This window comes from Flavobacterium sp. GL_143, from assembly GCF_057834355.1.
In genome coordinates this window covers 3,056,592-3,114,262 of the sequence record NZ_CM174401.1, presented here as the reverse complement: position 1 = coordinate 3,114,262, position 57,671 = coordinate 3,056,592, and the positions used below count along the sequence as shown (strand labels likewise).

39 protein-coding genes and 3 tRNA genes (2 of these 42 cut by a window edge) are annotated in these 57,671 nt (G+C 32.9%); 21 read left to right on the top strand and 21 right to left on the bottom strand.

Annotation, left to right across the window (positions count from 1 at the left end; translation table 11 throughout):
• The 3 genes from AC3IPI_RS13445 to AC3IPI_RS13435 all read left to right on the top strand — a co-directional run.
• Window positions 1–59: the end of a Crp/Fnr family transcriptional regulator gene (locus tag AC3IPI_RS13445; protein WP_489153273.1), read on the top strand. 514 nt of this gene lie to the left of the window's left edge; only the last 59 of its 573 coding nucleotides appear in the window; its start codon lies off the left edge, out of view; it ends in the stop codon at window positions 57–59.
• Window positions 60–137: 78 nt separating this feature from the next.
• The gene (locus AC3IPI_RS13440) at window positions 138–584 is read left to right on the top strand and encodes a carboxymuconolactone decarboxylase family protein (protein WP_489153271.1); all 447 of its coding nucleotides are present in this window, start codon (window positions 138–140) and stop codon (window positions 582–584) included.
• A gap of 297 nt (window positions 585–881) precedes the next feature.
• Window positions 882–2,309, top strand: coding sequence for an L-serine ammonia-lyase (locus tag AC3IPI_RS13435; protein ID WP_086894021.1), 1,428 nt, complete (start codon window positions 882–884; stop codon window positions 2,307–2,309).
• A 197-nt stretch (window positions 2,310–2,506) separates the two neighbouring features.
• On the opposite strand, the gene AC3IPI_RS13430 is transcribed toward AC3IPI_RS13435, so the two are convergent.
• The 9 genes from AC3IPI_RS13430 to AC3IPI_RS13390 form a co-directional block, all read right to left on the bottom strand.
• Window positions 2,507–4,225, bottom strand: a complete 1,719-nt coding sequence (locus tag AC3IPI_RS13430) for an ATP-binding protein (protein ID WP_489153269.1) — start codon at window positions 4,223–4,225, stop codon at window positions 2,507–2,509.
• A gap of 180 nt (window positions 4,226–4,405) precedes the next feature.
• Window positions 4,406–5,533, bottom strand: a complete 1,128-nt coding sequence (locus tag AC3IPI_RS13425) for a sensor protein KdpD (protein ID WP_489153267.1) — start codon at window positions 5,531–5,533, stop codon at window positions 4,406–4,408.
• Between the two features lie 100 nt (window positions 5,534–5,633).
• Window positions 5,634–6,710: a porin gene (locus tag AC3IPI_RS13420; RefSeq protein WP_489153265.1), complete on the bottom strand. Its 1,077-nt coding sequence runs from the start codon at window positions 6,708–6,710 to the stop codon at window positions 5,634–5,636.
• Window positions 6,711–7,201: 491 nt separating this feature from the next.
• Window positions 7,202–7,768 carry a K(+)-transporting ATPase subunit C gene (locus AC3IPI_RS13415; protein WP_039116165.1) on the bottom strand — a complete coding sequence of 189 codons (567 nt, stop codon included), beginning with the start codon at window positions 7,766–7,768 and terminating at the stop codon, window positions 7,202–7,204.
• Between the two features lie 99 nt (window positions 7,769–7,867).
• Window positions 7,868–9,901 carry a potassium-transporting ATPase subunit KdpB gene (gene kdpB / locus AC3IPI_RS13410; protein WP_039117208.1) on the bottom strand — a complete coding sequence of 678 codons (2,034 nt, stop codon included), beginning with the start codon at window positions 9,899–9,901 and terminating at the stop codon, window positions 7,868–7,870.
• Window positions 9,902–9,912: 11 nt separating this feature from the next.
• Window positions 9,913–11,634, bottom strand: a complete 1,722-nt coding sequence (kdpA, locus tag AC3IPI_RS13405) for a potassium-transporting ATPase subunit KdpA (RefSeq protein ID WP_489153262.1) — start codon at window positions 11,632–11,634, stop codon at window positions 9,913–9,915.
• A gap of 92 nt (window positions 11,635–11,726) precedes the next feature.
• Window positions 11,727–11,804: a K(+)-transporting ATPase subunit F gene (gene kdpF / locus AC3IPI_RS13400; protein WP_016362011.1), complete on the bottom strand. Its 78-nt coding sequence runs from the start codon at window positions 11,802–11,804 to the stop codon at window positions 11,727–11,729.
• A 348-nt stretch (window positions 11,805–12,152) separates the two neighbouring features.
• A complete protein-coding gene (locus AC3IPI_RS13395) occupies window positions 12,153–12,434 on the bottom strand; it encodes a DUF7674 family protein (protein ID WP_035626556.1) in 282 nt (93 codons plus the stop codon).
• A gap of 326 nt (window positions 12,435–12,760) precedes the next feature.
• On the bottom strand, window positions 12,761–14,104 hold the full coding sequence (locus tag AC3IPI_RS13390; RefSeq protein ID WP_165572289.1) for a sigma-54-dependent transcriptional regulator: 1,344 nt from the start codon (window positions 14,102–14,104) through the stop codon (window positions 12,761–12,763).
• 171 nt (window positions 14,105–14,275) lie between these two features.
• Here AC3IPI_RS13390 and AC3IPI_RS13385 point away from each other — a divergent pair, with 171 nt between their 5' ends.
• The 7 genes from AC3IPI_RS13385 to ypfJ all read left to right on the top strand — a co-directional run bounded on the left by AC3IPI_RS13385 (window position 14,276) and on the right by ypfJ (window position 23,744).
• The gene (locus tag AC3IPI_RS13385) at window positions 14,276–14,437 is read left to right on the top strand and encodes a hypothetical protein (protein ID WP_489153260.1); all 162 of its coding nucleotides are present in this window, start codon (window positions 14,276–14,278) and stop codon (window positions 14,435–14,437) included.
• Between the two features lie 122 nt (window positions 14,438–14,559).
• The gene (gene panB, locus AC3IPI_RS13380; protein ID WP_039116170.1) at window positions 14,560–15,378 is read left to right on the top strand and encodes a 3-methyl-2-oxobutanoate hydroxymethyltransferase; all 819 of its coding nucleotides are present in this window, start codon (window positions 14,560–14,562) and stop codon (window positions 15,376–15,378) included.
• Window positions 15,379–15,583: 205 nt separating this feature from the next.
• Entirely contained in the window at window positions 15,584–16,273 is a 690-nt protein-coding gene (locus AC3IPI_RS13375) for an RluA family pseudouridine synthase (RefSeq protein ID WP_039116171.1), read from the top strand.
• 72 nt (window positions 16,274–16,345) lie between these two features.
• On the top strand, window positions 16,346–17,674 hold the full coding sequence (locus tag AC3IPI_RS13370; RefSeq protein ID WP_489153257.1) for an aldehyde dehydrogenase: 1,329 nt from the start codon (window positions 16,346–16,348) through the stop codon (window positions 17,672–17,674).
• Window positions 17,675–17,871: 197 nt separating this feature from the next.
• Window positions 17,872–18,669 carry a DUF2189 domain-containing protein gene (locus AC3IPI_RS13365; RefSeq protein ID WP_039116174.1) on the top strand — a complete coding sequence of 266 codons (798 nt, stop codon included), beginning with the start codon at window positions 17,872–17,874 and terminating at the stop codon, window positions 18,667–18,669.
• Between the two features lie 94 nt (window positions 18,670–18,763).
• Window positions 18,764–22,792, top strand: a complete 4,029-nt coding sequence (locus AC3IPI_RS13360) for a PAS domain S-box protein (protein WP_489153255.1) — start codon at window positions 18,764–18,766, stop codon at window positions 22,790–22,792.
• 97 nt (window positions 22,793–22,889) lie between these two features.
• The gene (gene ypfJ, locus AC3IPI_RS13355) at window positions 22,890–23,744 is read left to right on the top strand and encodes a KPN_02809 family neutral zinc metallopeptidase (protein WP_039116177.1); all 855 of its coding nucleotides are present in this window, start codon (window positions 22,890–22,892) and stop codon (window positions 23,742–23,744) included.
• 410 nt (window positions 23,745–24,154) lie between these two features.
• Here the strand turns inward: ypfJ and AC3IPI_RS13350 are convergent.
• The 5 genes from AC3IPI_RS13350 to AC3IPI_RS13330 all read right to left on the bottom strand — a co-directional run bounded on the left by AC3IPI_RS13350 (window position 24,155) and on the right by AC3IPI_RS13330 (window position 27,043).
• Window positions 24,155–24,228 (bottom strand) — tRNA-His (locus AC3IPI_RS13350).
• Between the two features lie 329 nt (window positions 24,229–24,557).
• Window positions 24,558–24,631: transfer RNA gene (locus AC3IPI_RS13345), tRNA-His, on the bottom strand.
• A 77-nt stretch (window positions 24,632–24,708) separates the two neighbouring features.
• The gene (bshB1, locus tag AC3IPI_RS13340) at window positions 24,709–25,425 is read right to left on the bottom strand and encodes a bacillithiol biosynthesis deacetylase BshB1 (RefSeq protein WP_039113988.1); all 717 of its coding nucleotides are present in this window, start codon (window positions 25,423–25,425) and stop codon (window positions 24,709–24,711) included.
• 102 nt (window positions 25,426–25,527) lie between these two features.
• Window positions 25,528–26,604, bottom strand: coding sequence for a chorismate-binding protein (locus tag AC3IPI_RS13335; protein ID WP_489153252.1), 1,077 nt, complete (start codon window positions 26,602–26,604; stop codon window positions 25,528–25,530).
• 10 nt (window positions 26,605–26,614) lie between these two features.
• Window positions 26,615–27,043, bottom strand: coding sequence for a PaaI family thioesterase (locus tag AC3IPI_RS13330; protein ID WP_039113986.1), 429 nt, complete (start codon window positions 27,041–27,043; stop codon window positions 26,615–26,617).
• A 125-nt stretch (window positions 27,044–27,168) separates the two neighbouring features.
• Here AC3IPI_RS13330 and AC3IPI_RS13325 point away from each other — a divergent pair, with 125 nt between their 5' ends.
• From AC3IPI_RS13325 to AC3IPI_RS13280, 10 genes are all read left to right on the top strand, one after another.
• Window positions 27,169–28,665, top strand: coding sequence for a hypothetical protein (locus tag AC3IPI_RS13325; RefSeq protein WP_489153249.1), 1,497 nt, complete (start codon window positions 27,169–27,171; stop codon window positions 28,663–28,665).
• A 341-nt stretch (window positions 28,666–29,006) separates the two neighbouring features.
• The gene (locus tag AC3IPI_RS13320; protein ID WP_489153247.1) at window positions 29,007–30,857 is read left to right on the top strand and encodes an endonuclease; all 1,851 of its coding nucleotides are present in this window, start codon (window positions 29,007–29,009) and stop codon (window positions 30,855–30,857) included.
• 104 nt (window positions 30,858–30,961) lie between these two features.
• Complete coding sequence (gene purL / locus AC3IPI_RS13315; RefSeq protein WP_489153245.1) at window positions 30,962–34,630, top strand: phosphoribosylformylglycinamidine synthase; 3,669 nt, start codon at window positions 30,962–30,964, stop codon at window positions 34,628–34,630.
• Between the two features lie 269 nt (window positions 34,631–34,899).
• Window positions 34,900–35,337 carry a hypothetical protein gene (locus tag AC3IPI_RS13310; protein WP_039113981.1) on the top strand — a complete coding sequence of 146 codons (438 nt, stop codon included), beginning with the start codon at window positions 34,900–34,902 and terminating at the stop codon, window positions 35,335–35,337.
• Between the two features lie 505 nt (window positions 35,338–35,842).
• Entirely contained in the window at window positions 35,843–37,618 is a 1,776-nt protein-coding gene (locus AC3IPI_RS13305; protein ID WP_489153243.1) for an AMP-dependent synthetase/ligase, read from the top strand.
• Window positions 37,619–37,849: 231 nt separating this feature from the next.
• Window positions 37,850–38,908 carry a proline iminopeptidase-family hydrolase gene (locus tag AC3IPI_RS13300; RefSeq protein WP_489153241.1) on the top strand — a complete coding sequence of 353 codons (1,059 nt, stop codon included), beginning with the start codon at window positions 37,850–37,852 and terminating at the stop codon, window positions 38,906–38,908.
• A gap of 77 nt (window positions 38,909–38,985) precedes the next feature.
• Complete coding sequence (locus AC3IPI_RS13295; RefSeq protein ID WP_489153239.1) at window positions 38,986–40,110, top strand: acyltransferase family protein; 1,125 nt, start codon at window positions 38,986–38,988, stop codon at window positions 40,108–40,110.
• A gap of 409 nt (window positions 40,111–40,519) precedes the next feature.
• Complete coding sequence (locus tag AC3IPI_RS13290; protein WP_489153237.1) at window positions 40,520–42,034, top strand: reverse transcriptase family protein; 1,515 nt, start codon at window positions 40,520–40,522, stop codon at window positions 42,032–42,034.
• Window positions 42,035–42,052: 18 nt separating this feature from the next.
• Window positions 42,053–45,391: a WGR domain-containing protein gene (locus tag AC3IPI_RS13285; protein WP_489153235.1), complete on the top strand. Its 3,339-nt coding sequence runs from the start codon at window positions 42,053–42,055 to the stop codon at window positions 45,389–45,391.
• A 3-nt stretch (window positions 45,392–45,394) separates the two neighbouring features.
• Window positions 45,395–47,041 carry an SWIM zinc finger family protein gene (locus tag AC3IPI_RS13280; protein ID WP_489153233.1) on the top strand — a complete coding sequence of 549 codons (1,647 nt, stop codon included), beginning with the start codon at window positions 45,395–45,397 and terminating at the stop codon, window positions 47,039–47,041.
• A 58-nt stretch (window positions 47,042–47,099) separates the two neighbouring features.
• Here the strand turns inward: AC3IPI_RS13280 and AC3IPI_RS13275 are convergent, their stop codons facing one another.
• From AC3IPI_RS13275 to AC3IPI_RS13245, 7 genes are all read right to left on the bottom strand, one after another.
• Window positions 47,100–48,860, bottom strand: a complete 1,761-nt coding sequence (locus AC3IPI_RS13275; RefSeq protein ID WP_489153231.1) for a tetratricopeptide repeat protein — start codon at window positions 48,858–48,860, stop codon at window positions 47,100–47,102.
• Window positions 48,861–48,873: 13 nt separating this feature from the next.
• Window positions 48,874–51,414, bottom strand: coding sequence for a ribosomal protein L7/L12 (locus tag AC3IPI_RS13270; protein WP_489153229.1), 2,541 nt, complete (start codon window positions 51,412–51,414; stop codon window positions 48,874–48,876).
• A gap of 7 nt (window positions 51,415–51,421) precedes the next feature.
• On the bottom strand, window positions 51,422–52,120 hold the full coding sequence (locus AC3IPI_RS13265; protein WP_323490697.1) for a hypothetical protein: 699 nt from the start codon (window positions 52,118–52,120) through the stop codon (window positions 51,422–51,424).
• Window position 52,121: 1 nt separating this feature from the next.
• Window positions 52,122–53,252: an AAA family ATPase gene (locus AC3IPI_RS13260; protein WP_039113975.1), complete on the bottom strand. Its 1,131-nt coding sequence runs from the start codon at window positions 53,250–53,252 to the stop codon at window positions 52,122–52,124.
• Window positions 53,253–53,287: 35 nt separating this feature from the next.
• Window positions 53,288–53,914: a hypothetical protein gene (locus tag AC3IPI_RS13255; RefSeq protein WP_489153226.1), complete on the bottom strand. Its 627-nt coding sequence runs from the start codon at window positions 53,912–53,914 to the stop codon at window positions 53,288–53,290.
• 135 nt (window positions 53,915–54,049) lie between these two features.
• Entirely contained in the window at window positions 54,050–56,290 is a 2,241-nt protein-coding gene (locus AC3IPI_RS13250; protein ID WP_489153224.1) for a hypothetical protein, read from the bottom strand.
• A 244-nt stretch (window positions 56,291–56,534) separates the two neighbouring features.
• Window positions 56,535–56,651, bottom strand: a tRNA-OTHER gene (locus AC3IPI_RS13245).
• A gap of 613 nt (window positions 56,652–57,264) precedes the next feature.
• Here AC3IPI_RS13245 and AC3IPI_RS13240 point away from each other — a divergent pair.
• Window positions 57,265–57,671: the 5' portion of a S8 family serine peptidase gene (locus AC3IPI_RS13240; RefSeq protein WP_489153222.1), read on the top strand. 2,503 nt of this gene lie beyond the right edge of the window; the window shows 407 of its 2,910 coding nt (coding positions 1–407); it begins with the start codon at window positions 57,265–57,267; its stop codon lies off the right edge, out of view.

Sequence of the window (57,671 nt, the reverse complement as noted above, 5' to 3'; positions counted from 1 at the left end):
CATCCTACTTAAATCTTACTCCGGAATATTTAAGCGAGATAAGAAAAAACGCACTTTAATCTCATTTCTTAAACCAGCTTAAGATTTTTCATGGTTCCTATAAATATCTTTGCTTAATAATTAAAAACAAAGAAATCATGAGCAAGAGAATTAAAATCGCACACACTCAACCAACTGCTGTAAAACCATTATTGGATTTGAATACTTATTTAGACTCAACTCCTTTAACCCACACACATCACGAATTAATAAAAATTAGAACATCACAAATAAACGGTTGTGCTTATTGTATCGATTTGCATACAAAAGATGCCCGAAAATATGGCGAAACCGAACAACGTATTTATTTATTGAATGCTTGGAGAGAAGTAGATTTTTACTCTGAAGAAGAAAGAGCAATTTTGGCTTTGACCGAAGAAATTACATTAATAAGTAATGGAGGAGTTTCAGAAGAAACCTATCAAAAAGCAGCTAGTTTATTTGATGAAAACTATTTATCAAATATTATAATGGCGATTATTACAATAAATGCCTGGAACAGAATTGGGGTTACAACCGAAATGAAACCAGCTTTAACTCGTTAAAAATCAAAGGTTCCAACCATTAAGATATTAAGTTTTAATTCTTAATTTACTTAATCTCTTAATGGTTTGACAAAAACATCTTTTCTTTCTTATTTAACTGATTTTTCCTACTCGTTGTTGTTAAAACCCTTATTTTAAGATAATCAAAAAATTATAATCAATACTTTTTACATTATTATTTTATTGCCAAATTATTAATATTAAATACAAATTTTAATAAATACGCAACATTAACAATTTTTCTTTTAATTTCATTGCGTTATTCAATTATCTTTGTGATAATAAAATTATAGTATAATGGAAGAATGTATATCGGTATTTGATATGCTTAAGATTGGTGTAGGACCATCAAGTTCACACACCCTTGGACCTTGGCGTGCAGCAGAACGTTTTCTTGCTGAATTAAAAAGTGAAAATCTGTTTTCTCAAATCACTCGTGTCAAAGTCGATTTGTATGGCTCTCTTTCTTTAACAGGAAAAGGTCATGCTACAGATTTGGCAGTTATGTTAGGATTAAGCGGTCAGGATCCCGAATATATTCCTATAAACGACATTGCAGGAATTATCAAATCTATCGAAGAAACCAATACAATTATACTTGGAAACGAGATAACCATTCCGTTTTTCTTTTTACAAGACATTGTTTTCAATAAAGAATTCTTGCCTTTTCATGCCAATGGTTTAAAATTTACGGCTTACGCCAAAGATGATTCCGAATACGAATCTATCTTCTACTCTATTGGTGGTGGATTTGTGGTAAAAGAAGAACGTGAAAATGCTAAAATAAAATCGGAGATAAAATGTGCATTTCCGTTTCCTATACAAAACGCAGCAGAACTTTTAGAATATACCATTACTCAAAACAAATCCATTTCGGAGATTGTTTATGAGAATGAAAAATCGATGCGTTCTGAAGAATTCATTAATAACGAATTAATGCGTATTTGGAATACCATGCTCGAATGTATGTATATCGGTTGCCATTCTGAAGGAATACTTCCTGGTGGACTAAATGTACGTCGTAGAGCATTTGATATGCACCAAAATCTCATCGGTTTATCCAACTATAATTCTCCACAAACGTGGCTAGAAGAAATAAGAAAAACTGAGGTTAAATTTCGTCAAATCCTAAAATGGGTAAGTTGTTTTGCACTTGCCGTAAATGAGGTAAATGCCGCTTTAGGACGTGTAGTTACTGCCCCGACCAATGGTAGTGCTGGTGTAATTCCTGCCGTTTTAATGTATTATTTGGTAATCGAAAACCATGATGCAGGCGAAAAAGAAATCAAACAATTCCTGATGGTTGCTGGCGAGATAGGAAGTATCTTTAAGAAAGGATCTACAATTTCTGCCGCAATGGGTGGTTGTCAAGCCGAAATAGGTGTTTCGTCATCTATGGCAGCAGCAGCACTTTGCGAATTAATGGGCGGAACTCCAGCTCAAGTTTTAATGGCTGCCGAAATCGCTATGGAACATCACTTAGGATTAACCTGCGACCCAATTGGTGGATTAGTACAAATACCTTGTATAGAAAGAAATACAATGGGAGCGATAAAAGCCATCAATGCAGCCGAATTAGCACTAGAAACAGACTCTAAAAATGCAAAAGTGCCTCTCGATAAAGTAATCGATACGATGTGGCAAACAGCAAAAGATATGAACTCTAAATACAAAGAAACCTCCGAAGGAGGATTAGCAATTGCCGTGAATATGGCGGATTGCTAGTATTCAGTCGCAGTTTTCAGTTTTAGTTTACAGTCACAGTATTCAGTATTCAATAAAAAAAGTGTTCAGTTGCAGTCGCAGTTTTAAAAAACTACAGATTGTACTGAACACTTTTTTTAATTATACCATTACAATTATCAAAAACTGTAAACTGCGACTGGTACTAAAAACTGCAACTGAATACTGAATACTGAATACTACGCTTTAAGCAGTTTAAACCAAAACGAACTTCCTAATCCCAACTCGCTTTCTACGCCAATTGTTCCGTTTTGTGCTTCGATAAATTCTTTACTAATAGACAAACCAAGTCCGGTTCCTGATTTATGACTTCCCGGAATCTGGAAAAACTTATCAAATACTTTGGATTTATAATGGCTATCAATTCCTTTACCAGTATCGACTACTGCAAAAACAATCTGATTTTTTTCTTTTTTAAGTTTAACTGTAATACTACTTTTTTCGTAAGAGTATCTAATAGCGTTCGTTAAAAAATTAATCATCACCCAAGTCGTTTTTTCCGAGTCAGCTTTTATATCTGCAAGATTAGATTCACTTTCTATAATCAATTCAATTTGTTTTTGCTCTGCTTGTACTTTCACAGCTTCAAGAGCATAATCTATAATTTTATACGGACTACATTGTCCAATATCTAGCTTAATATTACCTGTTTCCAGTTGTGCCATATCCAGCAACTCACCCGTAATTTTCAGCAAGCGTTGGCTATCATCCTTAATACTATCTATTAATTGTTTTTGCTCTTCATTAATACTTCCTGTGTTCGGCTTTTCTAATAACTGAAGGCTTAATTTAATAGATGATATAGGTGTTTTTAATTCATGCGAAACAGTTGCAATAAAATTAGTTTTGGCAAAATCAAGCTCTTTAAACAACGTAATATTTCGTAAAATAATTACATCGCCAATATTAATTGTTTTGTCCTCACCTGTTGGTGTAATAGTAATATTAACAGTTTCTTTATCAAAATAGCTTTCTTTACCATCGGCAAAAATCTTCATCGGGTGCGCTTTTGTACTTTCGAGATCATTGATGATTAAAGATTTCATCAAATCATTTTTCAATGCCAGCGTTGTAGCCAACTCCCCTATTACATCCTCCGATTTCATTCCGATAATCTTCAGTGCTTCATCATTTACAAATAAAACTTTCCCCTGATTATCAAGCCCAATAATTGGATCATGCATATTATTTATTAAAGTCTCGAGTCGTTTCTTTTCAAATGATAATTTATACAAATTACTATCATGATATTCCTCGAGTTTTTCGGCCATTGTATTAAACGATTTTGCCAAATCACCAAATTCGTTATGATTCATAAAATGTACCCGTTCTGAATAGTTTTTATTCGCAATTTGCTTAATACTTTCGGTCAATTCCTTAATTGGATTTGCAATATTATTAGGCAAATTAATTAGTAAATTAAAAGCAATCAAAAAACAAAGTGTGCCTACAATTGCAATCGAAAAATTAGCCGTTTCGGCAGTTTGCTTGGCAATATCACTTTTCTGTTTTATGGCATTCATATTGAGTTTCATAATTGCAAAAATATCCTGACGAATCTGACTTTTAACCGCTTGATCCTCCCAGTTATTTTCTAATTTATTAAAACTCATTTGTAAATTAGTCGTTACCTTATCTTCACCAGCTTCGGTTACATTGATAATTTGTTTGTCCAAATTGTCTTTAAAAAAAACAATTGCTTTATCTTCATTACCACTTATTTCATCAAGCGAAGTGAGCATATTTCTAGAATATTCCAATGTGTTATAATTGGCTTTCAAAATATTTTCGGTATCTCCTTTTATCAAAAAAATATAAAAGGCACTAACTAATGCAAGGATAATTATCATTAAAAATAATAGTCCAACGCCCAAGTTTAATTTCGTTTTAATTTTCATTTCCTATGATTTACAAAACATTTTATTTTTATCCAAGTATCTAACTTTTCTAAACAGCTTAATAAGTACTTGCATAACTTAAGTGATTAATCTTTTTTAAACATCTCTTATCTTGTCTCTTCGAGTCTTGCTTCTCAAATCTTGCTTCTTGCTTCTCAATTATCTAACAACTCTCAACACCTAAGAAAGAATCACAAGATCAACATTCGATAAAGAAAGACGAGTCAATAAACGTCTAAAAATCGATGTCGCCAAAATTACCTTAAAAAAATTAAAATGAGGTTTCCCAATACAAACCGTTGTAATTTCTTTTTGTTCTACAACCTTAAGCATCGTATCAGTAATATTGGTACTTTCTATTTTAATTACTTCGGCACCGAGTTGAGTCGCCAATTTAAAATTATTAATTAAGTGACGTTGTTTATCCAACGCTATTTTATCACTGCTTTCTCTTGGTAACTGAACATACAAAACATACCAATCGCTATTATAATAACTAGCCAATCGAGCCGTTTTTCTGATAATGTTCTTTGCCGTTCGTTCATTACTACTTATACATGCCAATAATTTTTCGTGTCGCAGCGCCTGAGTTTTAGGAACTTCATTTTCTACTTTTCGCAACACCTGACTCGCTACTTCTTTAAGAGCCAATTCTCGCAATTGTAGAATCTGATCAGACTTAAAAAAATTATTCAGCGCAGTCTGGATTTTATCTGCCGTATAAATTTTCCCTTCTTTTAATCGGTCAATTAAATCTTCCGAAGTCAAATCGATGTTTACAACCTCATCTGCTAATCGTAACACATTATCAGGAATCCGTTCTTTAACATCAACATTTGTAATCCGTTTTACATCTTCGTTTAAACTCTCGATATGCTGAATATTAACTGCCGAAATCACGTTTATTCCAGATTCTAAAATCTCCAGAACATCTTGCCAGCGCTTTTCATTCTTACTACCTTCTATGTTTGTGTGCGCCAACTCATCTACAATAACCACTTCTGGTCGCAAATTAATTATGGCTTGCACATCCATTTCCTCCAGTTGCTTTCCTTTGTAAAAAATAGAACGACGCGGAATTACAGGCAAACCATCCAGCAATTCATGCGTTTCCTTACGGTTATGCGTTTCTATGTATCCGATTTTTACATCTATTCCATTCTTTAATAATGTATGCGCTTCCTGTAGCATACGAAAAGTTTTGCCTACACCAGCACTCATGCCAATGTAGACTTTAAACTTTCCTTTACGGGATTTCTGAATTAAATCGAGAAAGTGCTTAACATTATTTTCCTTTTCGTTATCCATATATTTTTTATCTGTAAAAAAAAGATGAAAGAAGTTAGAAGCAAGAAGTCAAAATAATTATAAAATGAATCTTGCCTCTTGCTTCTAATTTCTAATAAACTTAAAGAGTAATTGCCAAAGAAGTCGTTATAAATACGTTACTATCTGTTGGATCATTATTTTTTAAAAAGATATCATCTTTACTATTCAAAGTTCGTGCTTCTAATCTAAATATTACATTTTCTGCGGCTAAATAATCAAAGTTTGCCGAGAAACCATACGTTTTAAAACCGTTTGGAGTATCAGTTGCAATGATTACACCTTTTTTATCCTGATAATACTCTCCTCTTGCAGCAACCATAATTTTATTTGTTGGTTTATATTGTGCCACCACAATTGGTGAATACAAAACATCATAATCAGAACTTCCGTTAGTAGCTTGTTGCACTCCAATATCAAAACCTGCAATCAGGTTTACTTTTTCAGACACTTTAAACTGTCCGTAAAAATCATTAAAATATCTCCATTTTCTATCCACATCCGGTTGTTCATTCCCAACATATGTACTCCAGTTTAATGTAACTGCCGAAGTTGGTTTATAAGTAACCTGTGTTCCAAAAGCCGGAGTCTGATTTCCCTCAACCTTCTGGATACGTTGCCAGCCATTTAAATACATTACTGCCAAATACCATTTTTCACTTTTAGATGTATATCCTAACTTAACACCCGCCTCATAATATGGAGAGTTCTCAGCAAGAATACTTCTGGTTAAAGTCATACAATCTTTACCGATTGCACTTTCAAAACCAATGTGCGAAGGCATAACTCCCGCATCAACCCATAGATTGTGCTCTTTTGAAATTTTTACTCCCACATTCGCTTCATAAACATTTTTTAACAAGCCTTGTTCTGCAGCCATATTATATTCTGCATAAGTTCCCGCCATAATTGCAAAATTCCCCCGAACATTGTCTTTAGCATAATTCACTTTTGCCAAACCTAAATTCAGGTTTACCTCATTGTGTTTGTTATAATTATAAAGAAAACTTGGGCGAGTATGATTATCAGGATTTCCAAAATCATAACTGTAATAGGTATCTATATAACCCGAAAACGTAAACGGACTTTTAGATTCTTCCTGAGCATTCATTGTTGTATATCCGAAAGCTATTAAAGCTGTAAGTATTATTTTTTTCATTTTATTTTATCATTGCGAGAAACGAAATAATCTCGTTCTCTTAATTATTCTATTTGTTATTAGTTTTTTTTTAGGAACTCCCGAAGCTTCGGGACCAGCTGTCCGCTATATCTTTTTCTGTCCGCCGCGGCGGACAGAAAAAGGATACCGCTTCTATCTGGGCTAAAACACTTGGGGCAACAAGGGCTTTAGTCATCCTAACAGTCCCGACGCTTCGGGATAAAACCTGTTAGGTAATAAAGGGCAAACTCAGATAAAACAACTACAAGTCTATCTATATTTTGTCCATAAATTTTCATACATACAAGGCACTAGTAACCTTGCCAACAGTTTTTTATCCCGAAATTTCGGGACTGTTGGGTTTAGTATTAATCATCATATTTACAAGTATTTTTGTTATCCTAACAGGTTTTAAAAACCTGTTAGGTATCTAAGTACTGATTACTGAATATCATACCTACAAGGTTTTAGAAACCTTGTAGAATAAAAACCTAAGAGCCTTTTTTAGAAAGTTCGTCAAGAGCAATGTTCAGTTCCAGAACATTTACCATTGCGGTTCCCATAACCTTAGGAGTATTAATTTTAGATTCAACCAAAGCCTTAACTTTATCCTCAGCTAATTTTCTTTCTTTAGCAACCCGTTTCACCTGAACCAAAGCTCCTTGAGGGGAAATATTTGGGTCTAAACCACTCCCTGAAGCAGTAACCATATCGGCAGGAATTTCTGATTTTCTTAAATAAGGATGAACGATTAAAAAAGTATCAATTCTCTTTTGAACCACAGCTAAGTAATCAGCATTACTTGGCCCTTTATTGCTTCCACCACTACCAGCAGCATTATAATCTACAGCCGAAGGGCGTCCCCAGAAATAATTAGATTTATCAAATTTCTGACCTATTTTTTGATACCCTACCACTTTACCATTAACCGAAATAGTTTCTCCCTTACCTTGGTTAGGTGCAAGCTGAGCAATACCATAAATTGCCAGAGGATAAATAACTGCAAACAGAACCACCGTAAGTAGGGTAAATTTTACTATTGAAAATATATTTTTCATTGTTTTTATTTTTTGAGTTTCTAAGAGACTAAGCTTCTAAGACGCTAAGAAAAAACCTTAGAACCTTAGTAACTTAGTATCTCAGAACCTTTTTTTAGATTACATAAATAAAGCTACTGCCAAATCAATTAATTTAATTCCGATAAAAGGAATAATCAATCCTCCTAAACCATAAATCAACAAGTTTCTTTTAAGGATTGCACTTGCTCCGATTGGTTTATAATCAACACCTCTCAACGCAAGCGGAATCAATATTGGGATAATAATCGCATTAAAGATTACAGCTGATAAAATCGCACTCTCAGGACTATGCAAATGCATGATATTTAAACCTTGCAAAGCAGGAATCGCAGTGATAAAAAGTGCTGGAACAATAGCAAAATACTTCGCTACGTCATTTGCAATAGAAAATGTTGTAAGTGTACCTCTGGTCATCAACAACTGTTTTCCAATTTCAATAATCTCAATTAACTTAGTTGGGTCATTATCTAAATCGACCATGTTTCCGGCTTCCTTAGCAGCTTGAGTTCCGCTATTCATTGCAACACCTACATCTGCTTGTGCAAGAGCCGGTGCATCATTCGTACCGTCACCCATCATCGCGACAAGTTTACCCATTTGTTGCTCATTTTTAATGTAGTTCATTTTATCCTCAGGTTTCGCTTCAGCAATAAAATCGTCAACACCAGCAGCTTCAGCAATAAACTTAGCCGTAAGAGGATTATCTCCTGTAACCATTACCGTTTTTACACCCATTTTTCTCAAACGGTCAAAACGTTCTTTCATTCCAGTTTTAATGATATCCTGCAATTCGATAACCCCTTGTACTTGGTTATTTTTAACCACTACCAACGGCGTTCCACCTTTAGACGAAATATCAATTACTTTTTGAGCAATATCTTCAGGGAAATTATTTCCAGCCTGAAGTGCAATATTTTTTGCAGCATCCTGAGCCCCTTTTCTAATGTTAGTTCCGTCTTTTAAGACAACACCACTAGTTCTGGTTTCAGCAGTAAACTTGATTAAAGTAGCACCTTCAATAGATAAGTTTTGAGCTACAGTTGGACCTGCCAACTCTACAATACTTTTTCCTTCAGGAGTATCATCTGCAAGAGAACTTAATACTGCAGATTCGATAAAATCTTTTTCTGTAACACCTTTAGCAGGATAAAAATTAGTTGCTTTTCTGTTACCAATAGTAATCGTTCCTGTTTTATCAAGAAGCAATACATCAATATCTCCAGCAGTTTCTACCGCTTTTCCAGATTTTGTAATTACGTTAGCACGCAATGCTCTATCCATTCCCGCAATTCCGATTGCTGAAAGCAAACCTCCAATTGTTGTTGGAATTAAACACACAAAAAGAGAAATGAAAGCAGCAATTGTTATCGGCGCATTAGCATAATCTGCAAATGGTTTTAAGGTAACACAAACAATCACGAAGATTAGAGTAAATGCAGCCAACAAAATAGTCAATGCAATTTCGTTTGGCGTTTTCTGACGGCTTGCTCCTTCAACCAAAGCAATCATTTTATCAAGAAAACTTTCGCCAGGCTCAGATGTTACGATAACCTTAATCTTATCCGACAATACTTTTGTGCCTCCAGTTACCGATGATTTATCTCCACCAGCTTCCCTAATTACAGGAGCACTTTCTCCAGTAATCGCACTTTCATCAATAGTTGCCAAACCTTCGATGATTTCACCATCAGTTGCTATTAAATCTCCAGCTTCACAAACGAAAACATCTCCTTTTTTTAATTCCGAAGAACTAATATTTTTGATTTCTCCATTAGCAAGTATTTGTCTTGCTGGTGTTTCTTCCCGTGTTTTTCTTAAACTATCTGCCTGAGCTTTACCTCTTGCTTCAGCTATTGCTTCGGCAAAATTGGCAAACAAAAGTGTTGCTAGTAAAATTAAAAACACAATTAAATTATATGCAAAACTACCTTGATCGTTTGCTCCCATCAAAATGGAAATACAAACAGCAAACATAATGGCAGTCCCAATTTCTACGGTAAACATTACCGGATTTTTAATCATCAATTTTGGATTAAGCTTCACAAAAGATTGCACTAAGGCATCTTTTACCTGCTTACTTTCAAACAATGAATTGGATTTATTGTTAGTCATTTTCTTTTATATTATTTTAATGTAAAATATTCTGCCAATGGACCTAAAGCCAACGCTGGGAAGAATGATAAGGCGGCGATAATTGCAATTACTGCAAAAACCATAACTCCAAAAATAGAAGTGTCTGTTTTTAAAGTTCCTGCACTTTCTGGGATATATTTTTTATTAGCCAATAATCCTGCAATAGCCAATGGCCCGATTATAGGAATGAAACGACTCAATAGCAATACAATTCCTGTAGTAATATTCCAGAACGGATTATTATCTCCTAAACCTTCAAACCCAGAACCATTATTGGCTGCACTAGAAGTATATTCATATAACATTTCTGAAAACCCATGATTTCCCGGGTTATTTAACCAACCTGTTGCATTCCCATTAAACCACCATCCCATTGCTGTATCATGTGCAGCAAAATACGAAGCCAAAGCTGTTCCTGATAATATTAATAAAGGATGAAGAATAGCAACAAAAGCAGCAATCTTAACTTCCCGAGCTTCAATTTTCTTTCCTAAAAATTCAGGTGTTCGACCAACCATTAAACCAGAAATAAATACTGCCAGAATAATGAAAACATAAAAGTTAAGAATACCAACACCACAACCACCATAAAATGCATTAACCATCATGGCAAGCAATTCCATAGCACCAGATACTGGCATCGAGCTATCATGCATACTATTAACAGAACCTGTAGAAATTACTGTTGTTGCAATACTCCAGAAACCCGAAATAGCTGGTCCTAAACGAACCTCCTTACCTTCCATTGCTCCTGTTGCCTGGGTAATTCCCATTCTTTCGATAGCAGGATTTCCGTTAATCTCACTAATAACCGTTGGGATAACCAGTAATAAGAATCCAACCGTCATAACGCCAAAAATAACGTATGATAATTTTCTTTTCTTTAGATAAAAACCTAGGGCAAAAATCATCCCAAACGGAATAATTAATTGAGCCCATAATTCGACAGCATTAGTAAAATAAGTAGGATTTTCTAACGGATGAGCCGAGTTAGCCCCAAAAAAACCACCACCATTTGTACCTATATGTTTTATGGCAATAAATGCTGCAGCAGGTCCACGAGAAACCTCTACATTATCACCTTGTAAAGTAGTAATAGCATCTTTACCTTCAAAAGTCATTGGTGAACCGCTAAATACCAAAGCAGTAGCTACAATAGCAGCTAATGGTAATAAAACGCGAGTACAACTTTTGATAAAATAGTTATAAAAGTTACCTAATTTATCTGTAGATCTTTCTTTCATTGCAGTAAAAACCATTGCTGCAGCAGCCATTCCGACACCAGCCGAAACAAATTGTAAGAACATCAAGAACATTTGTGATAAATAAGATACACCGCTTTCGCCCGAATAATGCTGTAAATTACAGTTTACTATAAATGAAATGGCAGTATTAAATGCCAAATCTGGACTCATCGATGGATTATTATCGGGGTTTAAAAATAGCGACCCTTGAAACAATAAAATAAAGAAGCAAAGAAAGAACCAAACCATGTTTATACTTAAAAGTGCTTTTAAGTGTTGCTTCCAGTTCATTTCTTCGGTGGAATTTATTCCACTGATTTTAAAAATAAGTTTTTCAATTGGATTGAAAATCGGGTCAAGTAATGTTTTATCACCCAAATAAACTTTAGCAATATATTTTCCCAAAGGAATGGCTAAAACTATCGTAATGATAAAAATACTGATGACGCCAAATAATTCTGTGTTCATAATTTTTTAAATTTTAGTAAAATGTCAGATGTGATTTGTAAAAGGAGACCGACGTATAACATCTAACATCTCACTTATAACTTTTAACATCATTAAAATTTTTCGGGTTTGATTAATACATAAACCAAATAGCCGAAAACGGCAAGGGCAATAATAAATAGTGCAGTCATAATTTAAATTTTTTCAAAAAATTCGACAGATTTAAAACAAATCGCAAAGAGCAAAACTGCCAGTGCGAGTAAAAGAATAGTGATTAACATAGGTTTTGATTTATTTAGATTATTGGATTATTTATTTTTTAGACTCCGAGATTAGAAGAAACTAGACTAGGAGAAGCAAGAGGCAAGACTTAAAGATGAGGAGAAACAAGAGGCAAGACTTAAAGATTATAGATTAAACATTTATAGATAATAGATTTCAAAAAACAACTTTAGTCTTTCTTCTACCTCCTAACATCTTGTTTCTATTCTCTTGGCTCTATTCTCTTAACCCTATTCTCTTGACTCTATCAGTCTTTCCTAGACACCCGACGCATTAATTTGCTTTATATATTCAGCCTTCAATGATTTTGGAAATAAATCCGAAATCGTACAATGCCGTAATTCCATGAAAGAAGAAACCGAGAAAACGTATACGTTCGAAATGGCACTTTTAGTTTCGTAACTCCCTGTAGTATATAATCGCTCGGCAAGCGCCAGACATTTTTTTGCTCTGACAATATTCCCGCTAATGATTGCTGTCTTAGTGATTTCGGCAAACCGTTCAGCTTGCTTATAAATCGTGGTGACTTGATTTTTCATAAGAATGATTTTTTTTGTTCTTCCTCCCTTATGCCAAAATACATTCCAAAAAAAAACTTTTAACCCAATACACTATAAATTAACACCTTATCAAATTTACTTAAAATTCAGGCATAAAAAAAACCTATCAAAATGATAGGCTTTTATTGAAATGATAAGGATTTTAATTTTTTAGTTTTGAGTCCCATTGGGACAATATATTCATAGAAAAATTAGAAATTAGTAGACAAACGTTTCGTAATCAAAATATGTATCGCTCCGATGAAGCTTTTAAATTGGAATTTGGAATTTATCCCGATAACTATCAGCATTGGAATTTTAAATAATTATTGAATATTGTATTCGTCTAATTTTCGATAAAGCGTTGCAATCCCTATTTCGAGTAATCGTGCCGTTTCGGCTTTATTACCTTTAGTATAATTAAATACCTTCTGAATATGTAATTTCTCGACACTTTGCATAGAGAATGCCGACACGCTTTTATTCGTTTTAACTACTTGGTGTTGCATTTCATAAGGCAAAACATCTTGAGTTAAAACATCGCCATTTACCAGAATAACCGAGCGCTCAATAACGTTCTTTAATTCTCTAACGTTTCCTGGCCATTGGTACGATTCCATTTTTTGCATAAACCCTTCATCAATAGATAAAGCTTTCTTATTTATTTTTTCTGAAAATTGCTTTACGTAATAATGTGCCAACGGCAAAATATCCTTAACCCTTTCTCGCAAAGGCGGAATTTTAATTTCAAAAATATTCAACCTGAAATATAAATCCGAACGAAAACGGTGTTCTTCACTTTCTACCTTTAAATCTCGATTGGTAGCTGCAATTAATCTAAAATTCGATTTTCTTGGCTTCGTATCTCCAAGCTGAATGTATTCGCTTGTTTCCAGAACACGTAATAATTTAGCTTGCAGTTCTAATGGCATCTCTCCTATCTCATCCAGAAACAAAGTACCACCATTAGCCTCCTCAATATATCCTTTTTTATCTTTAATCGCTCCCGTAAAAGCACCTTGTTTGTGTCCAAACAATTCGCTTTCCAGAATTTCTTTACTAAAAGTGCTGCAGTTTAAAGCCACAAACGACTTACCAACTCTATTACTGTTTTCGTGAATTGCCTGAGCAAAAACCTCTTTACCAGTTCCGGTTTCTCCCATCAAAAGCACAGTCGAATCTGTTTTAGAAACCCTTTGAGCCAAATCGATAACCTGCTCAAGCCCTTTAGATTTTCCTATAATATTATCAAATGAATATTTATCGGAGATTCGCTTTTCAAGTTGTTTAACTTTCTTTTGCAATTGTACTTTTTCCAAAGCTTTGTATAAAAGCGGGATAATTTTATCATTATCATCACCTTTTACGATATAATCAAAAGCGCCATTTTTCATGGCTTGAACTCCATCAGAAATTTTACCGAAAGCCGTCAATAAGATAACTTCTGTAAACGGGAAAGCCGCTTTTATTTTCTGAAGAAAATCAACACCATTTCCATCAGGAAGTTTTACATCACACAACACAGCATCAATATCATTGTGTTCTAACTTTTTGAAGCCCGATTTTAAATCTGCTGCTTCAAAAACTTCGAAACCTTCCGAGCGTATAATTCTGGCGAGAAGATGGCGTAATTTTTCTTCGTCGTCAATAATAAGAATATTTTTCAAAATGGGGATTTGTGAATTAGTTTTTCAAAATTAGTTATTTTACCCATTTGTCAATTAAATACTTCCAAATACTTTTTTAGCATAAAATAATCTATCCTTTTATTTAGGAGCTAATCCCGCTGTACACTATATCTTTTATGGCATCCCGATAGCTATCGGGACAGCCATAAAAGGATGCCGTTCCCATCAGGGCTAGAAACAAAACAGATTGCTCAGACCCTAAAATATCAACACAACGATAGCACAGAAATACTTTCAGTTACTTCAAGTTTTGAATTGACTTCTGCTAATGCTGGAGACAATTCAAAACTTAATGCATATACTCTCCTCAATTAATTTTACTTCTCATTTTTTATATTCCCTACCAAAATTCATTTTAAAAAAATTCATTTTATTACTTTTACAGATTCAAAATATAAATCAATCCCGATTCTATCGGTACTAAATCATAGATTACAATGTCTGTAGCAAAAAAAGATTACAAAAGAATTACTACCAAATCATTAATTGAGATGAAAGCAAATGGGCAAAAAATCTCAATGCTTACGGCTTACGATTATACAATGGCCAAAATTGTTGATACTGCCGGAATCGATGTAATCCTTGTAGGAGACTCAGCTTCGAATGTAATGGCTGGTCACGAAACTACCTTACCAATTACTTTAGACCAAATGATTTATCATGCGTCGTCTGTAGTAAGAGCTATCGAAAGAGCTTTGGTTGTTGTTGATTTACCTTTCGGAAGTTACCAATCAGACCCTAAAGAAGCATTGCGCTCTGCTATCAGAATCATGAAAGAAAGCGGTGGTCACGCAGTAAAATTAGAAGGTGGAAAAGAAATTAAAGAATCAATTAAAAAAATATTAAACGCAGGAATTCCAGTTATGGGACATTTGGGTTTAACACCACAATCAATATATAAATTCGGTACATATACCGTTCGTGCCAAAGAAGAAGACGAAGCCGAAAAACTAATTGAAGATGCAAAATTGCTAGAAAAAATTGGTTGTTTTGCTTTAGTTCTTGAAAAAATCCCTGCACATTTAGCTCAAAAAGTTGCCGAAAGTATCTCTATTCCTGTAATCGGAATCGGTGCTGGTGGTCAGGTAGATGGTCAGGTTCTTGTAATTCACGATATGTTAGGAATGAACAATGAGTTTAGCCCACGTTTTTTAAGACGCTACATGAATTTATACGAAGGAATGACTACTGCAATTAGCCAATATGTTGATGATGTAAAATCTGGAGATTTCCCTAACTCTGGTGAGCAATATTAATTTTTTAAGGCACTAAGGTTCTAAGCAACAAAGGTTCAAAGGTTTTAAAATTGAATAGCCTCCTGCTAAAGCAGGAGGAATATTTTAAGTTAATCAGGCTTTAGCCAAACTTCTTTAAGGTCCTAAAATGCTAAGGAAATAAGGTTCTAAGGTTTCTTCTTAGCATCTTAGAAACTTAGCCACTTAGGAACTCCAAAAATAAACTATGAAAATCATTTCCAATAAAGATAATCTCCAGGTTCTACACGAAGACAACCATATTATTGTTGTAAACAAACGCGTAGGCGATATTGTACAAGGTGACAAAACAGGCGATAAACCATTATCGGATGTTGTAAAAGAATACATAAAAGACAAATACAATAAACCTGGTGACGTATTTTTAGGTGTAATACATCGATTGGACCGTCCTACAACTGGAATTGTAGTTTTTGCCAGAACAAGCAAAGCATTAACGCGTATGAACGAATTGTTCAGTAATCGCGAAACTCAAAAAACCTATTGGGCAGTTGTAAAGAATAAGCCTGTAGAAACAAGCGCCAAATTGGTTCATTTTCTAAAAAGAAACGAGAAAAACAATACTTCAAAAGCGCATTTAAAAGAAGTTCCAGATAGTAAATTAGCAAGCTTAGATTATACAGTTTTTAAAGAACTTCAGAATTACGTAGCCCTCGAAATTAATTTACATACAGGAAGACACCACCAGATTAGAGCACAACTATCAGCTATTGGATCACCTATAAAAGGAGATTTAAAATACGGTTTTGACCGAAGCAATCCCGATGGAGGAATACATCTTCATGCCCGAAAATTAACCTTTATACATCCAGTAACCAAAGAACCACTTACCATTATTGCTCCTACTCCAGATGAAGTGATATGGAATGCTATATGATTTTTGGGTAAAATCACTTTTATTTAAAATTTTAAAATTAACTTGCATAGTAAAAACTAAGCAGATTTTAAAATGGACTATAAAAATGACATCGGTTACAGAAAAGAGACGCTTAAAAAACTATTGTTCAACATACAAAAAAGCGAAGATTTAATCATTAAAGCTTTGTATGATGATTTCAAAAAACCTGCTTTTGAAGCCGTTCTAACCGAAACCAATTATGTTATTTCGGAATTAAAAGATACCATTAAAAATATTTATCGTTGGGCAAAACCACAACGTGTTTTCCCATCGATACTTAACTTTCCTTCTACCGATTACGTTTACAAAGAACCTTACGGAAAAGTATTGATTCTTGCTCCTTGGAATTATCCTTTTCAATTAGCTTTATGTCCATTAATATCAGCTGTAGCAGCAGGAAACAAAGTCATTTTAAAACCATCAGAACTTACTCCTAAAACTGCCGAAATTATAACCGAAATCATCCAGAAAACATTTCACATTAATCATGTCGAAGTGGTACAAGGAGGAGTTGATGTTTCGCAAAAACTTTTAGAAAAACGTTGGGATTACATATTCTTTACAGGAAGTGTAGCCGTTGGGAAAATTGTAGCAAAAGCCGCTGCAGAACATCTTACTCCTGTTACACTAGAGCTTGGTGGAAAAAACCCATGTATTATAGATGAAACTGCTAATTTAAAACTAGCTGCAAAAAGAATCGTTTGGGGAAAATTTATAAATGCAGGACAAACCTGTATAGCCCCCGATTACATCTTGATTCATAAAGATATGAAAACTCATTTTATAGGATATCTAAAAGATGAGATTAATAAAGCTTACGGGGCAAACCCCGAAGAATCACCCGATTTTGCCAGAATTATAAATACCAAAAACTGGGTACGATTAGATAGCATGATCGAACCTGGCAAAGTGGTTTTTGGAGGACATACCGATGCGAAAAAACTTTATATCGCACCAACTCTTATCGACGAACCAGGTATGGAAAGTAATATTATGCAAGAAGAAATTTTCGGACCATTATTACCTATACTTGTTTACAAAACCGAAGCTGATATAAAAAACATTATCGAGCAATACGAAAAACCTCTTGCCTTATATGTTTTTAGTGACAACCAAAATTTCACAAAAAGAATAATTACACGTTACTCATTTGGCGGAGGATGTATTAATGATACCGTTGTTCATTTTTCAAATAACAGACTTCCGTTTGGAGGTGTTGGTCATAGTGGCTTAGGAGCTTATCATGGCAAATTAAGTTTTGATACTTTCTCTCATCATAAAAGCATAGTAAAAAAAGCCAACTGGCTCGATTTACCAATGCGATATGCACCATATAAAGATAAATTAGCGACTATCAAAAAATTATTAGACTGGATCTAAATTTATCTTAGTTTAAACAATCAGTTAATCAAAATTATTTTCCGTAACTAAATCAGATAATTGCGTTAAATCATTTTGCTAAAAACCCGATTTTAACTTTGCCGACTTAAAAAATGTACTATATTTACTTCTGATATTTTATAAAAAGATAATCTAAAAAAAATCCAAAATATAACGAATAACTACTTTCAAAAATTATGAATCGTACGCAACAACGAATAGAAGAAATCAACAAAATTGGTTATCAATTAGACTTTTCAAATGTATTTAATCATGCTTTCGAAAATTATAAAAAAATAGCGCTTTACGCAGGATCTATTCTTCTTATTTTTTACTTTGTACTTGCTATTTTCGGTTCGAGTATTGTGATTTCTTTATTTGGAATCGGAAGTCTAACAAAAGAATCTATAGAAAACTTACAACATTTAAAATTATCTGGAAATTTCCTTATAATATATATGACATCTATGATTTTATTGGCTGTATTTATTGCTCCCTTTACTGCTGGATTTTTAAAAATGGCCGATTGTGCAGATAAAGACAAAGAATTTAATTTTGCTACAATTTTTTATTACTACAAATTACCATACTTAACAAATATCATAGGAGCTACTTTTATTATATCGGTTATAAGTATCGCCATATCAATAGCGACAGAAATGATAAATCTATCAATTTATGGAACAGTAATTTCATTACTAATTTCGCTTTTTACTTACCTAACAATTCCATTAATTGTCTTTGGAAATTTTAATGCCATTGATGCTATTAAAACTAGCTTTATGCTTGTTTCAAAACAACCTCTAATTCTTATTGGGTTATTAATTGTTGCCGGAATCGCAGCAATGGTAGGATTTATAGGATGTTGTATTGGGGTAGTTTTTACCCTTCCTTTTATTTATTCTATGACCTATGCAATTTATTGCGCAATTATCGGTGTAGATACATTAGACGAAATTGAAGAATCTAAATCAGGACCAAAAACATTTTTATAACAGATAGAATTGATATAATAATTTCTCCAGGAATCTATTTAATTAAACCTAAATTAACCAAAAATCTATGGTATTTTACTATAGTTTTATAACAATGATATCCTCATGGCCAAACCTAACAGGCTTGGCCCATAATTTATTGTTATTTAGCGACGTAAACCTCCAATGGATTGTTTCTTACAACAATCCTAAATTTCCTGCACTAGGACTGGCTTTATTGGGCTTTATTATTTTTTTGGGTTATCATTTTTTCAATATAAAAAAGCAACTAGGTAATTTTATCGAAAAAGAGAAAGAAAATGATACTACTGATAAAGAGTATCTTCTTTATTTTTTGTTTTTTGGGATTACCATTATTGTAATGGAGATTGTTAATGAGCTATTTAAAATTAGACCCAAAAGCTTACTTATCATTAATACCTCGATTGGTCTTTTCTTTTTATTATTCTATTTTATAACTAGTAAAGTTAAATACTTACGTAAAAAAGTACAATTTATCTTCATTGCATTATTTTTACTATTCTTTGGTTATATATTACGCAATATCATTTCTCTTCCTAATGATATAACCCCAATAATTAGTTTTGTCGTAGCCTATTACTTTTCGTATACTATTTTAAAACCTATAAAATTATATTGGTTTTTTACAGCCTTATTATTTTTGTTTTTAGTTGATGTTACTATTTCACATTCTATTCCTTTAAAAACATCTGTAATTTTAATTAATTTTTCTCTTATTGTATTTGTTGTCAACTACGTAAAATATGCTGTTTTATTAAACGAAAACGACAAATTTCGGTTTTCTAACGAAATAGTACATAAAGGAAACTCTCTTACAATTGCCAGTAATCGCAAAGGAGAAATCTTATTTTGTAGTGAAACTATAATCGATATTTTAGGATATTCACCCGAAGCAGTTATGGGAATTGGATTCTGGAATCTTACAGAAGATCCCGAGTTTATTGGCGAAGATTACCATTTAACTTATATCGACAACAAACTCTACATCCGTAAATTAAAATGTAAAAACGGAGAATATAAATACATTCAATGGAAAGATAAAAAATTCTCAGAGGACCTAATAATTAGTATAGGACAAGATATAACGGAGCAAATAAACACTAAAGATTTATATAAAAATCTAATCCAGACCGCTACCGATTTAATTTTTGAAGCCGATGATGATGGTAACTTTACTTTCATCAATGAATTTGCAATTTCATCATTAGGATATTCAGAGTCAGAAATTATTTCTCATAATTATTCCGAATTCATTCACGTTGATTACACCATAAATACGGTGAATTTTTATGAAAATCTGGAAGAAAACTTAAAGAAAAAGGAAAATGATTTTCCAGCTATAGAAATTCCGTTATTGAAAAAAAATAGCGAAGAATTATGGGTTTCCCTAAAAGTAATTATCCGTAAAAATGATGCAGGCCAAATAATTGGTTATTCAGGTATTGCCAGAGATATTACAAAATTAAAAAACATTGAAAACGAGAATAAAATCAGGCATGAAAAAATTGAAGATTACAATACTGTCTCCAAAAAATTATCGACCACAAACTTCAGTAATTACGATGACATAGATAGTGTTGTAGAACTGATTATAAAAGAAGCCGCAATTGTTTCTAAAGCCAATCGGGTTAGCCATTGGAAATATACTGAAGATATAATTACTTGTACTAATTTATTTAGCGTAGACAATCACAAACTAGAGAAAAAAAAGATTTTAAAAAGAGAATTATACCCTATCTATTTTAACTCAATAAAAAACAAAACCATCATCAATGCTCCAGATGTTTTTAATCATTTAGAAATATCAGAATTTACAAAAGAAGCTTTCTTAATAAACGATATTAAATCGATGCTAGATGTCCCGATTTTTACGAATGGACAACTAACAGGTATTCTTTGTTTTGAATCTACCAAAACCAAACGGATTTGGGATAATGAAGACATCAATTTTGCCCGAACCATTTCGGATATTATTTCATTAGCAATTTCTTCGCAAATGAGGTTAATGACCGAGAAAAAATTAGAATTCAAAAGTCAGCTATTATCCGCACTTGCTTTATGTACCGAAAAGTTTTTACTAAGCAAAAGCACTTCTAAAATGTTTGAAGAAACCTTTGAAATAATAGGAAAAGCTACAAAGGTGGATCATATGTTTTATTATGAAAAAAATAATGATACCAATCTCGTAAGTCAGAAATACAAATGGGCAAGAGAAGGAATTACTAAGCAAATCACAGAATTACGAGGTTTTACCTCCGATAATTTACATGAGATATTCAATCAGGCTCAAAGCAAAAAAATCTTAAATACACTAACAAGAAAACTTAAAGATTCGTTTTTTAAAGAGCTATTAATAGCCAATGAAATCAAATCAATCTTGATACTTCCGTTATATATTAATGACGATTTTACTGGCTTTATAGGATTTGATGATTGTACAAATGAAAAAAAATGGTCTGAAGACGAAATTTATATTTTACAATCGCTTGCTAATAACGTTTCTTCGACCTTAGAAAGAAACAGAAATGAAGCTAGAATTCACGAAAGTGAAGAAAAATTTAAGCTAATCGCTAATAATATTCCTGGTACAGTTTATTTATCCAAATTTGATGAATTAGGCTCCAAAGTATTCCTAAACGATGAAATCGAGAATTTAACCGGATATCCAAAAACTGAGTTTCTCGAAAACAGATTATCCTTTATTTCATTAATGCATCCAGAGGACAAAGAAAACATCATTAAAAACCAAATAAATGATTTAAAAAGAGGAATCCCAATACATTGTGTTTACAGAATACAAAGAAAATCTGGCGAATACATTTGGGTAGAAGAATTTGGTGATGTAATTAAAAAAGGAAATACAATTGATTTTGTTGGTGGAATTTATTTTGATATTACAAGCAAAAAAGAAACTGAAGATGCTATAAAAGCAAAGCAATTAGCAGAAGCAGCAAATAAATCAAAATCAGATTTCCTGGCAAATATGTCTCATGAAATCCGAACACCCCTAAACGGAATTATTGGTTTTACAAATTTATTGATGAAAACCAATCTTCAGGAAATTCAGCAAAAATATATGATTACCGTTAATCAATCGGCTCAATCATTGCTAAATATTATAAATGATATCCTTGATTTTTCTAAAATAGAAGCTGGAAAATTAGAACTAAATATCGATAAATATGATATTAGAGAAATACTCAATCAAGTAGTCGATTTAATATTATACGAATCTAATCTTAAGAAACTTACATTAGAATTAAACATAAATGAAGATGTACCAAATTGCTTTTGGATTGACGTACTCCGAATAAAACAAATCCTAATTAACTTACTAGCAAATGCCGTTAAATTTACCGAAAAAGGAACTATAAAACTAAATGTGTCTGTGCTCGATAAGATTAACGACACATACACAATACGCTTTTCGGTTTCTGATACTGGCATTGGGATTCTTGAAGAAAACAAAAAACGAATTTTTCAGGCGTTTTCACAAGAAGACAGCTCGACCACCCGCAAATTTGGAGGTACAGGATTAGGATTGACCATTTCTAATAAACTACTTAGTTTAATGGACAGCCATTTAAAACTAGAAAGTAAACTAAATATTGGAAGTACTTTTTATTTTGATTTAGATATAAAAAGTTGCGATACATATGTGCCTTATCTTTTCATAAATGAGACCGAAAACAGCAATAGCACTTCTACTTTAAACAAAGACCTACTCACTAGAGAAATAAAGTTCCTTGTTGTAGAGGATAATAACGTGAATAGATTATTACTTAGGGCTACTATAAAAAATCTATTTGTAAATGCTATTATTTACGATGCCGAAAACGGTGAAGAAGCCGTTAGATTACACAAAGTAATTAATCCAGACATTATTTTCATGGACATACAAATGCCTGTCATGAATGGATACGAAGCTACAAAAGCAATACGTAAATTAAAATCAGGTAAAAAAACCCCTATAATCGCAGTAACTGCTGGTGCAGAAAAAGATGAAAAGCAAAATTGCATCAATGCCGGAATGACTGGTTATATATCTAAACCAATTATTAAAGGCAGCATCGAGAAAGCTATAATTAAATCGATTTCCTAAATAGTAAAGAAATAGAAGATAAAAGCTACTATTTCAAAAAATATCAATAAATTCGTGTACATATAATTTCGAATAAAAACATTAAAACCATATAATTATGAAATGGCAAGGCAGAAGACAGAGCGATAACGTTGAAGATAGAAGAGGAATGTCGGGAGGTGGAAAAACTCTTGTGGGAGGTGGAATCATCGGAATTATAATTTTACTAGTAAATGTTTTTGGAGGCGAAAATGCACAATTAATAACTCCAGTTTTAGAACAAATGCAAGGTTCTCAATCAAACCAAACCGAAGCTGCCGCTCCATTAAGTAAAGAAGATGAAGAAATGGGCAACTTTGTTAAAGTAAATCTCGCCGATAATGAAGATATATGGGGCAAAATATTTTCGGAAAACGGAATGACATATAAAAATCCAAAACTAGTTCTTTTTAGAGGATCTGTAGAAACTGCTTGCGGTGGAGCTACATCGGCATCAGGACCTTTTTATTGTCCCGGAGATCAAAAGGTATATATGGATTTGGCCTTTTTTGAGGAACTAAAAACAAGATTTGGTGCCAAAGGTGGAGACTTTGCTATTGCATACGTTATAGCGCACGAAATTGGGCATCACATACAAACATTACTAGGTACATCGGCCAAAATGCGTAAAGCACAAGAAGGCAAAAGCGAAGCTCAAGCCAATAAACTATCTGTAGCATTAGAACTTCAAGCTGACTTTTATGCAGGAGTTTGGGCGCATTACAATCAGGCAAATTTAGATCCCGACGATATTGATGAAGCTTTAAGCGCAGCAAATGCAGTTGGAGACGATGCAATACAAAGCAAAATGCAAGGACGAGTTGTTCCAGACTCTTTTACACACGGAACATCAGAACAACGCAAATTTTGGTTTATGAAAGGGTTTAAATCTGGTGACATCAGTCAGGGAGATACCTTTGCAGAAATTAGATAAGAAGATAAAATCTCAAATTATAAAAAAAGCATGATAAATAATTATCATGCTTTTTTTATACCCAATATTGTCCGACTGAGCAGAGTCGAAGTCTCGTAATATCATTTCTGTTTTTCCACAAACCAAACAAACCTTTACAACGTAGATGCACTGCGGTGCGTATCTACAGAAAACCTTTGTCCCTTTGAATCTTTGCCTCTTTAGGATTCATTTTAAACGCAAAGTACACAAAGAAAAAAAACGCAAAGGTTCGCAAAGCTATCTATCAAACTTTGCGAACCTTCGTGTAACCCTTTGCGTTCTTTGCGGTAAAATCTTTTGCATAAGACACTTGTACCGCCCTCAACTCTCTGAATCTCAAATAAACGCACAAAAAAAGCCTTGAATTTCTTCAAGGCTTTAAATTTCTGGGTGGATGACCGGGTTCGAACCGGCGACCCTCGGTACCACAAACCGATGCTCTAACCAGCTGAGCTACAACCACCATTTTTGCTTAGCGAGTGCAAATATAAAGTAAAACTTTACTTCTACAAAGAAAAAAATAAAAAGGTTCACTAAACTATTTATTAAACTTTATGAACCTCTGCATAACCCTTTGCAGTTAAATCTTTTTTGTATAAGACAATCTTTATCCCTTTGAATCTTTAGAATCCATTTTAAACGCAAAGCACACAAAGACAAAAAAAAACAAAGGTTCGCAAAGCTATTCATTAAACTTTGTGTAACCCTTTGCACTCTTTGCGGTAAAATTTTTCTCAAAAAAATTAAACATACAAAAAAAGCCTTGAATTTCTTCAAGGCTTTAAATTTCTGGGTGGATGACCGGGTTCGAACCGGCGACCCTCGGTACCACAAACCGATGCTCTAACCAGCTGAGCTACAACCACCATTTCTGCTTAGCGAGTGCAAATATAGAGCAAAACTTTACTTCTACAAAGAAAAAAATGAAAAATTTTCATCTTTTTTACATCAAATTCCCTAAACTATTGACGGCCAAACACCTTTCAACAGTAAAACCTTCGGCAAAATCTACACCAACTAATCTTCCTAAGTCTTGTGCACGATAATTTAAACTTTCAAGAAAATTTTTACTCGTTATCGGGGTAGCAGGTTCTTTAGAATTCGCATCATAAAACTGCGATCCATACGCTAAAATCGATTCTATTTTCTTTTCAGTAAATCCTGTGATGTCCACAACGAAGTCTGGCACTATATTTTTCCACTGAATATAATGATACACAACTTTAGGACGCCATGCTGTTTGTTGCTCTCCATTAAGAGTTGTTTCTATCTTCATCAAACCAGATAAGAAACAAGCATCAGAAACCAACTTACTACCTTTTCCGTGGTCAATATGGCGGTCATCAATTGCATTACACAAAACAATCTCTGGTTTATACTTACGTATCATTTTTATGACTTCTAATTGATGTGCTTCGTCATTTACAAAAAAACCATCGCGCATTGCTAAATTTTCTCGTACAGAAACACCTAATATGTTTGCCGCAGCTGCAGCTTCCTGATCTCTTAATTCGGCAGAACCACGTGTTCCTAATTCTCCTCGGGTCAAATCGACAATGCCAACTTTCTTCCCTAAAGAAACTTCTTTTAAAATTGTCCCTGCACAACCTAATTCTACATCATCTGGATGTGCTCCAAAAGCTAATATATCTAATTTCATGTTTTATATTTCAAATTTAATTTGAACCTTAGTTTTTAATCCTTACTAATTACTACACCCCTATTCTCTTTCTTCTTTAATCTTGCTTCTATTCTCTTGCTTCTATTCTCTTGCTTCTATATTTAAAACCCTTTTCATCGTCATTGCCTTATTCACGCTTTCCTCCCACTCGTTTTCAGGAATACTTTCTTTTGTGATTCCGCATCCCATATACAAAACGGCTTCAGAATTACGTATTTGCATACTTCGTAAATTTACAAATAAATCAGAGCTTATCGAGTCAGATGCGAAACTGCTATTTAGTTCGCCTAAAAAACCAGTATAAAAAGTTCTATCGTAATTTTCATTTTCCAGAATAAATGCTCTGGATTTCTTTTTAGGATAACCACAAACAGCAGGTGTTGGATGCAATAAATCTATCACTTCATCTAAACTAGAATCAGTATTTAAAGCCCCCGAAATATCGGTTTTTATATGCCAGATACTTCCAGCATTAGCACTATAAGGTTCCGTAACCACAACAGAAGAAGCTACGTCCTGTAATCTTTTTACAATAAAGTCGGTAACATATTGTTGTTCGTCTTTCTCTTTCTGATGCCAGATAACATCTGATGCCAAAGCTGCCTTTTGAGTTCCTGCCAAAGCAGTTGTTTCAAAAATATTCCCATTTGCTTTAAGCAATTGCTCAGGCGTTGCTCCCATCCAGAAACCAACTTCGGGATGATAAAAACAATACGCTAATGTTGTTGGATATAAATTTGCTAAATTTTGAAAAGTCTCAATAAAATCAAAATCATTCAAAGGAACAATTTCACTACGAGATAAAACTACTTTTTTAAACTCATCATTCACAATAGCCTGAACACCATTAACAACTAATATTTCAAATTGTTTTTTAGCTTCAGCATCAAAACCAGAATCAGCAACATCAACTAAATTTATCGATTTTCGTTCTAACAGAGTCGTACAAATTTCAGATTCCTTTTCGGGAATAAGAACAATTTGTTTTTTATCAAAAGAAGCAAATACAAAACCCTTTTCTTTATAATCAACAACCTTATGCAACGTATTATTTTGTTGTAATAAAGCTATGATTGTATCCGATTTTGGTTTCTTATAAAGTACAAAGGGCAAAAGCTGCTCTTTGTGTTTTTTAATTTTAGAAAAAAATTCATTCATGATTTCCAGATTACTTTTTTTGTCTGTCCAAAACCATGTTCGTCAATTTGCATAAAGAAACCAGATTCCCTTCTTCATCGGTAATTTTGATTTCCCAAAGATGCAAACTTCTTCCTTTATGAATAATTCGTGCAGTTCCGTAAACATAACCTTCACGAATACTTTTTAAATGATTTGCCGAAATTTCTATTCCGCGTACTTCTTGTAATTCAGGATTTATAAAAAAAAATGATGCTGCACTACCCACACTTTCTGCAAGTGCTACCGATGCACCTCCGTGTAATAATCCCATTGGTTGGTGAACTGCTGGATTTACTGGCATTCTGGCTACTAAAAAATCTGCTCCAGCATCAATATATTCAATTTGTAGAGTTTGCATTAAGGTGTTTTGAGAAAACTGATTGCAACGCTCCAATATTTGTTCTTTACTAAAATTCATTTGTTTGGCTTTAAAATGTAAAATTAAATAAAAGATGAGTCACAAAACAGAAAATGCAATTCTAAATTGAAAATCATATGTTAATCGAATTAGTTTTTTGCTATTTTTACATAAATTCTATTCAAATGCGTACTTTTTTTTTACTATTTACTATCGGAATACTTTTAGCAACAAGCTCATGTCGAAGTGATTTTGAAACCGTTGCCAGTACTGGAGATTTAGTTTTCTCAAAAGACACCGTTTATCTAGATACCGTTTTTACGAATATTGGTTCGAGTACATACCAACTCAAAGTATTTAATCAAGGTAAAAAAGACATTACAATCCCGTCTATCAAACTAGGAAAAGGATTAAGCTCTAAATACAGAATGACTGTTGATGGAATGCATGGAACCGAAGGTAAAATCTTTAGCGATGTAACGCTTTTGGCCAAAGACAGTATGTATATTTTTATAGAAACAACTGCTGCAATTGCCGATGCAAACCCAACCGATTTTTTATACACCGACCAAATCCAGTTTGATAGTGGTGCAAATCTTCAAAACGTAGAATTGGTAACACTTGTTCAGGATGCTACTTTTTTATATCCAAAAAAACTCTCTGACGGAACTATCGAAACATTACCAATTGATGGCAAGGAAGTAGCAGGTTTTTATCTGGAAGAAAACGAATTACAATTTACAAATCAAAAACCGTATGTAATATATGGCTATGCAGCCGTTCCCGAAGGAAAAACCGCTACGTTTGATCCTGGCTCAAGAGTCTATTTTCATTCAAATTCAGGGCTTTTGGTTAGCAAAAAAGCAAGTATTAATGTAAATGGAGCTCTTTCATCAACAGAAAAATTAGAGAAAGAAGTAATTTTTGAAGGAGATCGTTTAGAACCATTATACTCCGATGTTCCAGGACAATGGGGAACAATCTGGCTTGCTGACGGAAGTACAAATAATATCATCAATCATCTTACGATTAAAAATGCAACCACTGGTTTACTAATAGAAAATAGCGACCAAACAACTGTTAGCATTAAAAACACACAAATTTACAACTCTGTAAATCATGGTATTCTGGCACAAAATGCAAAAATAAAAGGCGAAAACATTGTAATAAACCGTGCAGGATTATCGAGTCTAGCTTGTTTATATGGTGGAAATTATGAATTTACACATTGCACATTCAATAACAATTGGCAAAGTTCTCAACAAGCTGCAGTTTCTCTTAGTAATACTCTTGCAGGCGCAACTCCCGAAACCAAAGATTTAACACAGGCAACTTTCAACAATTGTATTGTTTACGGATCAAATACAAACGAATTGTCTTTAAACAAAAAAGCAAATTCAGCCTTTGTATATCAGTTTAATAATTGCCTAATCAAGTTTAGCAGCACAAGCACTAATCCCGATTTTCAGTTTAACACCGATACCCAACATTATAATGCAATTATATTAAATCAGGATCCTAAGTTTTATAATGCTTCAGAAAACAAATTTAATATCGACACCAATTCTGGCGCTTTCGCAAAAGGAAATCAGGCGTATAACATTCCGATTGATATAATAGGAAACACAAGAACTTCACCTCCCGATTTAGGCGCTTATCAAAGCATGCCATTTCCGAAATAATTGTTTTTTTTTTACAAAAATGCTAAAGCACTAAGTATTTTTTGTTTAAGCAACTATTAAGCGTACTGTCTGTCTTTTCGACGAAGGAGAAATCTCCGCAAGTAACTCCGCAACTAGAATCCAATCTTTGTCGAGCTTCTCGCGAAGATTTCTCCTTCGTCGAAAAGACAATATTGAGGAAAACACGAGTAAGAAAAATGCTGCATAAATTAAACATCTCTTAACACAAGGTATCGCCAAAAGATGTAGATTTGTTTCATTGTAAAACTAACCAACTCAAAATCAATTTTTTGAAAAGTTTCACAAGCCCAATTTTTTAACTTTAAACTATTAAATTAATTATGAAGAAAATCTACTCTTCCATTTTATTACTGCTTTTTAGTTTTGTGACTTTTGCTCAAATTCCTTCGGGATATTACAACACTGCAACAGGTACAGGTTACGCCCTTAAAACACAATTGTACAATATCATAAAAGATCATACAGACAATGGTTATGCTGGTTTGTACGTCACTTATCAAGCATCTGACATTGATAATTTTTATGAAAACGATGGAACAGTTCTAGACATGTATTCTGAAAATCCGTCAGGAACAGATCCTTATAATTATAGCATAGGAACTACACAACGATGTGGTAGTTATGTCGTAGAAGGAGATTGTTATAACCGCGAACATATAATCCCACAATCAGTATTTAGTGAAAAATCACCTATGGTTTCTGATGCTCATTTCATCACTCCAACTGATGGAAAAGTAAATGGCATAAGATCAAATTACCCTCATGGAGTTGTAAACACGCCAACTTACATTTCTAAAAACGGAGGGAAACTTGGAGCAAATTCAACTTCGGGATATTCGGGAACTGTTTTTGAGCCAATCAACGAATTTAAAGGAGATATTGCCCGAATGTATTTTTATTTTGCAACACGTTATGAAAATACCGTTGCAGGTTACAGCTACCCTATGTTTGAGGGAACAAGTAATAAAGTATTTACAGCTGCCTTCTTAAATATTCTTTTGGCATGGAACGCGCAAGATCCAGTAAGCGCAAGAGAAATTGCAAGAAACAATGCTATTTACGCCCGTCAGAACAATAGAAATCCTTATATCGATCATCCCGAATATGTAAATCAGGTTTGGAGTCCATCTAGCGATACACAAGCACCAACTGCGCCAACAAGTTTAGCAAGTACCTCAAAAACGTCCAGCACTATTTCTGTAAGTTGGACAGCATCTACAGACAATGTAGGAGTTACAGGTTATAATGTATATGCTAATGGAGTTTTAAAAACTACAGTTGCAGGTTTAACCGCTACTATAACTGGCTTAACAGCTTCTACCAGCTACAACCTTACTGTAAAAGCCAATGATGCTGCAGGAAATATTTCGGCTACAAGCAATACAATTACCGAGACAACCGATGCCGGTACTGGAACTGGCGGCGGAACAACAACCGATTTATTATTCTCAGAATATATAGAGGGATCTGGAAATAACAAAGCTTTAGAAATTCTGAATGCAACAGGTAGCCCAATTAACTTATCTGGATACACTATAAAAAGACAAACAAACGGAGGCGGAACATGGAGTTCTGGTCTTGCCTTAAGCGGAACTTTAAATAGCGGAACCAAATTTACTATTGTAAATAGTTCTATTGCTTCTACATGTTATCCTAAAGCTTCAGCCAATATCTCTACAGGAGCTGCAGAACTTACTTTTAATGGAAATGACCCTATGGGTTTATTTAAAAATGGAGTACTTATCGACATCATCGGAACTTTTAATGGTGGAGCAGCTGACTTTGCAGCTAATGTAACTTTAAGAAGAAAATCAACTGTAACTTCTCCAAGCACAACATTTAATTTAAGTTCACAATGGGATTCATTTGCTGTAGACTCTTGTGAAAATTTAGGAAATCGTACACTAAAAGTAACAAACCCTGAATTAATGTCAGATTCAGATGAGATTCACTTATATCCAAACCCTTCAGACGGTAACTTTTTTATTAATTTCGATAATTCAAACACTCCTTATACGATAGAAATAATTTCAGTATCTGGACAAAAAGTATTCGAAAAAGTAAACACAACTCAACAATCTATAGCTGTAAGTAATCTACCTAAAGGATTGTATATAGTTAAAGCTACAAAAGAGGAAAAAACTTTCATTAAAAAGATAATAATCAATTAATTAAAAATTAGATCTCTAATAATTAAAAAGCGGCAAATTGTCGCTTTTTTTTTTGATCTTAATTAACTAAATTTGCAGCTAAATACAACAAACTACACAACACAATGATTCATTTCTTTGAAAACCAAAGCAAAACTGTTTTTGCAGTACAAACGCAAAACGAAATTTCGGCTCAAGACATTTCAAAATTAAACTGGCTTTTTGCCAACTCCAATAAAATAGAAAAATCCGTACTGACGGATTTTTTTGTTGGTCCTCGTGCCACTATGATTACCCCTTGGAGTACAAATGCTGTAGAGATTACTCAGAATATGGGTATTCCTGGCATCATCAGAATTGAAGAATTTTATCCGGCAACAGCTGATTTTTCAGATTTTGACCCGATGCTTTCGCAAAAATATACTGAACTGAATCAAGAAATCTTTACTATCAACGTGCAACCAGAAGCAATTTTGGACATTGATGATATTGCTGCTTACAACAAAACCGAAGGGTTGGCTTTGAGCCAGGAAGAAGTAGATTATCTAGACAATCTAGCTGTAAAACTAGGACGTAAATTAACCGACTCTGAGATTTTTGCTTTCTCACAAGCAAATTCAGAACACTGTCGTCACAAAATTTTCAACGGAACTTTTGTAATTGACGGAGAAGAAAAAGAAACGTCTTTATTTAAATTAATCAAGAAAACATCTCAGGAAAACCCTAACGATATCGTTTCGGCTTACAAAGATAATGTGGCTTTTGTAAAAGGACCACGCGTACAACAGTTTGCTCCAAAAACAGCAGACAAACCAGACTTTTACGAAATAAAAGAATTTGATTCGGTTATTTCATTAAAAGCCGAAACACACAATTTCCCAACAACTGTAGAGCCTTTTAACGGTGCTGCAACAGGATCAGGAGGAGAAATTCGTGACCGTCTTGCAGGAGGACAAGGTTCATTACCACTTGCAGGAACAGCCGTTTACATGACTTCATATTCTCGTTTAAAATCTGAATCTGCACAGGATGACAGAACATGGGAAAATGCAATGGACGAAAGAAAATGGTTATACCAAACTCCAATGGATATCTTGATCAAAGCTTCTAACGGAGCATCAGATTTTGGAAATAAATTTGGTCAGCCACTTATTACAGGTTCAGTTTTAACATTCGAACATGAAGAAAACGACCGCAAAATTGGTTACGATAAAGTAATCATGCAAGCTGGAGGAATCGGTTACGGAAAATTAGATCAAGCCATAAAAAAGAAACCACAAGAAGGAGATAAAATCGTTATTCTTGGTGGAGAAAACTATAGAATCGGAATGGGTGGAGCTGCGGTTTCATCTGCAGACACAGGAGCTTTTGGTTCGGGAATCGAATTAAATGCAATCCAACGTTCTAACCCAGAAATGCAAAAACGTGCTGCCAATGCTATTCGTGGTTTGGTAGAAAGCGATAACAACCCAATTGTATCAATCCATGATCACGGAGCTGGAGGACACTTAAACTGTCTTTCTGAACTAGTAGAAGAAACTGGAGGTTTAATAGATTTAGACAAATTACCTGTTGGAGATCCAACCCTTTCTGCTAAAGAAATTATCGGAAACGAATCTCAGGAAAGAATGGGATTAGTAATTGGTCAAAAAGATATTGATATCTTACAAAGAATCGCCGACAGAGAGCGTTCGCCAATGTACCAAGTTGGAGATGTCACTGGAGATCATCGTTTTACTTTTGAATCTAAATCGACTGGAGCTAAACCTATGGATTATGCACTAGAAGATTTCTTTGGAAGTTCTCCAAAAACGATTATGAATGACAAAACTATCGATAGAAAATATGCTGATGTTTCTTATACAGCAAATGACTTCGAAAGTTATTTACAAGATGTGTTACGTTTAGAAGCAGTTGCATCTAAAGACTGGTTAACAAATAAAGTTGACCGTTGTGTAGGTGGAAAAGTTGCTAAACAACAATGTGCAGGACCATTACAATTACCATTAAATAATGTTGGTGTAATGGCTTTAGATTATTTAGGTAAAGAAGGAATTGCAACTTCTATCGGTCACGCTCCTATCGCTGCTTTAATTGATCCTGTAGCAGGAAGCAGAAATGCAATTGCGGAATCATTATCAAACATTGTTTGGGCTCCAATTAAAGACGGTTTAAAAGGAATTTCACTTTCTGCAAACTGGATGTGGGCTTGTAAAAACGAAGGCGAAGATGCTCGTTTATACGCAGCTGTTGAAGGTTGTTCTGAATTTGCAATCGAATTAGGAATCAATATCCCAACAGGAAAAGATTCACTGTCAATGAAACAAAAATATCCAAATGATGAAGTAATCGCACCGGGAACGGTTATTATTTCAGCAGGTGGAAATTGTACAGACATTAAAAAAGTAGTAGAGCCTGTTTTACAGAAAAATGGTGATTCTATTTATTATATCAATTTATCTCAGGATGCGTACAAATTAGGAGGTTCTTCTTTTGCACAAATCAGAAATACTATCGGAAACGAAACGTCAACTATTAAAGACGCTTCTTTCTTTAAAAATGCATTTAATACCATTCAGGAATTAATTGGCGAAGACCAAATTCTTGCTGGACATGATATCGGAAGTGGAGGTTTAATCACAACTTTATTAGAATTATGTTTTGCTGATGTAAACCTTGGAGCTAAAATTGATTTTAGTGCTTTCGCAGAAAAAGATTTATTGAAAATTCTTTTCGCTGAAAACATCGGAATCGTTTTCCAGGCAAAATCTGATGCTATTGTTGAAGCTAAATTAAGCACCAACAATATCGAATTCTTCAAAATTGGTTCAGTTCAAAGCAAACCAAGTTTGGAATTTGGAATTTATAATTTGGATATTGCGAAGTACAGAGATATCTGGTTTGAAACTTCTTATTTATTAGATCAAAAACAATCTAAAAACGGAAGAGCGCAAGCCCGTTTTGAGAATTATAAAAATCAAGTTTTAAACTATACTTTCCCTGCACATTTTACAGGAAAAAAACCAGTAATCGATGCTTCGAAACCAAGACCAAAAGCAGCTATTATTCGTGAAAAAGGAAGTAATTCTGAGCGCGAAATGGCAAATGCAATGTACTTGGCCGGATTTGATGTAAAAGATGTTCACATGACCGATTTAATCTCTGGTCGTGAAACACTTGAAGATATTCAGTTTATTGGTGCAGTTGGAGGATTCTCTAACTCGGATGTTTTAGGTTCTGCCAAAGGTTGGGCTGGAGCATTCTTATACAATGAAAAAGCAAAAACAGCTTTGGAAAAATTCTTTAAAAGAGAAGATACATTATCTGTAGGAATCTGTAATGGTTGCCAATTGTTTATGGAACTAGAGGTAATTAATCCGGAACATGAAGTACATGGTAAATTATTGCATAACGAAAGTAACAAACACGAAAGTATCTTTACATCTGTAAAAGTACAAGAAAACAACTCGGTGATGTTATCGTCTCTTGCAGGAAGTACTCTTGGAGTTTGGGTTTCTCATGGTGAAGGAAAATTTAATTTACCACTAGCAGAAGAAAATTACAATATCGTATCTAAATATGCTTATGAAGGATATCCTGCAAACCCAAATGGTTCTGATTATAACACTGCAATGATGTGTGATAAAACAGGAAGACATTTAGTAATGATGCCACACATTGAGCGTTCTACTTTCCAATGGAACTGGGCGCACTATCCAAAAGACAGAAACGACGAAGTTTCTCCTTGGCATGAAGCTTTTGTAAATGCAAGAAAATGGATTGAAAAAATCTAATTTTTATACTCATACTAAAAAAACTCATTCGTAACTGAATGAGTTTTTTTTATTAAGTAAGACTACTCTCATACACAAAATTGAGCACTAAAAACACAACGAGTTAATTCTCAATACATCCCATTTTTGGTATAAAAAAGATAAAATTAGTACGCTGATTTTGTCTTTTTTTTTGACCTGATTTTATTAGTTTTGCCCTCCCGCATAAAAAATAGACTTATTTATTGTGCCCCAAAAACAAATAAAATTAATCCCTAAATACCATATTAATGAAAGTTAAAAACCTACTTTTTATCACACTTTTTCTTTGTTTAACAAACGTATATTCTCAAATTAAAACTGAAAAAATTACAGCTAAAAATCAAGAACGTTTCATTACTACTACAATCTCTTATCCTGTAAACGGAATTTATTTATATGATGGAAAAACTGAACCAATTGTTCAGTTAAATGCAAATGGAACCGGAATTTATCAATATGAAGATCTTACCAAGAAAAATATTACTTGGGGATTTGAATGTTCTGAAATTGGAATCCCTATATTTAAAGAAGGATTTGATAGCGCTTCATATTCTCTTTGGTACAAAACCAATGATAAAGAAGACAGCGAATGGATTTACGCGCAATTCTCTATTCATTTTAAGAAAAAGAAAATGTATATTTCTGGAGAGAGAGTAAAAGAATATGCTGAAGAAGTAAAGAAATAAATATTTCTGAATCATTAAAAAAATTAAGAAAGATTAAGCGATTTTAGATTGTAGATTTACGATTGTAGGTTTATGATTTATGATTTGGTGTTGGTAAAAAAGATTGTCATTTTTTGGAGGCTTCATATAACCGCAATCAAAAATCGTTACCCGAACCTGATCCTGAAATTTTGGGACAAAACAGGCGAAGCAATCTAAAATCCGTAATCTTTTTTTCTTAATTTAATTGCATTATTCTAAAAACAAGAAGCAATCCGGAAAAAACTTTAATCATAACTAACACAAAGGCGGCACTTTAAATCAGATGTCTAAATTTAGTTTTTCAAACAAATAATATCATTATCCTATTGTTAATTAGCAATATAAATAAAATAAAATATATCGCATAAAGAAATCGATTTCGTAATTTATATTAATTAGAATTAAAGTTTTCATATTTAATTTATTAAAAATAAAAATTAACGATAAATTTTATTAATTTGCGGTAAAATTCAATCTAAACGCCATGGTTACAATTACGAGACTTTTTGATTTTCCTTATTATCAGAAAGAAAAATATAATAAAAAAGATGCTTTAGTAACCAAACGTAATGGTGTTTGGGAAAAAACCTCTACTGAAGAATATATTGCAAAAGCCAATGCCGTTTCTCGCGCGTTATTACGTATGGGAGTTCAAAAAAATGATAAAATTGCTTTAATCACTTCTACAAATAGAACGGAATGGCATATCATGGACATTGGAGTTTTACAAACTGGAGCGCAAACCGTTCCTATTTACCCAACTATATCTGAGGAAGATTACGAATATGTTTTAAACCATAGTGGTAGTAGTTATTGTTTTGTATCTGATAAAGAAGTATTAGACAAAGTATTAGCTATTAAACAAAATGTACCTACATTAAAAGATGTTTTTACTTTTGATGAAATCGCTGGAGCCAAAAACTGGACTATTGTATTAGGCGAAGGTGCAGATGAAAGCAATCAAAACGAAGTTGAAGCAAGAAAAGATAGTATCGATACTGAAGATCTTGCTACGATAATATATACATCTGGAACAACTGGACGTCCAAAAGGTGTTATGCTTTCGCATAAAAACATCGTTTCTAATGTTCTGGACAGTGCTCCAAGAATTCCGTTTGACCCAGGAAATAGTGTAGCATTAAGCTTCCTTCCTATTTGTCATATTTTCGAAAGAATGATATTGTACATTTATCAATATTATGGTATTTCGGTATACTTTGGAGAATCAATTGATAAATTAAGCGATAACTTAAAAGAAGTTAGACCAAATGTAATTACGGCTGTTCCTAGACTTCTAGAAAAAGTATATGATAAAATTTATGCTAAAGGAGCTGAATTAACAGGAATCAAAAAGAAATTATTTTTCTGGGCTATCAATTTAGGTTTAAGATATGAGCCTTACGGAGCAAATGGTTTTTGGTATGAATTTCAATTAAAAATAGCACGTAAATTAATTTTCAGTAAATGGAAAGAAGGTTTAGGTGGTAATATCGATTTAATGGTTTCTGGAAGTGCCGCTTTACAAACAAGATTAACTCGCGTTTTTGCAGCAGCAGGAATACCTGTTATGGAAGGTTACGGTTTATCTGAAACTTCCCCTGTAATATCTGTAAACGATACTAGAAACAGAGGTTTTAAAATTGGAACTGTTGGAAAAGTAATTCGTAATGTAGAAGTTAAAATTGCCGAGGATGGAGAAATCCTTTGTAAAGGACCTAACGTTATGATGGGATACTACAAAGATGAAGAAAAAACTGCCGAAGCATTACAAAATGGATATTTCCATACAGGAGATATTGGTGAAATCGACAGCGAAGGTTTCCTTAAAATCACTGATCGTAAGAAAGAAATGTTCAAAACTTCGGGAGGAAAATATATTGCTCCTCAAATGATTGAGAACATGATGAAACAATCTCGTTTTATCGAACAAATAATGGTTATTGGTGAAGGCGAAAAAATGCCGGCAGCTTTTATCCAACCAAACTTTGAATTTGTAAAAGAATGGGCTAAAATTCACAAAATAGTTTTAGGAGATTCTAACAACGATATCATTACAAATGTTCAGGTAATTAAACGTATTGATGAAGAAGTTGAAGCTGTAAATGAAAAATTTGGTCATTGGGAAAAAATCAAACGTTTTGAGCTTACTCCAGATGTTTGGTCTATCGATGGCGGACAATTAACTCCAACTTTAAAACTAAAACGTAAAATAATCAAAGAAATTTACGCGCCACTTTATAAGAAAATCTACGGCGAATAAAATATATTACCTAAAGAAGTAACGCGGATAAGGCTGATTTACTAAAGTAAAGACGCTGATAAAAACGGATTTTTAAAACTTGTAAAAAGAAAAAATCCGTTTTTATCAGCGTTTTCGCGTTAGCGAATCCGTCCCGACGCTTCGGGATCGCGTTCTATTTTTTAGACAATGCTAGCAATTTCAATAAATTTATCTATTTTTAAGATTCCGAATAATCCTAAAATAAAAATCATGAAAGTAAAAATCATCATTTGTTTCTTAAGCATTATGTTATTTTCTAATTGTAAAGAAATCAAAGAGGAAAATAAAGTAGACACAGTTAAAGCAAATTATTTAGATTTTTCTAAACGTGATGACCAACTTACCGGTGGAATTAAGATGATTCCGATTACTACTCCCAAAGGAAAATTTAAAGTATGGACAAAAACCGTTGGTAACAATCCTACTATAAAAGTTTTACTACTACATGGTGGTCCAGGACTTACGCATGAGTTATACGAATGTTTTGACGGTTATTTCCCTAACGAAAGTATCGAATACATATATTACGATCAATTAGGCTCTTACTATAGCGACCAACCTACCGATAGTACTTTATGGACAAATGAGCGCTTTGTAGAAGAGGTAGAACAAGTACGCATTGCATTAGGTTTGGACAATTCTAACTTTTATATTTTAGGACAATCTTGGGGCGGAATCCTTGCTATGGAATATGCGCTAAAGTATCAAAAAAACTTAAAAGGTCTTATTATCTCTAACATGATGGCAAGTGTTCCTGAATATAATAAATATGCCAAAGATGTTCTGGCTCCGCAAATGGATCCAAAAGTATTAAAAGAGCTACAGGATATTGAAGCAAAGAATGATTTTGAAAATCCTAAATACAGCGAACTGCTTTTTAAAAATTATTACACACAACATATTTTAAGAATGCCACTAGAGGAATGGCCAGAATCTATAAACAGATGTTTCAAACACATTAACCCAAGCGTATATGTGTATATGCAAGGTCCGAGTGAATTTGGGATAACTGGAAATGCTACATTAAAAAACTGGGATATAAAATCAAGATTAAAAACGATTACAGTTCCTACTTTATCTATTGGTTCTAAATATGATACTATGGATCCGGAACACATGAAATGGATTGCAAACGAAGTACAAAACGGACGCTTTTTATTCTGTCCTAACGGAAGTCATCTTTCTCAATATGATGATCCTAAACATTACTTTCCTGGTGTAATCCAGTTCCTTAAAGATGTGGATAACGGCAGTTTTAAAAGATCATAAAATCAGTACAATTTTATAAACTCTTTTAAACTAAATTTTTACTACTCTATATAATTAATTCTCATAAATACTATTAAATGCAAGAAGTGACAGATTTAAAAAGTTCTAAGCCACATTATGAAATACTTGACGGTTTAAGAGGTGTTGCAGCTATTTTGGTTGTTATATTTCATGTTTTCGAAGTCCATTCTCATGGTGATTCTACAAAACTAATTATTAATCATGCCTATTTAGCCGTTGATTTTTTCTTTTTGCTATCTGGTTTTGTACTCGGATATGCATATGATGACCGTTGGGGTACAATGACATTAAAAGATTTCTTTAAACGCCGTGTGCTTCGTTTGCAACCAATGATTATAGCAGGAATGCTAATCGGGGGATTATTATTTTATTTTCAGGATTCACCCGGTATGGGCTGGGGAGGAATACACGATGTCCCTTTATGGAAAATGCTATTAGTTATGTTAATTGGCTTTACTGTCATCCCTGTAGGCAAAGGATTAGATATAAGAGGATGGAGCGAAATGCACCCATTAAATGGTCCTGCATGGTCTTTATTCTTTGAGTATATTGCTAATATTGTGTATGCTCTTGTGTTGCGCAAAACATCTAAAATTGTCTTAACAATTCTAACTATAATAGCTGCAGGAATAACAATTCAATACGCTTTAACCAATCCTGCGGGGAATATTATAGGAGGCTGGACAATTGATGATCCTACACAATTAAGAATCGGGTTTACCCGTTTAACATTTCCATTTTTAGCTGGATTGCTATTAGCCAGAATCGGAAAATTACGTTACACTAAAAATGCTTTCCTATCTGCGAGTCTTTTACTAATCGTATTTTTATCTGTACCTCATTTAGGAGGAGATAATAATATCTGGAATCGTCTATTTGAATGTTTTTGCATAATAATACTCTTTCCTTTTGTTATATGGCTAGGTGCTGGAGGAAAAGTAAAAGGAAAGAAAACATCCAAAGTTTGTAAGTTCCTGGGTGATATATCTTATCCTATTTACATAACCCATTACCCTATTGCTTATACATATATGGCTTGGGTAACAAATAACAAACTTTCATTAGCACAATCATGGCCTTATTTTTTATTAACTGTTATCGTTTCTATAGTAGTTGCATATCTTACAATGAAATTTTATGATTTACCAATTAGGAATTGGCTACGAAAAAAAGTTTTATAATGTTCTGATAACGATATATCGCAAATATTCAACTAATTAATTTCTTAAAAGATGCTGATAATGGTAGTTTTAAAAAAGGATAATCTATTTTAATTTTATTAGTATTCAATTAAAAGTTTTTTTAGTATGTTTGTTTTGAGTTTAAGAAATACCTTGCTTTTCTTGTATAAAGAAAATGATGATGTTTCGTCATCGATGTAAGATTATTTAACATTCAGCACTACTTCTATCTTATGGATGAGAAAGGGTACTATACGTACAGTTTCGGTTCCACCTCCTCGAGATTAACTGTACGTATAGTACCCTTTCTCGGGAGTTGATAGACATAGTCCTTAGAAAATACGAAGGTTTTAAACTTTAAGCCCTATTGCTACAATAGGGCTTTTTAATGTAAAATAGCGATTGTAATATGTCTGAACAGCTTAGTAAACAACAAATTTATGATAGAATAAAAGCTACCTCAAAGGATAGCTACATATTAGAAGAAATGCAACGTTTAGGATTTTGGCAATCAGGATCTGAACCTACTCTATCTGAAATTCTAATTAATCAGGAAGCAAAGATTGATAAGGAATTAAATGATCTTTTAGCACAAGACAGAAAGTTTAGCAATAAAGAAGCTATGGTTCTTGAAATGCGTAAAGCACGTATGAAAATTGCTAAAGAAAAAAGAGCTGAAACCAAATTAAACCAAGAGAAGAAAAGACTGGATAAAGCTGAAAATTGGAAATTATTGCAACAGCAACAAATTTTATATTTAGGTGAATCCGTATCTAGAGGTTTAAATGCTAAAGAAACCGATTCTACACTTTTAGAAAAATATAGTCTGCCTATTTATGAAGATGCATTGGCATTGGCAAAAAGCATGCAGATAGACTTAAAAGCATTACAATATCTTGCTTATAACAGAAATGTTTCTAAAATTAATCATTATCATACATTTGAACTTGAAAAAAAATCAGGTGGTAAGCGCAAGATATCTGCTCCAAAACCAAAGCTAAAAGAAGTTCAAACCTGGATTTTAGAAAACATACTCCACAAAATACCTTATACAATAGAAGCGCATGGTTTTATAAAAGAACGCTCTATTGTTACCAATGCAGAACCACACATTAACAAAGACATTGTTGTTAATGTAGATTTAAAAGATTTTTTCCCTACTGTAACTTATAAACGAGTAAAAGGATTGTTCCATAAAATGGGCTACTCTGAAGAACTCGCTACAATTTTAGGTTTATTATGCACCTACTCCGAGATTAATGAAACTACACTAGACGGAGTTACTTATTATGTACAATCTGGTGAACGCAAATTACCTCAGGGTTCTCCTGCAAGTCCTGCTATAAGTAATATGATTGTTTATAAAATGGATAAAAAAATTAATGGGTTAGCCAAAAAATTAAATTTTAGCTATACCCGTTATGCAGACGATATGAGTTTTTCGACTACTGAAGAAAATAGTCAAAATGTTTCCCGATTATTATATTATACTAAAAAAATTATTGAATCTGAAGGTTTTATAATTCATCCCGACAAAGTGCACGTAATGCGAAAAGGGATGCAACAAAAAGTTACTGGAGTTGTTGTAAATAAAAAACTAAATATAGATAGAATTCAATTACGAAAATTTCGTGCCTTACTACATAATATTGAAAAAAATGGATGGAAAGACCAACAATGGGGAAAAGCTATTCATCTAATTAATGCCATAGAAGGTTATATTAATTATGTATACATGGTGAATCCTGAAAAAGGAACGGCATTTAAACAAAATTTAAAAACCATTATAAAGAAACACGGTCAACCCAATATAGCAAAAACAAGTATTCCTGAAAAAGTAACTCCAATAGCTGCTCCTGTTCTTGATGAAATAGAAGAAACAGTAACGGATCAAAAGCCAGAAAACTGGTGGAATATTTTTTAATTAATACCCTTTTCAATTATGAAATTAATTAAGCAGATTAAACTTTTCTATAAAGAAGGGAATTCAGATAAAGTATACGAAATAGACTTGTGTAGTATTGATGATACTAATTATGTAGTCAATTTTAGATATGGAAGAAGAGGTAGCGTTTTAAAAGATGGGACTAAAACTCCCGAATATGTTTCGGCCGATAAAGCACAAATCATTTTTGATAAACTTGAAAATGAGAAAAAAGTTAAAGGATACGCTTCAGAAATAGAAACATTAATAGATCTTCCTTCGCTAGAAAGTGTAGAACCTGATTCTATAAACGGTGTTATTCTTCAGCGTTTAGAAGATGCTGTAATGGGAAAACAAACTTTTAGTACAACTTGGAAAACCAGTCGCGTAATTTGGAAAGCGGGTTTATTAGATACTAAAGAAGCGATTCCTTATATCATTAAATTAGCATCAAAAGGGGATGATTTACAAACCTATTCGGCTATTTGGGCTTTAATAAAGCTTAAATCAGATACTGCAGAAGAAGTTTTTAAATCGTATGCTTTACAAAACAAACAAAAAGAATATATAAGAAATCTGGCTCATGAGGGATTACTAGGAATCTTAAAAGAGGAGGAATTACAAAAACATATCTCAACAATTCTGGAGGCGATACCTCAAGAAGCAAGATATCATATTGATAAAAAAGATTTCGATTCGTTAATAATTTTCTTAAAAGAGGAACTAGAGAATAATTCTATCAATTATCTAACAGCTTTATACTTAGTTGCAAAATTTGATAGCAAATTACATGAAATTGCTATTTTCTTGCTAGAAGCAGTCCCATTTAGACCTCCTTATTTTAAGCATATCAGAGCTATTTATAAGCTGGCTCATATAAGAAACGATGCAGATGCAATTGCAGTTCTTGCTTATCGTTTTGAGAATGAAAATCCTATGTTCACAAGAACAGTTTCTCTAGAAAGTGAATATGACAACTCTCAATTTATTACTGCTATAAATGAAAGAGTAAACATTGGGAAAGAACTTCGAGGGAAAAACAGTAAAATTGCATTCTCTAATTTTACCAAATTCTATTTTCAGAAAAATAGTCTTCGATTTTTAAAAGAAATGGATTCTGAAATGGATTCAAAAAAATACCTCAAGTTTGCTGTATCCATTTTATTAAAATACTCAGAGGATGATTATAGCAAAGCCGAAAAATCGCCTATAAACATCTATGGACAATACAATTATAATGATCAGAAATATTATTACACAGTAGTAGATTACCCTGAGTGTTCTAACTTGACATTGTTATCTACAATCTTATTTGGGAATGACGAAAAGCGAATTTTAACTTCAAAGATGAAATTCATTTTAAATCAGGAAGTATTCTCAAGCAAAAACTATTATTACGATTCAAATCAAGTAACCAAGATAAGTAGTAAAGTAACTACTGAAAATAAGGATACTGTTGCAAACCAGAGTTCAAGCTCAGTATTAGATGTTGCCAAAAAAGCATTTTCAACTTTTTTTGGTAAAAAAGAAACAGAGAAAAAGACTCAAAGTCTTATCGTTCCTGAAGAACAAAAAACTATTGTAGAAAGTTCTACAAGCCGTTTAGAATTATTTCCAGAACATTGGGATGCTTTTCCTGAAGCTTATATTCAGCTTATAATGGAAGGGCAAATGAATATTATTCATGAGTTTGCTTATCATAATTTAAAGGCAAGAAATGACTATAATACTTTAATCAATCGTTTTGACGAAACAAGTATTTTAAATTTATTAAATAGTGATTTTACTATACCAAACAATTTAGGATTTGAAACAATTGTTCTAAAAAATGATGTTCTTTCTACTCAGGTTAGTTTTATTGCTGATGTGCTGAACTCTAAAACCGAGTCTGCGAGAAATTGGTCTAAAAACCATATTTTATCAAACACAGCATTATTTCTTAATGATATTGAATGTGTTGTAAAGCTAATTTTTAATGAAGTTCCTGATTTAAGAAATTGGATAACAAGCACATTAGAAAGTTTTACATTTAGTGAAGATAAAGCCAAAGCAATAACAGGAAAAGTAATCGTTGAACTTCTTACGTTTGAAGAGTCTGATGTAAACAATACTCTAGCGACACTAGCCATCGACAGACTTAAAAAAATTGCTACACCTCAACTCGAACAATTGAGTTGGGACATTGTAGCTCGCTTAATTTCATCGGATTTAAAAACTAATAATTTACTTGCCAGCAATATTTTAATTCTAAAATCCAAAAAAGTAGATTCTAAGGAAATTCCATTTTCATTAATTACTCTCTTTTTAGAAGATGAAAGTGCTGAAATTAGAAAAAATGGTATTCAGTTATTAAACAACTATCAGGAAGATTACTTATTAGCAAATAGTGACCCTTTGTTAGATTTATTTCATAATGAATACTCAGATGTTATTGAATCTGTCCTAAAGTGCATTACACAATTAGGAAAATCAAATTCCGGTATAATCGACGTTGCTCTTCCTAATGCGGTTTATGCAATGATTCGAAAAGAAAAGTTTGAAGGTGCTCATTTAATCTTCAAAAAATTCATTCTTGAAGAAACAACCAATCATTGGGATACAGCATTACAACCACGAGATGTTATAAAATTGATTCATGCTAATTATAGAGAAAGTCAATTAACTGGTTATGAAATTTTGAAAAAATATTCTCGTAAAGATGATTTTACAATCCGCCAGATTATCTCTTTAGGAAACCATGAAATCTTAGCTATAAGACAATGGTGTTGGAATTATTTTGTGGACAAAAAAGAACGAATTCGAGCCGAAAGAAATAATGCTTTAGCAATACTAGATACAACTTGGGATGATACCAGAGCATTTGCATTTAATTTTTTCAAAACTGAATTTGATGAAACTGATTGGGATTTAGAATGTCTGATAAGTATTGTCGATTCTGTATTGCCAGCTGTAGAACAATTTGGAAAAGAAATAATTACCCGATATTTTAACCCAGATGATGGTGTAACTTATCTAACCAAATTAAGCCAGCATCCTAGCGTAAATATTCAGTTTTTTGTAACAAATTATCTAAACACGTATGCCACAGATAATCTTCCAAAATTAAAAGAGCTTGATTTCTATTTCCGTTCCGTATTAACCCGAGTACATAAAGCCAGAATTGCTAAACAGCGTATTTTTCAGTTTTTACATCAGGAAGGAAAAAAAAGCGAAGAAGCTGCAATTTTTGTAACAGAAATTATCGACGAAGTTTCGGCTACAGTTGCCATACAAGATAAAGCAAATTGTATCTCTATTTTGACCGATTTAAAAACGCTTTATCCGCAATTGCATACCCATTTAATCCTTAAAAACTAAGTTATGTTATTTGATTATAAATATAGCGGAAGCACCATTGTAAATAACACTTCTACTAGTACTGGCATGAGTTTTTCGCCAGATACTTTGCGAGAACCTACTTTTTTTGTTGGAAAACTAAACCAAAAAATAGCTTTTAGAGAAGCTATCTCTGCGTTGCATGACGTAGTAATTTCTGATTTACGTTTTTTCCCAAAGGATAAAGAAGAATATAAATTATGGGCAGCAGAGCAAGAAAAGATATGGTTAAGTGAGTATATGGCCGATTTTCAGATTGAAAATGTCCGTGCCCGTATTCAGGAATTAAAAGAAGAATTAAGTATCGTTCAAAAAGAAAAAAGAACAGTAATGGGACCTTTTAACAAAGCCAAAACTGCCTATTTTGATTATTTATATAAAAATGACAAAGATGCCTGGTACGTATTAGATCCAGTAATCACGGTACATCCGGATGAAGTCTTTTTTGAATGTTTCAGTAAAGACGAATCGTCTTATGGAAAATTAAGTTGTAATTATAATATATTCACAGAGATTAGTGACTTTAAATGTGGTACAACAAATATTGATTATTCAGAAGGATTATATAATGAATTCCAGAAAATAAGAAATTATAAAGAAACCGAATTTAAGATTGACCCTTCTGGTTTTGAAGCTAAAACAACAAATGAACAAGTCTACAAAGAGGTAAAAATAGATTTGCCTGATTCGTGGGTTAGAGGATTTTTACAAGTAAGTTCAGCAATGACTTTACCTGCAACTGTACTCGATTTACATCCTATGGATATTTTTAGCTTGTGCCAATATTTACGACGCTTCAAAGAAAAGAAAGGACCTAGAGCTTTACGATTTGTACTAGAACCAGACAAACCTATTAAAGCCATATTCGAACCTTTGCATGACGAAATTACATTTCATCGCTCTATTTATCAAGGAAACGAATCTAAAACAATTCGTATCTGGGGAAGACGTAGATTACTAATTTTAGAAAGACTAATTCCTGTAGCCCGAAACTTTAAAGTAGTTTTATTAGGATCTGGTTTACCTTCTTTTTTTATCGCCGACTTAGGCGATATGTCTTATACTTTAGGATTATCTGGTTGGACAAAAAATGATTGGAGTACCGCAGGTAACTTTGATTTAATGGCACCAAGAAGTAATGTAGATTTATTTACTCAGGAAAAAGTTTTCAATGCATTAAAAGAAAACTGGCTTGATACGTCTGATAATTTAGCTAAAAAACTAAATCTTGATCCTTCTGTAGTTTCGGCATCATTAACTGCATATACTCAAGCTGGACGAGTAATTTATGACTTAAATTTAGGTGTATATCGCGTGAGGGAATTAACTCAAGAACCTCTAAACATGAAGTCATTACGTTTTGCGAGTCCACAAGAAGAGATTGCGAATAATTACATAACTGAAAATAGAGTAAAAATAACTTCGACTGCAAATGCTGATCAATTGCAAATTAAAGGAAAAGTAAATGATAAAAATCTCACTTACAGCACTCTTGCAGTATTAGACAAGGACAACCGTCTTATTGAAGGTTATTGCGAATGTTCTTTTTACAAATCAAATCAATTACGAAAAGGACCTTGTGAGCATATTCTAGCAACCCGAATGGCATTGCAAACTAAAAAAGCTATATAATAAAAAACCACGAATGTAATGTTCGTGGTTTTTTGTTTTAGATACAATAGATATAAATCTATCTAGTCTTTTTCTTTGCTTTAAGTTTATACTTCATTATATCTTTTAGCATCAATTTATTATTTTTATTAAAATGTACTAATTCTGAAGCAACATCTGGATTTTTATCAATTCTATCTGCAACAATCTCATAGGCTATATTTTTTATCATTCCTTGATTTTCCTCGTGTTTTGTAAATTCATGTTTTAACAAATGAAGAAATACAGGCGCATTTTCTGGAATAACTGTGTTTTTATAAACATCATTTATTGCAATTGATAAGTCTTCAGCCGAATCAATGTTTACAAAATAATTATTTAGACATTTTCCAGCATCTTTATTTGTCTTCCAGCCATCCAAAAGGATTTCCTGAGCTTCTGTTACATCACCAATCTTATTTTTATAAACCAGCGAAGCTTTTACATATTGAAAATTCGTTTTGTAATTTTCTATTACTCTATTAAAATATTTATCGGCTTCTTTTTTGTCTTTTAAAATCAGATACAAATCACCTACTTTTTCATCATTATTAAGCTCCTTATAGATTTCAATTGCTTCTTTGTACGCATGACCTTTTTCATAACATGCCGCAGCTTTTTGTTTGTTCTTGCAATACTTTAAATAGATTGCCGCTGCTTCGGAATACAATTCTCCTTTTTCAAGAACTTCGGCTGCTTTTGGATAATTCTTTAATAATTTTAAATAAATGTGAGCCGCTTTCTGATACTCTCCTTTCTCAATAAATTCCTCAGCCAGTTTTTCATATTTACTTTGCAAAGTGCTGAATCGTTGAGAATCGACCATAAAAGATCCACCTGAAGCTGAATCTGAACCGCTTCCACTGGATGTTCCTTTTGACAAAAGTGCAATAATCAAAACGATTATAATTATGACAACTACACAGACAAAAAAAGTCTGAGCACTAAAACTCGATTTTCCAGAGCTGCAACTGCGAATACTAGATAGAAAGAACAAAAGAAAAATCAATCTAAAGATCATAGTTAAACCGTGACTTTGATTTGAGCTACCACTCTTTCTATCAAAAAAATCTCCAATTTTAGCAAAACCAGTCTGAAAAACATTTCCACCGGAACCAAACGAAAACTTCCCGTAATTATCACCTCTCGAAGTTCCTAATGTATCAAGCGGAATCGTATATTGTAAAGCTAATTTTGGGTTCTTATCCAGAAAAGCCATAAACTTATCCATTTCTTTTTGGTTTCCTTTCATTACTTTTTGCATATCAAAAGGCATTTTCCCAATTATTTCTTCTTCTGAAGGTGGATTTTCAATAGTCTCTAAAATTTTTTCCTGATCTATCTCGATACGCATCGAAGTTATGAATTGCGGAATCGAAACCGTTTTTGACGGTTCTATAACTTCGATTTCTTTTTGCATTGGCAACTGAAGCAAATTTGTCCAATTTGCTTCTTCTTTTAATTCGACCAAACCAATATCGGGATGCAAAAAATGATATGATTCTGAAAACAAATTAGACCATTCATCTTCTGTTAATTCAGGTGTGATTAAAGTATTTTCCGGAATAAATAACTTGTTTGCTGCCAATTGGTAAAAATTATTTTTTCCAATCTCAGCTATTTTTGTTTTACTCTGATTAAAAACTAATAAGCACCCCAGTAATTCATTTGCGCCAATATCTGGAACAGGAAAAACAGCAATAGATTCAAGCGATAACCCGATGTTTTGAATTTCATGAAGCCATACTTCCGCTGAGGCACTTTTAATAAAAATGCCCCCTTTTGGAAATGTATTTTTCAAATTTATTTTCAGTTTAAGCTCCATGTTGTACAATATTATCAATAAAGGGTTCCATGTATTTTTCAATAAACATTTTCTCTTTTATGCTTTGCATAAAATATCCAGAAATGAAATAATCATTACCTGAATACTCATTTTTACTTGCCATAATTGTTCTTCCATCAATTATAAAGGGAATGTAGAATTTAGCTATTTCTTCTCTACTACTCTCAAATATGAGAATTCCATCCTGATTTGTTACTTTACTACCATCTTCAGACTGAAAAAATTGGGTTTCTATATAACAAATCGCTCCGTTACTTTCAATTTCTTTTTTTAATTTTTCTGCAACATCTCTTTTTACGTTACTTAAAATGACACTAAGTTCCCCATCGATAATATCTTTGGCTTCTTTTAACGTTTTATCAGTATTTGTTTTTATTATCTGTACAACATCCAAAGGTGATGTTCCTTTATTTTTCAAAATAAGTTTTACCCTTTCCTCAAATTCTATCCTCGCCTGCGTCGATGAATGAGCATGATAGTAATATGTCTTTTTGAATTCTAAATGTGTAAGATAAAATCCATTAATTTCTATGAGATTGTTTACAATTGAAAATTTTTTTATTCTTTTGATAGTACTGTACTTAAATTTAGTACTCATGAAATCATTAACAAATAAAGTTCGTTTATGGAAATAATTATCAAAAGCTTCTTTTACAATAATTTCATCATTCTGGTCGATCGTAAAATCATCTTCAATGCTCCAATAATCAGTATCATCCGTTACATAAAATCTCGTATTGAATTCTATTACTTTAATCTTCTTTCCGTTTAGTTCATTAAAGAGAACTTTACCACTCTTATTCTTTTTTTTGTCAAGATTAATTATAGTTACATTCTCTTCCAAATCATAGAAATAACATAAAAATATTTTTTGTCCCTTGTTATTAGTTTTTATAGCAAACTCACCATTTCCAGAAGGAAGATTTGATGCTATTTTCTTAAATCCTTTATCAAAATTATTACTAACAAATAAAAATAAATTCCCATTTACATACATATAAAAGTCCTTACCATTATGAAAAATATTTTGGTAATTTCTTTCGACTGGATACAATAAAGGAATCCCATCTAATTCGGTGTCTTTCGCTTTATTTTGTGCCTTTTCGTTGTTTTCCATCCATAACTCATCCAGCGGCATAATAATATGCTGCAACAGTTTCTTCCCTTTGTTTTGATTTTTAAAAACATTAATATCCTGCATACCTATTGCAAAAACGTATTTTATATCATTAAAATACGTACTCATAGCATTTTGCATCGGAGCAAGCTTTAGACTTTCTTCAGATGAAAAAAGAAATACTTCCTGGCTCTTACTATTAATTTTATTTTCTGTAAAAAAAGAATCTAATCCTGCTGAACAGTTTAATTTACTACTAAGTTCAGTTAAGGAATTGATGACTTTACTAACATTTTCGACTGAAACTTCCTTGTAATCTTCGCCAACAACATAAACCTGACATTCGATATCGGTTTTAGGATGTCTGGCAATTGCGATAGCCGAAGCAAAAGCCAAAATTTTAGGATTCCCCCAGTTTTTTAAGGTATTATCTATTAATAAAATACGTTTGAATTTATCTGCTTCAGGCGGTACTTCTCGCTGGATATACAAGGCTTCGTTATTCGCAATTCTGGACATAAAAACATCATCATCATAAGCAAATTCAGAAATTACGAGTTTATCAAAATCTCCTTTATTGGTTAAATCAGAAATTCCTCCAAGTGGCTGCTCACTCGGATGATTATGATGAAGCGGAATATTTAATCCTGACCAAAGTCGTTTGATAAGGCTTCCTACATGAAATGTTTTGTCTTCCTCAATAAGTTGGTCTACATAATCAGTTACGTTATCAGATAGATTTTTTTCTTCTAAAATTTCCTCATTCAACGCATCATTTAAATCGTCATGAGGAATGCTTTCCATCGCATCTAATATCGATTGAAGCGTTGGAAACTTAGCTTTTAGCAAAGCCAATGCCCTGAAATCTTTTCTAAAATTAGCCTCGTTGAATGGGATCTTTTCAGCTGTTTTTAATAAATAATGTTTATGATTATTATATTCTTCTAGAAGATTTTTTGCTTTTTCTGATGAAACTCTGTTATGACATTCATGAAAAATAGTCTGAAATAACCTCATCCTTTTTTCGCCAACTTTATATTCATTTGGTAAACTAGACAGTAATTTCAGAAAATCTATACTGGCTCCAACTCTAAAGGACTGTGATTGCGGAAAAGCAGTTACTATATTCTTGCTTCTTACCAAATCATGAATCATTTCGATTGCTTGTTCATTTTCTGGATTTGTAGCTACAATGGCTAACAGTAAAGTTCCGAATGGAGGAATACTATCATCTGAAAGGTATTCTAAAATTTCAAAAACAAATTTCTCGTAACCAATAGTTTGTCCATTAGGGATTGTTATTGTTTCAAAGACACTATCTTCAGATAATATTTCATTCTCCCATTCCCAGAAATAGTCTTCGTATGATTGAAAGTAGTTTAGAAATTCCATTTTTAATTTATGAAAAAGTTAAGCGAAATGAACTTATTGAAAGTTGTTTTATCGTTTTTTTTGGAATAATAGAATAGCTATTATCGGTATTCCAGAATATTATATTTTCTTCTGACGGATTTAATTTTTCCTGAAGTATTTTGACCAAAGCAAACCATTCAAAATTATACCCAGTTGGAATTAAAAAATTATTATCGATCCAATACGTAGTGCCTTTTATAGGCAATAAAGGACTCCCTATAATTAAGGCGCTTTTATCTATAACTACCCATTGCAAAGGTTCTAATCTATATTTTGGAGCCGACTCTATATACAGCTTCAACTCCTCGTAATCTACAAGCAAAGCAATAGCCTCTTTTATATCTACAGAATGTTTTAAAACTATTTTGAGCTTTTGGTCTACGCCAAAAAAATTATGATTGAACTTAGGCAAAGAAACTGGTAATGCTCGCAAAATTGGAGTCCACAATAATCCTGAAGGCAATTTTCTTGTAGGCAAAAGCTTTCCTTTTTCAAACAACAAATTGTCCTTTAATTCATATATCGTTTTATATGGAATTTGCTGGATTTCGGTTGCATCTATTTGCTCCAAAGAAAAGTCTTTAATCCAGATAGTATCTGTTCCAAAAGCCACTTTTAGATTATCCCAATGCCTAATTGATCCCAAAAAATCTTTGTGTTCTTTTTTAATTTCTAAAAAATACATATTAGATAGTTTGAAGTATTTTTTGCCACAACGATTCTATATGATCCTGAATATATTTTTTCTTTTCTGCATCTTTAATCCAATCGCAACGGGTTTGAATATATCGTAGTTTATCTTTAATTACATTTTGCTCTTCAAAAGAAAGATTTTCATCTTGCCATTTTTCAGTTAAGTAATTAACTTCTTTCATCACACTTTCGGCATCTGGAGTTTTGTTATACAAAGCTTGGGGATGTGACGAATCTGAATTATCTTTTTCGATAATCTGATTGATTATTCCTTCCAGAATTTCAATCTGTTCTTCGTTATCCCAAATGTATTTTAAAACCCATAAATCAGACAAAACTGCCTCGCTTCTACCACACATTAAAGCACTTGCGGCTATAAGATTCTGTAGTTTTACCGCACGTCTGTCTGATACTTTTATACCTGTATTTCTAAGGCTATGAATAATATCTACGTATTCATTTCGAATTGGAGTTAAATCTACCTTGCGGCAAAGTTGTTGCAATTCTCTAATTTCGTCGGCTGAAATTGTTGGTACTTCTCTAGTAGCATCACCTTCTAATTTCCATCCTGCCAATAATACTTCGTGCAATAAATCTGGGGCAACGTAATCACATTTTATACGAATTAAAAAACGGTCTAATAACGCATTTAATGATTCGTCTTCTGGCAAAACATTACTTGCACCCACAAACATAAGCGCTGGAAGCTTCTTAGTTTCTTTACCACGACGAAATATCTTTTCATTCAACGCCATTAATAAACTATTCAGAATTGCCGAGTTTGCATTAAAAATCTCATCGAGAAATACCATCGAAGCCTCTGGCATCATACCTTCGGTATTTGTAATCAATTCTCCCTCTTTAAGTTTACGAATATCAAAAGGTCCGAAAATTTCATTCGGTTCTGTAAAACGAGTCAAAAGATATTCGAAGTTTTTCCCGCCTTCAATCCCGTTAGACAATGCTCTGATAATCGCACTTTTTGCCGTTCCCGGAGGTCCTAACAAAAAGGCATTTTCTCTTGCCAATAATCCAATTCCTAACAAATCTATAATTTCATTCTTTCCAACAAAAGTGTCTTTAATATGCTTTAAAACAATATTTAATTTATCGGTAGTTTTCATTTACTTACTTCTATTTTTATTTTATTCGTATAATTTTATAATTGTGCCCAAAAGATTTTTCTATAATCTCCAAACCCTATTTCTAATTGTTTTTTTATAAAGTCAGATTCGGTAAATTTTATTGCTTTTCGCTGTACAATTCGGTCAATATAAAGCTGATGTAAACAGTCATTAGTATCAAGAATCTCAAAATCTATTTTTTGTATATCAACCTCAAATCCTATAGCCGAATAATGAAATCGAAATAAATGTTTTTCAAGAATAGGAATAACCAAATCCTCTGGATCAATCCTCTGCATTTCCATGATAATCTGGGACAAAAAACGCAAACAAATATCTGCCGAAAGTATTGCTGATGCATCTAGTTTCCCGTTATAATCAGGTAAAAACACTGCCAAATCATTACTATTATGTTCTCTATATAATAATAGTTGCGCTGCTAAATATACCGTTTTGGCTGCCCATAAAGCTGCTGCAGAATTAAACCTTGGAGCAATACCCGGATAATCTAAAATTTCCCTCTCATATTCAGTTTCCAGAAATGAAATAACATCTATCTCTTCTTCTTTAGAAATGGTAATTACTTTATCATACAAAATAACCTGTTCAATTGTTCTGAGATGATAAATCGTATCTAAAAAAGGTGTTTTCGTAGTATTCATTCTATTAAGTTAGTTTCTTTCTTTTTAAACTAATTATGAAGTAAAATCTTAAGTCTGTAAATATATAATTAAATCCTCTCACTTATAAAAACAAAAGTAAAAACCACGAACATTACATTCGTAGTCTTACTTTTTTTAATCTATTAATAATTGGGTAACTGCAGCCCAATTTATCGCCCAATTTGTATCGTAAACCTCATCGGCAGCTGGTGTTTCTACAATTTCCAAACCTTGCGCTTCGGCTTTAAGAACTAACAAACTTCCTATGTTTAATTTACTGTTCAGCTTAGATAATAGTGCTTTTACACCTTTATAATCTAATCCTTGTACAACCTGACCAGCAAAAGTCATTTCTAACCAAATGATTTCTCTTTTGGCTACATCCAAAACTCCAAAAACTAAACCTTTCGCAACATTTTGTGTCACTCGTACCTGATGATCTACACAAGATGGATCATAAGCAACTCCTGTTCTCTCGGATATTTTCATTGGGTGCTTACTATTCATCCAACCTACAATTAAATTTGGAGTTATACTTCCGTTACTATACGCATTACAAGTAAAAGTTACATATTTAGCTTTGGCTTTAGCCAATTCATCAATGTTAATGTTGATATATTCTGCCGTACCTATTTTATTCGGAATACTTCTTATATCTCCACTATGCTTACAACCTGTAGTTTCTAATCGGCTAAAAGAACAAATATCGGCACTATCTGCATAAGCAATATGACAGCTTAAATCCATATCCAGATGTTGGGCAGGTAAATCTTGACCCCATTGCATAAACAATCGTACTTCGTTACCCTCAATCGGGAAACGTGTCCCCATTAAAGCTACTGGTAAATCCTGAACGTTTTCACTTCTATCTCCTATCGCAACAGGAATATTAAACAATTGTGGATCTATATACATTGTCTTATTCTCATTTGCTACAGCAGCAAATCTCTTCTTCATCGCCAAGATACAAACATCCTCGATTTGCTTTTTCATCGCAGCCAATTGTTCATCGGTATACAATGACAACAAACGATTTGGTTCGATTCTTTTATTAGTTCCTCCCAATGGTTTCACACTTCTTTGGATCGTTTTATCAAAATAATTTTGAGCATACATATTTAAAGTAAAAACCAAACGTGCTGGTACTTTATCTATAATTTCATTAAAATGTGCAATCGTTTCATCGGCTCCAAACCAAAGCATATTCGAAAATAACGAACGAGCAAATAATCCTGGTCGTTGTTTTAGCAAAGCAAAAGTTTTATCTGCATCTAATTTCAATCGAAAATGATTCAGATTTCCTTGCCAAACTTCGTAAGTCTGGTTATAGAAAGTATCCAATAAAACAGATAATTTCTCAAACCCTTTTCTTTTGCTATATTCTGGTAAACGCAATGCTCGTATAAAACGAACCCACATTCCTCTTTTTGGATGCATAATTTCGCAAGCAGCATCGGCACTCATTTCAAGATTATTCAACCAATTGGCAACCATCAAACATTCTTTTCTGGAATATTTAAGTTTTAAATTCTCTTTGGCAGTTAGCTTAGACTGGGCGCTATTATCCAAAAAATGAATCAAATGTTGGTTGTTTTTCTCCACTCTTTGTACAATAGTTTTTGGATCAATAATTTGCAATAAATTAGTTTTCTTGTACCATAAATATCTCAAAATATCTGTCGGCGTTTTAAAATATTGTGTTGCTTTTTCGGCTTTACCTTGTTCAATTAATGCGTCTATAACAAGCATCAAAGTTTCTTTCATTGCAATAGCAACTTCTGGCAATGGCAAATACGTAATCGAAATTTTTAAGCTTTCAACCTGAGTAGCGTCCAAAGCTGTTTTTGATGTTAATAACGAAGTAAAGAAATCATTCAGTTCTTTTTCCGACCATAATTCTAAAACTTTTAGTTTACTCCCTTGTCCGTAATTTTCAATTTTTCCAAATTCAAAAGGAGTTCCACAAAATGGACAACCATTATATCTCTCTAAAGGGAAAGTACCATTAGGAATAATATGTCCGCATTGCAAAGTGATTCCGTTACTAGATTTAAAAAGATTAGCAAACAAAGTCGCAACATGATCCATAACTGATTCTCCGGTAGGAACATTCCATTCTTTAACCAAAGGAGTCCAGTTTTTATTGGTTCCTAAAACATCTTTTAAAACATCTAAAACTTCAATTTTATAATTTGGATTTACATTATTTAAAGCATGTAATAATGATTCAGAAAAAGTGAATCCGAGTTTTGAAACATTAGCTACTAAAGCCAATGTAGTTCCTGATATTTTTTTAACATCATTCGCAATTAATTCTGTTGGAATAAAAATTACGTTTTGACGTAAACTGATTTTTAATAATTCTTGTGTTTTCATTTTTTTAATTTTTAAAAATTTAGATAATTGTGTTTCTAGTTCTACCTAAAAGATTTTTGAAGTAAGAAACACTTGACCTTAAATTCGAGGATAATGGATTAACTATACAAAGCCTTAATTTAGTGGGGAATCCCCAGAAGTAAGTTAATCTTGACCCTCATTTTTTAATGATAATTTTAAAACTTATTCGGATTCGAGCTGAAATCGGCTGTGTTCTGAAGTAAGTTTTTATTAACCATAATTGTGGAGCAGGTGGGATTCGAACCCACGACACGGGCGTTAAAAATGCGAGAAGTAAGTTATGATTGACCTTTTAAGGATAATTTCAAAACTACCTGCTCTACCGCTGAGCTACTGCCCCATATTTTTATAAATGTATTAATCGATAATTGCCAAAGTATATCTTAAATGGTTATTGAAGTAACTTTAGACTTGACCTGATTAATGTATTTGTTTTATTTAAAAGAACGTGTTTTTATTTGTTGAGCAAATATTCAAATTGTAGTACGCAATTATTCTGCGTAGCTAAAATATTTTTTTCAAATATGCATTAATTACTTATTCCTGATAAGATATTTTATCTCATAAATCTGATTTTTATTTGCGGAAGCATCTTTTTATTAATTGAAAAACTAGTAAAATTCCTCATTCAATTACTTTATTACATTTCTTATTAAAAACTCACACTTCATTAAAAATCAAGTATTTATACCTGATTATTTTTTAATTAAATTAACTATTTTTATTCGCTTTTAAAAAAAAACTTCTGTAAATAAATGGTATACTCAAAAAAACAGAAAATTGAATTATTAAAGTAAGTCTATTTAATAACCTTTTAAAACTAGAAAATTATGAAAATGAAACCAACGTTATTTTACGAGTTTACAGGAGTAATTAATGACAAAAGTCCGCCCCTATTCTGTTCATGAATGCAATAGAATATAAAAAAGTGATTAACCCCCAAATCAAACTATATGAAAAATTTATACAAAATTGCTCTATTTTGTGTATGCGGAATTACCTACTCGCAAACGCAAAAAGACATAGAAGTAATTCGATCTAACTCGAATGTAACTGAATTAGAATCGTTAAGTCAAAAATTTAGATCTGAAGCTGAGCAAAAAAAACAAAGAATCTTAAGCACAGCAAGAACCAATGGTTGGAGCACATCTTTTACCAACAAAGACGGAACTACCAGCGAATTGATAGATATTAGTCCGGATGGAAAATCTCCAATTTATTATACTCCCGACAACGTAAATGCAGCCAAATCTACCCGAGCCAACTTTTTGAACTCTGGTGGCGGTTTAGGACTCAATCTTAACGGACAAACCATGACTGCTTATGTTTGGGATGGTGGAGCTACGCTTCCTACGCACAA

Coding starts and splice junctions, on each gene's coding strand:
- AC3IPI_RS13440 (WP_489153271.1), top strand. CDS start 138: ATGAGCAAGAGAATTAAAATCGCACACACTCAACCAACTGCTGTAAAA.
- AC3IPI_RS13435 (WP_086894021.1), top strand. CDS start 882: ATGGAAGAATGTATATCGGTATTTGATATGCTTAAGATTGGTGTAGGA.
- AC3IPI_RS13430 (WP_489153269.1), bottom strand. CDS start 4,225: ATGAAAATTAAAACGAAATTAAACTTGGGCGTTGGACTATTATTTTTA.
- AC3IPI_RS13425 (WP_489153267.1), bottom strand. CDS start 5,533: ATGGATAACGAAAAGGAAAATAATGTTAAGCACTTTCTCGATTTAATT.
- AC3IPI_RS13420 (WP_489153265.1), bottom strand. CDS start 6,710: ATGAAAAAAATAATACTTACAGCTTTAATAGCTTTCGGATATACAACA.
- AC3IPI_RS13415 (WP_039116165.1), bottom strand. CDS start 7,768: ATGAAAAATATATTTTCAATAGTAAAATTTACCCTACTTACGGTGGTT.
- kdpB (WP_039117208.1), bottom strand. CDS start 9,901: ATGACTAACAATAAATCCAATTCATTGTTTGAAAGTAAGCAGGTAAAA.
- kdpA (WP_489153262.1), bottom strand. CDS start 11,634: ATGAACACAGAATTATTTGGCGTCATCAGTATTTTTATCATTACGATA.
- kdpF (WP_016362011.1), bottom strand. CDS start 11,804: ATGACTGCACTATTTATTATTGCCCTTGCCGTTTTCGGCTATTTGGTT.
- AC3IPI_RS13395 (WP_035626556.1), bottom strand. CDS start 12,434: ATGAAAAATCAAGTCACCACGATTTATAAGCAAGCTGAACGGTTTGCC.
- AC3IPI_RS13385 (WP_489153260.1), top strand. CDS start 14,276: ATGCCGTTCCCATCAGGGCTAGAAACAAAACAGATTGCTCAGACCCTA.
- panB (WP_039116170.1), top strand. CDS start 14,560: ATGTCTGTAGCAAAAAAAGATTACAAAAGAATTACTACCAAATCATTA.
- AC3IPI_RS13375 (WP_039116171.1), top strand. CDS start 15,584: ATGAAAATCATTTCCAATAAAGATAATCTCCAGGTTCTACACGAAGAC.
- AC3IPI_RS13370 (WP_489153257.1), top strand. CDS start 16,346: ATGGACTATAAAAATGACATCGGTTACAGAAAAGAGACGCTTAAAAAA.
- AC3IPI_RS13365 (WP_039116174.1), top strand. CDS start 17,872: ATGAATCGTACGCAACAACGAATAGAAGAAATCAACAAAATTGGTTAT.
- AC3IPI_RS13360 (WP_489153255.1), top strand. CDS start 18,764: ATGATATCCTCATGGCCAAACCTAACAGGCTTGGCCCATAATTTATTG.
- ypfJ (WP_039116177.1), top strand. CDS start 22,890: ATGAAATGGCAAGGCAGAAGACAGAGCGATAACGTTGAAGATAGAAGA.
- bshB1 (WP_039113988.1), bottom strand. CDS start 25,425: ATGAAATTAGATATATTAGCTTTTGGAGCACATCCAGATGATGTAGAA.
- AC3IPI_RS13335 (WP_489153252.1), bottom strand. CDS start 26,604: ATGAATGAATTTTTTTCTAAAATTAAAAAACACAAAGAGCAGCTTTTG.
- AC3IPI_RS13330 (WP_039113986.1), bottom strand. CDS start 27,043: ATGAATTTTAGTAAAGAACAAATATTGGAGCGTTGCAATCAGTTTTCT.
- AC3IPI_RS13325 (WP_489153249.1), top strand. CDS start 27,169: ATGCGTACTTTTTTTTTACTATTTACTATCGGAATACTTTTAGCAACA.
- AC3IPI_RS13320 (WP_489153247.1), top strand. CDS start 29,007: ATGAAGAAAATCTACTCTTCCATTTTATTACTGCTTTTTAGTTTTGTG.
- purL (WP_489153245.1), top strand. CDS start 30,962: ATGATTCATTTCTTTGAAAACCAAAGCAAAACTGTTTTTGCAGTACAA.
- AC3IPI_RS13310 (WP_039113981.1), top strand. CDS start 34,900: ATGAAAGTTAAAAACCTACTTTTTATCACACTTTTTCTTTGTTTAACA.
- AC3IPI_RS13305 (WP_489153243.1), top strand. CDS start 35,843: ATGGTTACAATTACGAGACTTTTTGATTTTCCTTATTATCAGAAAGAA.
- AC3IPI_RS13300 (WP_489153241.1), top strand. CDS start 37,850: ATGAAAGTAAAAATCATCATTTGTTTCTTAAGCATTATGTTATTTTCT.
- AC3IPI_RS13295 (WP_489153239.1), top strand. CDS start 38,986: ATGCAAGAAGTGACAGATTTAAAAAGTTCTAAGCCACATTATGAAATA.
- AC3IPI_RS13290 (WP_489153237.1), top strand. CDS start 40,520: ATGTCTGAACAGCTTAGTAAACAACAAATTTATGATAGAATAAAAGCT.
- AC3IPI_RS13285 (WP_489153235.1), top strand. CDS start 42,053: ATGAAATTAATTAAGCAGATTAAACTTTTCTATAAAGAAGGGAATTCA.
- AC3IPI_RS13280 (WP_489153233.1), top strand. CDS start 45,395: ATGTTATTTGATTATAAATATAGCGGAAGCACCATTGTAAATAACACT.
- AC3IPI_RS13270 (WP_489153229.1), bottom strand. CDS start 51,414: ATGGAATTTCTAAACTACTTTCAATCATACGAAGACTATTTCTGGGAA.
- AC3IPI_RS13265 (WP_323490697.1), bottom strand. CDS start 52,120: ATGTATTTTTTAGAAATTAAAAAAGAACACAAAGATTTTTTGGGATCA.
- AC3IPI_RS13260 (WP_039113975.1), bottom strand. CDS start 53,252: ATGAAAACTACCGATAAATTAAATATTGTTTTAAAGCATATTAAAGAC.
- AC3IPI_RS13255 (WP_489153226.1), bottom strand. CDS start 53,914: ATGAATACTACGAAAACACCTTTTTTAGATACGATTTATCATCTCAGA.
- AC3IPI_RS13250 (WP_489153224.1), bottom strand. CDS start 56,290: ATGAAAACACAAGAATTATTAAAAATCAGTTTACGTCAAAACGTAATT.